This window comes from Tepidiphilus sp. HLB4 (assembly GCF_054823945.1).
On sequence record NZ_JSYB01000006.1, the window covers coordinates 55,772 to 98,555 of the forward strand.

Annotated in this window: 40 protein-coding genes, 1 tRNA gene, 1 pseudogene and 1 riboswitch (1 of these 43 only partly in view); of the genes and pseudogenes, 18 read left to right on the forward strand and 24 right to left on the reverse strand. The window is 67.2% G+C overall.

Annotated elements, in window-relative coordinates:
* The 5 genes from OA56_RS01330 to gabD all read left to right on the forward strand — a co-directional run.
* On the forward strand, positions 1 to 744 hold the 3' portion of the coding sequence (locus tag OA56_RS01330) for an ABC transporter ATP-binding protein (RefSeq protein ID WP_461583208.1). The gene continues 366 nt to the left of window position 1, outside the view; the window shows 744 of its 1,110 coding nt (coding positions 367-1,110); the start codon falls outside the window, past its left edge; it ends in the stop codon at positions 742 to 744.
* Between the two features lie 38 nt (positions 745 to 782).
* A complete protein-coding gene (locus OA56_RS01335; protein ID WP_461583209.1) occupies positions 783 to 1,817 on the forward strand; it encodes an ABC transporter substrate-binding protein in 1,035 nt (344 codons plus the stop codon).
* Positions 1,818 to 1,879: 62 nt separating this feature from the next.
* Entirely contained in the window at positions 1,880 to 3,142 is a 1,263-nt protein-coding gene (locus OA56_RS01340; RefSeq protein ID WP_461583210.1) for an ABC transporter permease, read from the forward strand.
* Positions 3,143 to 3,155: 13 nt separating this feature from the next.
* Positions 3,156 to 3,980: an ABC transporter permease gene (locus OA56_RS01345; RefSeq protein ID WP_461583211.1), complete on the forward strand. Its 825-nt coding sequence runs from the start codon at positions 3,156 to 3,158 to the stop codon at positions 3,978 to 3,980.
* Between the two features lie 27 nt (positions 3,981 to 4,007).
* Positions 4,008 to 5,465 (forward strand): NADP-dependent succinate-semialdehyde dehydrogenase, encoded by a 1,458-nt coding sequence (gene gabD, locus OA56_RS01350; protein WP_461583212.1) that lies wholly within the window; start codon positions 4,008 to 4,010, stop codon positions 5,463 to 5,465.
* 8 nt (positions 5,466 to 5,473) lie between these two features.
* On the opposite strand, the gene OA56_RS01355 is transcribed toward gabD, so the two are convergent.
* The 3 genes from OA56_RS01355 to OA56_RS01365 form a co-directional block, all read right to left on the reverse strand.
* Positions 5,474 to 6,256 (reverse strand): ABC transporter ATP-binding protein, encoded by a 783-nt coding sequence (locus tag OA56_RS01355; RefSeq protein WP_461583213.1) that lies wholly within the window; start codon positions 6,254 to 6,256, stop codon positions 5,474 to 5,476.
* Complete coding sequence (locus OA56_RS01360; RefSeq protein ID WP_461583214.1) at positions 6,253 to 7,389, reverse strand: MlaE family ABC transporter permease; 1,137 nt, start codon at positions 7,387 to 7,389, stop codon at positions 6,253 to 6,255. The genes OA56_RS01355 and OA56_RS01360 overlap by 4 nt, the downstream gene beginning before the upstream one ends.
* Before the next feature lie 19 nt (positions 7,390 to 7,408).
* A tRNA-Sec gene (locus OA56_RS01365) sits at positions 7,409 to 7,504 on the reverse strand.
* Positions 7,505 to 7,628: 124 nt separating this feature from the next.
* Here OA56_RS01365 and OA56_RS01370 point away from each other — a divergent pair.
* Positions 7,629 to 8,687: a transglutaminase-like domain-containing protein gene (locus OA56_RS01370; protein ID WP_461583215.1), complete on the forward strand. Its 1,059-nt coding sequence runs from the start codon at positions 7,629 to 7,631 to the stop codon at positions 8,685 to 8,687.
* Here the strand turns inward: OA56_RS01370 and selB are convergent.
* From selB to fdnG, 6 genes are read right to left on the reverse strand one after another with little or no spacing between them, the layout of a single operon-like run.
* Positions 8,680 to 10,599, reverse strand: coding sequence for a selenocysteine-specific translation elongation factor (gene selB / locus OA56_RS01375; RefSeq protein ID WP_461583216.1), 1,920 nt, complete (start codon positions 10,597 to 10,599; stop codon positions 8,680 to 8,682). The genes OA56_RS01370 and selB overlap by 8 nt on opposite strands.
* Positions 10,596 to 12,020: an L-seryl-tRNA(Sec) selenium transferase gene (selA, locus tag OA56_RS01380; protein WP_461583217.1), complete on the reverse strand. Its 1,425-nt coding sequence runs from the start codon at positions 12,018 to 12,020 to the stop codon at positions 10,596 to 10,598. The genes selB and selA overlap by 4 nt, the downstream gene beginning before the upstream one ends.
* A complete protein-coding gene (gene fdhE, locus OA56_RS01385) occupies positions 12,017 to 12,928 on the reverse strand; it encodes a formate dehydrogenase accessory protein FdhE (protein WP_461583218.1) in 912 nt (303 codons plus the stop codon). The genes selA and fdhE overlap by 4 nt, the downstream gene beginning before the upstream one ends.
* A gap of 12 nt (positions 12,929 to 12,940) precedes the next feature.
* Entirely contained in the window at positions 12,941 to 13,576 is a 636-nt protein-coding gene (locus OA56_RS01390) for a formate dehydrogenase subunit gamma (protein ID WP_055423351.1), read from the reverse strand.
* Positions 13,569 to 14,468 (reverse strand): formate dehydrogenase subunit beta, encoded by a 900-nt coding sequence (gene fdxH / locus OA56_RS01395; RefSeq protein ID WP_055423352.1) that lies wholly within the window; start codon positions 14,466 to 14,468, stop codon positions 13,569 to 13,571. The genes OA56_RS01390 and fdxH overlap by 8 nt, the downstream gene beginning before the upstream one ends.
* Positions 14,469 to 14,478: 10 nt before the next feature.
* Positions 14,479 to 17,547 (reverse strand): formate dehydrogenase-N subunit alpha, encoded by a 3,069-nt coding sequence (gene fdnG / locus OA56_RS01400; protein WP_461583219.1) that lies wholly within the window; start codon positions 17,545 to 17,547, stop codon positions 14,479 to 14,481.
* 305 nt (positions 17,548 to 17,852) lie between these two features.
* On the opposite strand from fdnG, the gene OA56_RS01405 reads away from it, so the two are divergent.
* Positions 17,853 to 18,839 (forward strand): zinc-dependent alcohol dehydrogenase family protein, encoded by a 987-nt coding sequence (locus OA56_RS01405; protein ID WP_055423355.1) that lies wholly within the window; start codon positions 17,853 to 17,855, stop codon positions 18,837 to 18,839.
* Here OA56_RS01405 and fdhD read toward each other — a convergent pair.
* Entirely contained in the window at positions 18,829 to 19,668 is an 840-nt protein-coding gene (gene fdhD, locus OA56_RS01410) for a formate dehydrogenase accessory sulfurtransferase FdhD (protein WP_461583233.1), read from the reverse strand. The two genes, OA56_RS01405 and fdhD, sit on opposite strands and share 11 nt — an antisense overlap.
* Before the next feature lie 144 nt (positions 19,669 to 19,812).
* On the opposite strand from fdhD, the gene OA56_RS01415 reads away from it, so the two are divergent.
* Positions 19,813 to 20,130 (forward strand): hypothetical protein, encoded by a 318-nt coding sequence (locus OA56_RS01415; RefSeq protein ID WP_055423356.1) that lies wholly within the window; start codon positions 19,813 to 19,815, stop codon positions 20,128 to 20,130.
* 62 nt (positions 20,131 to 20,192) lie between these two features.
* Here OA56_RS01415 and metW read toward each other — a convergent pair whose 3' ends face one another.
* The gene (metW, locus tag OA56_RS01420) at positions 20,193 to 20,816 is read right to left on the reverse strand and encodes a methionine biosynthesis protein MetW (protein ID WP_461583220.1); all 624 of its coding nucleotides are present in this window, start codon (positions 20,814 to 20,816) and stop codon (positions 20,193 to 20,195) included.
* Positions 20,817 to 20,818: 2 nt separating this feature from the next.
* Positions 20,819 to 21,946: a homoserine O-succinyltransferase MetX gene (metX, locus tag OA56_RS01425; protein WP_461583221.1), complete on the reverse strand. Its 1,128-nt coding sequence runs from the start codon at positions 21,944 to 21,946 to the stop codon at positions 20,819 to 20,821.
* Positions 21,947 to 21,983: 37 nt separating this feature from the next.
* Positions 21,984 to 22,061, reverse strand: a riboswitch (SAM riboswitch).
* Positions 22,062 to 22,192: 131 nt separating this feature from the next.
* Between metX and OA56_RS01430 the strand changes: the two genes are divergently transcribed.
* Genes OA56_RS01430 through OA56_RS01445 form a run of 4 tightly spaced genes read left to right on the forward strand, consistent with a single transcriptional unit; the run spans position 22,193 to position 25,777 of the window.
* On the forward strand, positions 22,193 to 22,621 hold the full coding sequence (locus OA56_RS01430) for a MarR family winged helix-turn-helix transcriptional regulator (RefSeq protein ID WP_461583222.1): 429 nt from the start codon (positions 22,193 to 22,195) through the stop codon (positions 22,619 to 22,621).
* A complete protein-coding gene (locus OA56_RS01435; RefSeq protein ID WP_461583223.1) occupies positions 22,614 to 23,726 on the forward strand; it encodes an HlyD family secretion protein in 1,113 nt (370 codons plus the stop codon). The genes OA56_RS01430 and OA56_RS01435 overlap by 8 nt, the downstream gene beginning before the upstream one ends.
* Positions 23,713 to 25,266, forward strand: a complete 1,554-nt coding sequence (locus OA56_RS01440; RefSeq protein ID WP_141056272.1) for a DHA2 family efflux MFS transporter permease subunit — start codon at positions 23,713 to 23,715, stop codon at positions 25,264 to 25,266. The genes OA56_RS01435 and OA56_RS01440 overlap by 14 nt, the downstream gene beginning before the upstream one ends.
* 58 nt (positions 25,267 to 25,324) lie before the next feature.
* Positions 25,325 to 25,777, forward strand: coding sequence for a universal stress protein (locus tag OA56_RS01445; RefSeq protein WP_461583224.1), 453 nt, complete (start codon positions 25,325 to 25,327; stop codon positions 25,775 to 25,777).
* Here OA56_RS01445 and OA56_RS01450 read toward each other — a convergent pair.
* Both OA56_RS01450 and OA56_RS01455 read right to left on the reverse strand, forming a co-directional pair.
* On the reverse strand, positions 25,774 to 26,652 hold the full coding sequence (locus OA56_RS01450; protein WP_141056270.1) for a ribose-phosphate diphosphokinase: 879 nt from the start codon (positions 26,650 to 26,652) through the stop codon (positions 25,774 to 25,776). The genes OA56_RS01445 and OA56_RS01450 overlap by 4 nt on opposite strands.
* Positions 26,652 to 28,229, reverse strand: coding sequence for a thymidine phosphorylase family protein (locus OA56_RS01455; protein ID WP_461583225.1), 1,578 nt, complete (start codon positions 28,227 to 28,229; stop codon positions 26,652 to 26,654). The genes OA56_RS01450 and OA56_RS01455 overlap by 1 nt, the downstream gene beginning before the upstream one ends.
* Positions 28,230 to 28,325: 96 nt before the next feature.
* Between OA56_RS01455 and fumC the strand changes: the two genes are divergently transcribed.
* Positions 28,326 to 29,726, forward strand: coding sequence for a class II fumarate hydratase (gene fumC / locus OA56_RS01460; protein ID WP_141056268.1), 1,401 nt, complete (start codon positions 28,326 to 28,328; stop codon positions 29,724 to 29,726).
* A gap of 25 nt (positions 29,727 to 29,751) precedes the next feature.
* Positions 29,752 to 30,180 carry an A1S_2505 family phage non-structural protein gene (locus OA56_RS01465; protein WP_461583226.1) on the forward strand — a complete coding sequence of 143 codons (429 nt, stop codon included), beginning with the start codon at positions 29,752 to 29,754 and terminating at the stop codon, positions 30,178 to 30,180.
* A gap of 8 nt (positions 30,181 to 30,188) precedes the next feature.
* Here OA56_RS01465 and OA56_RS01470 read toward each other — a convergent pair whose 3' ends face one another.
* The 6 genes from OA56_RS01470 to OA56_RS01495 all read right to left on the reverse strand — a co-directional run bounded on the left by OA56_RS01470 (position 30,189) and on the right by OA56_RS01495 (position 36,326).
* The gene (locus OA56_RS01470; protein ID WP_055423367.1) at positions 30,189 to 30,446 is read right to left on the reverse strand and encodes a formate dehydrogenase subunit delta; all 258 of its coding nucleotides are present in this window, start codon (positions 30,444 to 30,446) and stop codon (positions 30,189 to 30,191) included.
* Positions 30,443 to 33,217, reverse strand: a complete 2,775-nt coding sequence (gene fdhF, locus OA56_RS01475; RefSeq protein WP_461583227.1) for a formate dehydrogenase subunit alpha — start codon at positions 33,215 to 33,217, stop codon at positions 30,443 to 30,445. Before fdhF ends, OA56_RS01470 begins: the two co-directional genes overlap by 4 nt.
* 5 nt (positions 33,218 to 33,222) lie before the next feature.
* Positions 33,223 to 34,803: a formate dehydrogenase beta subunit gene (locus OA56_RS01480; RefSeq protein ID WP_141056265.1), complete on the reverse strand. Its 1,581-nt coding sequence runs from the start codon at positions 34,801 to 34,803 to the stop codon at positions 33,223 to 33,225.
* Entirely contained in the window at positions 34,800 to 35,279 is a 480-nt protein-coding gene (locus tag OA56_RS01485) for a formate dehydrogenase subunit gamma (RefSeq protein WP_055423369.1), read from the reverse strand. Before OA56_RS01485 ends, OA56_RS01480 begins: the two co-directional genes overlap by 4 nt.
* A gap of 106 nt (positions 35,280 to 35,385) precedes the next feature.
* On the reverse strand, positions 35,386 to 35,913 hold the full coding sequence (locus OA56_RS01490; RefSeq protein WP_055423370.1) for a DOMON-like domain-containing protein: 528 nt from the start codon (positions 35,911 to 35,913) through the stop codon (positions 35,386 to 35,388).
* Positions 35,913 to 36,326, reverse strand: coding sequence for a hypothetical protein (locus OA56_RS01495; protein WP_072247931.1), 414 nt, complete (start codon positions 36,324 to 36,326; stop codon positions 35,913 to 35,915). The genes OA56_RS01490 and OA56_RS01495 overlap by 1 nt, the downstream gene beginning before the upstream one ends.
* An 89-nt stretch (positions 36,327 to 36,415) precedes the next feature.
* On the opposite strand from OA56_RS01495, the gene OA56_RS01500 reads away from it, so the two are divergent.
* From OA56_RS01500 to nusB, 4 genes are read left to right on the forward strand one after another with little or no spacing between them, the layout of a single operon-like run.
* The gene (locus tag OA56_RS01500) at positions 36,416 to 37,039 is read left to right on the forward strand and encodes a riboflavin synthase (RefSeq protein WP_461583228.1); all 624 of its coding nucleotides are present in this window, start codon (positions 36,416 to 36,418) and stop codon (positions 37,037 to 37,039) included.
* A complete protein-coding gene (ribBA, locus tag OA56_RS01505) occupies positions 37,036 to 38,175 on the forward strand; it encodes a bifunctional 3,4-dihydroxy-2-butanone-4-phosphate synthase/GTP cyclohydrolase II (protein ID WP_461583229.1) in 1,140 nt (379 codons plus the stop codon). The genes OA56_RS01500 and ribBA overlap by 4 nt, the downstream gene beginning before the upstream one ends.
* 3 nt (positions 38,176 to 38,178) lie before the next feature.
* Positions 38,179 to 38,649 (forward strand): 6,7-dimethyl-8-ribityllumazine synthase, encoded by a 471-nt coding sequence (gene ribH / locus OA56_RS01510; protein WP_461583230.1) that lies wholly within the window; start codon positions 38,179 to 38,181, stop codon positions 38,647 to 38,649.
* On the forward strand, positions 38,646 to 39,131 hold the full coding sequence (nusB, locus tag OA56_RS01515) for a transcription antitermination factor NusB (RefSeq protein WP_141056260.1): 486 nt from the start codon (positions 38,646 to 38,648) through the stop codon (positions 39,129 to 39,131). The genes ribH and nusB overlap by 4 nt, the downstream gene beginning before the upstream one ends.
* Positions 39,132 to 39,164: 33 nt before the next feature.
* Here the strand turns inward: nusB and yedF are convergent, their stop codons facing one another.
* The 4 genes and pseudogenes from yedF to OA56_RS01535 all read right to left on the reverse strand — a co-directional run.
* On the reverse strand, positions 39,165 to 39,419 hold the full coding sequence (yedF, locus tag OA56_RS01520) for a sulfurtransferase-like selenium metabolism protein YedF (RefSeq protein WP_055423376.1): 255 nt from the start codon (positions 39,417 to 39,419) through the stop codon (positions 39,165 to 39,167).
* Entirely contained in the window at positions 39,416 to 40,600 is a 1,185-nt protein-coding gene (gene yedE / locus OA56_RS01525) for a selenium metabolism membrane protein YedE/FdhT (protein ID WP_461583231.1), read from the reverse strand. Before yedE ends, yedF begins: the two co-directional genes overlap by 4 nt.
* A 76-nt stretch (positions 40,601 to 40,676) precedes the next feature.
* Entirely contained in the window at positions 40,677 to 42,194 is a 1,518-nt protein-coding gene (locus OA56_RS01530) for a DEAD/DEAH box helicase (protein WP_461583232.1), read from the reverse strand.
* Positions 42,195 to 42,480: 286 nt separating this feature from the next.
* Positions 42,481 to 42,784, reverse strand: a pseudogene (locus OA56_RS01535) (hypothetical protein); the annotation flags it as partial.

A 42,784-nucleotide genomic window follows, 5' to 3' on the forward strand; every position in this document is an offset into this window, starting at 1 on the left:
GCACGGGTTCGGCGGGCGTTGGCCATGATCCGCCTCGAGGAGTACGCCGAACGCTACCCCCAGCAGCTCTCCGGCGGGCAACAGCAGCGCGTGGCGCTTGCCCGTGCGCTCGTCTTCGATCCCCAGCTCGTCCTGATGGACGAGCCGCTGGGGGCGCTCGACAAGAACCTGCGCGAGCAGATGCAGCTGGAGATCAAGCATCTGCAGCGCACGCTGGGCGTCACCGTGGTCTTCGTCACCCACGACCAGGGTGAGGCACTCACCATGTCCGACCGCATCGCCGTCTTCCATCAAGGGGCCATCCAGCAGATCGACACGCCAGAGCGCATCTACGAGCATCCGGTCAATTCCTTCGTCGCCAATTTCATCGGCGAAAACAACGTCCTTCCCGGCATCGTTCGGCGCATGGATGGCGGGACCTGCGAAGTCGAACTCGACTGCGGCCCCTGCGTCATCGCCTGCCGCGGCCCGGTCGGCCTGGGCGAGCGCACCCTCGTATGCATCCGGCCGGAACGCGTCGTGCTCGCCCCGCCGGAAAACCATCCCAACCGGCTCGGCGCGACCGTGCGTGAGACCATCTATCTCGGCGACCAGGTACGCATCTGCCTCGTGCTCGGCCCGCAACAGGAGTTCGTCATCAAAGTGCCCATCTCCCGCTTCGATCCCTCGTGGTCGGTCGGCACGACGCTGCACATCGGCCTCGACCCACACCACCTGCATGCCCTGGACGCCCCCGCCAGCTAAATTCCCCATCGCACCATTCACCCAGGAGGAGATCCACCATGAAAATACGTACCCTGCACGCCGCCGTCCTCGGCCTTGCCCTCGGAGCCGCCGCCCCGGCGATGGCCGATCTCACCATCATCTCCTTCGGTGGCGACAACCAAAAAGCCCAAGAGAAGGCCTTCTACCAACCCTTCACCCAGACCACGGGCATTAAGATCCACCCCGGCGAATACAACGGCGAGCAGGCCAAGATCAAGGCGATGGTCATGGCCGGCAACGTCACCTGGGACATCGTCGAAGTCGAATCTCCCGAACTCGTGCGCGGCTGCGAGGAAGGACTCTACGAGAAAATCGATTTCTCCAAGATCGGCAACAAGGCCGATTTTCTGCCGCAGGCGGTCAATGAATGCGGCGTCGGCATCTTCGTCTGGTCGGTGGCACTCGCCTACGACGCCGACAAGCTGCCGCAGGCCCCCACTTCCTGGGCCGACTTCTGGGACGTGAAGAAATTCCCAGGCAAACGTGGCCTGCGCAAAGGCGCCAAATACACCCTCGAATTCGCCCTGCTCGCTGATGGCGTTCCGCCGCAGGACATCTACAAAGTTCTTGCCACCAAGGAAGGCGTCGATCGGGCCTTCGCCAAGCTCGACCAGCTCAAACCCCACATCCAGTGGTGGGAAGCGGGCGCCCAGCCGCCCCAGCTGCTCGCCTCGGGGGATCTCGTGATGAGCGCCGCCTACAACGGCCGCATCCATGCTGCCCAAAAAGAAGGCAAACATCTCAAGGTTGTGTGGAACCAGAGCATCTACGACATCGATTCCTGGGCGATTCCCAAAGGGGATCCCAACAAGGCGCAGGCGATCGAGTTCATCCGTTTCGCCAGCCAACCCGACCGGCAGAAGGCATTCTCCCAAGAGATTTCCTACGGCCCGACCAACCTCAAGGCGCTCGACGGACTCGATCCCAAGGTGGTCGGCGAACTCCCCAGCGCTCCGCAAAACCTCGCCGTGGCGCTGCCGATGAACACCGAATTCTGGGTCGAACACGGCGAAGAGCTCGAACAGCGGTTCAACTCCTGGGCGGCGAAGTGAGCCTCTGAAACGGCCGATTCCGGGCGGCCTCGCGCCGCCCCTCCATGCGGGAGAGTGCATCCATGTCCGATTTCGCTGCGTCTGCCCCCGCCATCGGCGGGGCGGACCCCGATCTCAAGCGGCGCATGCGCCGCGCCGAGCGACGGCGCAACCTTGCCTACTTCGCACTGGTACTACCTCTGGCGCTGCTGGTGCTGGTCGCTTTCGTCTGGCCCATCGCCTCCCTGCTCGTGCGGGCAGTGGAAAACGAAGGCATCCATGACAACCTCCCGCAGACCATCGCCGCCTTGCGTGGCTGGAACGGGCAGGAGCTGCCCGACGAACGCGTCTATCGGCTCCTCGCCGATGAGCTCGCTCAGGCCAAGGGAACGCCGAAGCTCGCCGCCATCGCCACGCGCCTCAACCGCGAGGAGGCCGGCTTGCGCTCGCTCGTGATGAAGACGGCCCGCCATCTCCCCTTGCCCATGGACGTCTCCGCCAAAGAAGCGCTGATCGCCATCGATCCGGCCTGGGGCGAGACAGCGATCTGGAAAACCCTGCAGCGCGCCGGTCACCCATTCACGGCCTTCTACCTGCTCGCCGCGCTCGACCTGACCGTCGATGACCAGGGTCACATCGCTCTGGCCCCGCCCCAGGAGCGGGTCTATCTCGACGTGCTCGGCCGTACCTTCTGGATGAGCTTCAACGTCACCTTGCTGTGCCTGCTGCTCGGTTTTCCCGTCGCCTATCTGATGGCCATCCTGCCGGTGAATCGCAGCAACCTCCTCATGCTCTTCGTGCTGTTGCCGTTCTGGACATCCGTCCTGGTACGCATCGCCGCCTGGATCGTGCTGCTGCAAAACGAAGGGCTCGTCAATCGGCTCCTGCTCTCGCTGGGGCTCATCGAATCCCCCCTGCCCATGCTCTTCAACCGTTTCAGCGTCTATATTGGAATGATCCACATCCTGCTGCCGTTCATGGTTCTGCCGCTCTATTCGGTCATGAAAGGGATCTCGCCGCTCTACGTGCGGGCCGCGCTCTCGCTCGGCTGCCCTCCTTGGCGCAGCTTCTGGACGATCTACTTTCCCCAGACCTTGCCCGGCGTGGGCGCCGGCGTCCTTCTCGTCTTCATCATGTGCATGGGGTACTACATCACACCGGCGCTGCTCGGTGGACCCAAGGAGCAGATGTTGAGCTACTTCATCGCCTTCTATACCAACCAGACGATCAACTGGAACATGGCCGCAGCCCTGTCGGCGATCCTGCTCACCGCTACGCTGCTGCTCTACGCGGTCTATGCCCTGCGCTTCGGACCCACCCGTGTCAAGTTCATGAAAGCCCGCTGAAGGAGGGATCCCCGTGCTGCCACCCTACGCCTCCCCCCTCGAACGCGCCTGGTACTGGATGCACCGTGCCCTCGTCTTCCTCATCCTGGCCTTCCTGATCCTGCCCATTCTCGTCATCATTCCCCTGTCGTTCAACGCCGACAATTTCCTCATGTATCCCATGTCGGGTTTTTCGCTGCGCTGGTACGAGGAATTCTTCACTTCGCCGGTGTGGGGGCGATCGGTGATGAACAGCCTCATCGTGTCGCCGGCGGCGACCCTGCTAGCGATGGCACTGGGCACGCTCGCCTCGGTGGGTCTGGTACGGGCCGAGTTTCCCGGCAAGACCGCCCTCACCGCCGTGCTGATCTCACCCATGATCGTGCCGGTGGTGATCATCGGCGTGGCCATGTATCTTTTCTTCGCCCCCGTCGGGCTCACCGGCAGCTACACCGGCCTCATCATCGCGCACGCCATCCTCGGCGTCCCCTTCGTCATCACCACCGTGACGGCCACCCTCGTCGGGTTCGATTTCAACCTCGTGCGGGCGGCCTCCAGTCTCGGCGCGGGGCCACTCACGACCTTCTTCCGGGTCACGCTGCCGCTGGTCGCCCCCGGCATCCTTTCCGGCGGCATCTTCGCCTTCGCCACCTCCTTCGATGAAGTCGTCGTCACGCTCTTTCTCGCCGCGCCAGAGCAGAGTACCCTGCCGCGGCAGATGTTCGCCGGCATCCGCGAGAACATCAGCCCCACCATCGCCGCAGCCGCCACCATCCTTGTCATCCTCTCCACCCTCATGCTGCTCACCCTGGAGTGGCTGCGCCGGCGCAACGAGCGGCTGCGCACCGCTTTGATCTGAATTTTTCACCCCACAGGACCATGCACCATGACCCTTGCACTCAAAGACCCTTCCCTCTTCCGTACCCAAGCCTACATCGACGGGCGCTGGGTCGATGCCGACGACGGTGCCGTGCTCACCGTACGCAACCCCGCCGATGGCAGCGTGCTCGGTACCGTGCCCAAGATGGGCGCTACCGAAACGCGCCGCGCGATCGAGGCGGCCAACGCCGCCTGGCCGGCCTGGCGCGCCCTCACCGCCGGGGCGCGCGCCCGCATCCTGCGACGCTGGTTCGACCTCATCGTCGAAAATCAGGAAGACCTGGCCGTGATCATGACCTCGGAGCAGGGTAAGCCGCTGGCCGAAGCGCGCGGCGAAGTGCTCTATGCCGCCTCCTTCATCGAGTGGTTCGCCGAAGAGGGCAAGCGCATCTACGGCGACGTCATTCCGCCGCACCTGGCCGACAAGCGCATCGTCGTCACCAAGGAGCCGATCGGCGTGTGCGGCGCGATCACGCCGTGGAATTTCCCTTCGGCCATGATCACGCGCAAGGCCGGGCCGGCGCTCGCCGCCGGCTGCCCCATGGTGCTCAAGCCCGCGAGCCAGACCCCCTACTCGGCGCTGGCGCTGGCGGTACTCGCCGAGCGTGCCGGCGTACCGGCTGGCGTGTTCAACGTCGTCACCGGCTCGGCCACGGCCATCGGCGGCGAGCTCACCGCCAACCCCATCGTGCGCAAGCTCTCGTTTACCGGCTCCACCGAGACCGGTATCAAGCTCATGGCGCAGTGCGCCCCCACCTTGAAGAAACTCTCGCTCGAACTCGGTGGCAACGCGCCGTTCATCGTCTTCGACGATGCCGACCTCGACGCCGCCGTGCAGGGGGCGCTCGCCTCGAAATACCGTAACACCGGCCAGACCTGCGTGTGCGCGAACCGCCTGCTCGTGCAGGACGGCGTCTACGAGCGCTTCGCCGCCAAGCTCGCCGAAGCCGTCTCCCAGCTGAAAGTCGGCCCGGGGCTCGCCGAAGGCACCAACCAGGGGCCCCTCATCGACGAGAACGCGGTGCGCAAGGTCGAAGAGCACATCGCCGATGCCGTGAGCAAAGGCGCGCGCATCCTCACTGGGGGCAAGCGTCACCCCTTGGGCGGCACCTTCTTCGAACCGACCATCCTCGCCGACGTCACCCCTCAGATGAAAGTCGCACGCGAGGAGACCTTCGGCCCGGTGGCACCGCTCTTTCGCTTCCACACCGAAGAAGAAGCCATCCGCATGGCCAACGATACCGAGTTCGGCCTGGCCGCCTATTTCTACACCGAATCCTCGAGCCGCGTCTGGCGCGTGGGGGGGGCGCTCGAATACGGCATCGTCGGCATCAATACCGGCCTCATCTCCACCGAGGTCGCGCCTTTCGGCGGCATGAAGGCTTCCGGCATGGGGCGCGAGGGCTCGAAGTACGGCATCGAGGAGTATGTGGAGATCAAGTACATGTGCATCGGCGGTATCTGATGCCGGCCCTATAGGGTGGGGGTGGATGGATCACCCCCCGCCCGCGCCGAGAAATACGCCCGCAGCTCCGGCTCCGGACGCTGCGCCAGTTCCTCGGCCGTGCCCGCGGCCAGTACTTTCTTGCGCGCGAGGAAGACCACGAGGTCGCTTGCACCGAAGATCGAATCGAGGTCGTGCGTGATTTGGAAGATCGTCACGCCCAGCGCGTCGCGCAGCGCGAGCACCAGCCGGTCGAACGCCCGGGCGCTCACCGGATCGAGCCCGGAGGTGGGCTCGTCGAGGAAGAGGATCTCCGGGTCGAGCGCGAGCGCCCGGGCGAGCGCCGCGCGCTTGGTCATGCCGCCGGAGAGTTCGCGCGGATGGCGATGCACTGCGTCCGCGTCCAGCCCCGCCAGCTGGATCTTGAGCATGGCCGCCTCCTCGCGCAGCCGCCGCGGCAGGCGCGCGTGCTCGGCAAGCGGCAGCATCACGTTCTCCAGCACCGTGAGCGAGGTGAAGAGCGCCCCTTGCTGGAACATCACCCCCAGGCGCAGCTGCAGCCGGATACGCTCCTCACGCCCGAGCGCGGCGACATCCCGCCCCAGGATACGGATGGAGCCGGCCGCCGGGCGAGTGAGCATGATGAGGTTGTTGAGCAGCACCGTCTTGCCGCTGCCGCTGCCGCCCACGAGCGAGACCACCTTGCCGCGCGGCACCACCAGGTCGAGCCCCTCGTGCACCACGTGCGCACCGAAACGGTTGCACAGGCCGTGCACCTCGATCGCCGGCGTCTCTTCGCTTACCTCGCTCATAGCCCCAACCGCCGAAATGCGATGGAGAAGATCGCATCGAGCACGATCACCCAGAAGATGGCTTGCACCACGCTGGAGGTGGTCGCCCGCCCCACTTCCAGCGCCGAGCCGCGCACGCTCATGCCTGCCTGGCAGCCGATGAGGGCGATCACCGTGGCGAAGACCGGCGTCTTCACCAGTCCCACCCAATAATGGGTATTCTCCAGCCGCCCCAGACGCTGCAAACCGACCGTCCAATCCAGCCCGAAACCGCCGGTGGCCACCACCATTCCGCCCAGCACCCCGGCGGCGTTGGCCAAGGTGGTGAGTAGCGGCAGCGTGATCGCCAGCGCAAGGAAGCGCGGGATCACCAGCATCTCGACCGGCGGCAGCGCGAGCGAGCGCAGCGCGTCGATCTCCTGGGTGACGCGCATCGACCCGAGCTGGGCAGCATAGCTCGATCCAGTGCGTCCGGCCACGAGGATGGCGGCGATCATCGGTCCCATCTCCCGCATGACGACGACCCCGATCATGTCGGCGATGAAGACGTTGGCGCCAAACCGATCGAGCGTCACCCCCGCCTGGTAGGCGAGCACCACGCCGATGAGAAAGGAGAGCAAGGCCACGATGGGAATCGCCCGCACGCCGGCTGCCTCGATCTCCACGATCACCGAATCCCAGCGGATGCGCCAGGGCCGTACGAGCAGCGGCAGCAGATGCAGCGTGACCTCGCCGATGAACGCCAACATGTCCCGGTAATGGCGCGCGAGATCGACGGCGACCTTGCCGATGTAGGCGAAGCCGGAAAAAGGCTCGGGCGCGGGCGGAGGCGTGCGCTGCGCCACATGGGCGATGAGGGAGCGCGTCGCCTGCCAGGCCGGAGGCAGGGAAGAGAAATCCAGCACCCGGCCCTTGGCTTTTGCCTCGGCCGCGATGTGCTCCAGCACCAGGGCGCCGACGGTGTCGAGCTCGGCCTGCGCGGCCGCTTCGAGCGCAACCGGCCCTTCAGGAAGCGCGGATAAAGCCTGCGCGGCAGCCGCAATGAGCGCCTCGGCCTTCACCCCGGCCGCCGTCCACGCCCCCTCGAGCACGAGGCGCGGCGGCTCACTCGCTGCGTGCAGGCGTGCAGGGGAGGAAGCGGCGATCTCGTCCATGGGGCAATGATACGCCAGATGGCGGAAGGCAGCAGGAGTCGAACCTACCTGGGAGCGTCGGACGCCCCCAACCGGGTTTGAAGCCCGGCCGTGCCACCGGACACGGATGCCTTCCTCGGGAAAACCAGGATATCGTTCCTGCGGCGGGTAAGGACATGCGTCCCGTCCGCCGCAGGAACGATACAATATACCGCAACCCACCCAAGAAAAAACATTGACCCCCAGCGGAGGACCCACCCATGGATCGACGCGAGTTTCTCGGCCTGGCGGGCGACACCTTGCTGCTCACCCGCCTGCCAACCCTCCAAGCCTCGCCTGCCGACTCGGCCGATTCGCGATCTTGGCGCCGTTTCGCGCTCACCTACCACGTCGAACTTGCCGAACCCGGCCTCGAAGCCGAGCTGTGGTTGCCCTTGCCGCAGAACTTCAGCGACTATCAACGCGCCGAGATCCCGCAATGGCAGAGCAATGCCGACACGGCCGAAGTGCGGCGGCTGGGGCGCGCCGAGGCCTTCTTCGCCCGCTGGCGTGGAGCCGCCGAGCGCCGCGCCAGCGTGCGCATCGAAGTCGCCACCCGCGATCGGCAAATCGACTGGCACCGGCCGCCCCGACCCACCCCCGAGCAGGAGACGGTACTCGAACGCTATCTCCAGCCCACCGAACGGGTGCCGCTCGATGGCATCGTGCGCGACACGGCGCTGGCAGCGAGCGCCGGAGCGGAAACCCCGCTGCAGAAAGCCCGCGCGATCTACGACTGGGTGGTGGAACACTCCTTCCGCGATCCCAAGGTGCGCGGCTGCGGCCTGGGCGACGTCAAGAGCATGCTCGAGAGCGGAAACCTTGGCGGGAAATGCGTGGACATCAATACCCTCTACGTCGGCCTGTGCCGGGCCGTCGGCATCCCCGCGCGCGAAATCTACGGCATCCGCGTGGCCGACTCACGCTTGTTCAAGTCCTTGGGCCGCAGCGGCGACGTGACCGGCGCACAGCACTGCCGCGCCGAATTCTACGTGGCCGAGTTCGGCTGGGTCCCCGTCGACCCGGCGGACGTGCGCAAGGCGGTGCTCGAAGAAAAATTGCCACTCGACGATCCGAAGATCGCCGAACTGCGCGAACGGCTCTTCGGTAGTTGGGAAATGAACTGGGTGGCGTTCAACGACGAGAACGACCTGCGCTTCGGACCGAGCATGATGTCGGGCTTTTTCATGTATCCGCAGGCGCGGGTGGGCGGCAAGGTCCTCGACAGCCTCGATCCGGAGCATTTCTCTTACCGCATCGAATCGACCTCCCTCAGCTGAAGACGGAACCGGCATCGCCGCGCAGCAGGTGCGCGTCCTGGCCGCGGCGCTGCACCCGGCGCGTGTATCCGATGCGATCGAAAAATTCCAGGATCTGTACCGCGCGCTTGCGCCCCAGCCCCGTGGCATCGCGAAAACGCGCCGCCTGCACGCCCCCTGCGGCCGCGGCGAGCTCGGCAGCGATCGCCGCGAGCTCCCGCACCCGCCGGGGGGCATAGAAGAGATCCTTGACCACCTGCGCTGCCTCGCCACGGCGCGCGAGCTTGCGCAGCAGGGCGCGCACCGCCTCCTCGGGCAATCCTTCCGCGCGCGCCAGATCCCGCACCCACGGCGGATCGAAACCGCCCGCTTCGAGCCGGGCGAGGAGCCGCGCCGCGAGCGCCTCCTCTTCGGGTGCGAGCCGGGCCGCATGCCCCGGCAGATGCCACCAGGGGCCGCTGCGCGCCACCTTGCCCTGGCTCGCCAGCGCGTCGAGTACGCCCTGCCACAAAGGCTCGGGGATGAGCGCATCGACCATGCGGCGCAGGCGCGGCGTGTCCACACCGGGGTCGTCGGGCACGCGCTCATGCTGGCGTTCGAGCACGGCGAGTACCCGTTCGGCGAGCGCCTCCCAGTGTCCGGGCAGGATCCAGGCCGCGCCTCGAGCTCCCTGCACCCGCAAAGCCTCGGGCGGCAGCACAGCCGCCGAGATCGGCGCCGCGAACAGCCGCTCGAGCAGCGCTTCGTCCACACCGTAGGGCGCCTGCCCCAGCAGCGGTCCGAGCCCCTCGCCTTCCAGCAGGCGTGTGATCGCCTCGAGCCAGGCACGACGCCGCGGCGAACGGCGCTTGCGCTCGGGTGCGTAAGGGTCGAGCACGCGGCCGCCGCCAAGGGTGCGGTTCGCCTGGGCGTTGCGGAGGATGAAACGATCGCCCGGTGCAGCGCACAGCGGTTCCTCGAAAACCAGCTGCACGAGCCCTCGCCGGCCGGGCGGCAGGAGATCGCCTTCGAGCGGTATGACGTAAGCGAGCCGGTGCGCCGCGGCGAGGTGCACATGCACCGGCGTGCGCACGCCGAGCGCCGGCGCGTCCGCAGAGAGCGCCAATTCCACATCGAGATGGCACGTGGGTAAGAAACAGCGCGCATCCGCGATCCAGTCGCCGCGCGCGATGGCCTCTTTCGCCACCCCCGGAAGGTTCAGGGCGCAGCGCTCACCGGCCAAGGCGCGCTCGCTCGGCCGGTTCTGCGCATGGATGCTGCGCACCCGCACCGGCAGTCCTGCCGGCATGAGCCGCAGTTCCTCCGGCCCGCCCAAGGCGTAGCATCCTCCATGGACCGTACCGGTCACTACGGTACCCACGCCGGCGAGTGTAAACGCCCGGTCGATCGCAAGCCGAAAGAACCCCTCGCGGCGGCGCGCCGCGATTCGGCCCGCCTCACGTTCCAGATGCGCGCGCAGCGCCGCCGTGCCTTCGTCGCCCGGCTCCTGCGCCCGCACGGCGAAGACCGGCGCGCCTTCGAGAAAGGTGCCGGCGGTGAGCGCAGCGATTTCGTCCCGAACCTGCGTCAGGCGCGAGGAATCGACGCGATCGGCCTTGGTGATCGCCACCGCCCCGCGCGTCACGCCGAGCCAACCGAGAATGGCGAGGTGCTCGCGCGTCTGCGGCATCACCCCATCGTCGGCGGCCACCACCAAGAGCGCGAAATCGATGCCGCTCGCACCCGCGGCCATGGTGTGCACCAGGCGCTCGTGGCCGGGCACGTCGATGAATCCGAGCACTTCGCCGTCGGCGAGCGGTAGATAGGCGTACCCGAGCTCGATGGTAATGCCGCGCGCCTTTTCCTCGGCCAGCCGGTCGGTGTCGACGCCGGTGAGCGCCTTGACCAGCGTCGTCTTGCCGTGGTCGATGTGGCCCGCCGTGCCGACGATCATGGCCGCAATTCCGCCAATTGGGCAAGAAAGGCGGCCTCGTCGGCCTCGTCCAGGCAACGCAGGTCCCACCACAGCGCCTCGTCGGCCACGCGTCCGAGCACCGGGCGAGGCAACGCGCGCAGCGCCGCCTCGAGCCGCGACAAGGAACGCCCCGCGCGCTTGCCCACCGGGCGAAGCACCAGACCGTGGCTGGGCAGGCGCTCCACCGGCAGTGCCCCGCTGCCGATCTGGCTCGCCATGGCAAACTCGCTGACGGCGAATCCTTCGCCCAGGGCCTGCTGTACCGGCGCGCGCAGCCGCGCCGCCTGCGCTGCCATCGCCGAGGCCGGGCGCGTGAGCAGCCGCAGCGTAGGCAGACGCTCGGCGAGAAACTCCGGCTCACGGTAGAGCCGCAGCGTCGCCTCCAGCGCTGCCAAGGTGAGTTTGCCCACGCGCAACGCCCGTTTGAGCGGATCCTTCTTGATGCGGCGGATCAGATCGGCGCGGCCGACGAGGAAACCGGCCTGCGGGCCGCCCAGCAGCTTGTCGCCGCTGAAAGTGACGAGGTCCGCCCCCGCAGCGACGGTCTCGCGCACCGTCGGCTCGGCCGGCAGACCCCAGGCGGCCAGATCGGTGAGCGTGCCGCTGCCCAGATCAACGCCCAGAGGCAGGCCGTGCGCGTGCGCGATCTCGGCGGCTTGCGCTACCGGCACGCTCTTGGTGAAGCCGGTGATGGCGTAGTTGCTGCAATGCACTTTGAGCAGCATCGCCGTGCGCGGCCCGATCGCTTCGGCATAATCGTGCGAATGGGTGCGGTTGGTGGTACCGACTTCGACGAGGCGGGCGCCGGCGCGCTTCATGATGTCGGGAATGCGGAAGGCGCCGCCGATCTCCACCAGCTCGCCGCGCGAGACCACCACCTCGCGCCGCTTGGCGAGCGCATCGAGCGCCAAGAGCACCGCCGCGGCGTTGTTGTTGACCACGGTGGCCGCCTCAGCCCCGGTGAGCTCGCGCACGAGTTCTTCCACGAGCGTATCGCGGTCGCCCCGGCCTCCGCTCTCGAGGTCGAACTCCAAGGCGGCTGGAGCCGTCATCGCCTGCACCACGGCGCGCACCGCCTCGTCGGCGAGCAACGCCCGGCCGAGGTTGGTGTGCAGCACCGTTCCCGTGAGATTGAAGACGGTGCGCAGCCGCGGCCGATCCTGCGCCTGCAGGGCTTCCCGCACCCGGGCAGCGATTGCCTCGGGCCGGATCGCCTCGGCTGCGAGCGCCCCTTCCTGAGCCTGCGCCCGCAGTGCCGCCAGATGGACGCGCGAAGCGGCCAGCACCCGCGTACGGCCGTGCGCCGTGAGCAGGGCGGCGAAGGCGGGCGAGGCCAGCAGCCGTTCGAGCGAAGGGATGGCGCTCGCCGCAACGGATTCGGAACGGGTGTTCGTCGTCACGCGAACCACAGCAAGGGATTGGCGCTCGCGCGCACGTATCCGGCTTCTCCCATCAAGACATCGAGCGTGAGACTGGCGAGATCGTCGGCCACCGCATCCACCTCCAGGTCCTTCTCCTGGTAGAAAATCTTACGATAGCTGTGGCAGGCATCGCAAGACTCGGCCTTGATCGCCTCGGACGCCCCTTCGAGGTGGTGGTAGGCCACCGAACGGGTGTCCTCGCAGTGGCTGCATTTGACGCGCACCATGTGCCACTCGCTCGCGCATAGACCGCAGTGCAGATAGCGCAGACCGTCGCTCGCCGCGCCCACGCGCACGACGCTTGCCACCGGCAGGCTGCCGCACACCGGGCAGACGCGCGAGGGCACCACAGCCGGCACCACCGCTTCCGGCAGACGGCTCGCCCGCTCGGTCCAATACACCTGCAGCGCCGCCATGAGGAAAGGCGCTGCGGCTACGTCCCCCGGTTCTTCCCCGGCAAGGAGCGCCTGGGCGAGCGCATCGAGCCGCTGCGGCTCGGCAGAGAGCGTTTGCTCGAGCCGCGCCACCGTCGCCCGCGGCGCATCCCCGAGCTCCTGACCGGACAGCGCCGCAAGCACCGCCCGCAGCGCCTCGCGCCAGCATCCTTCGAGCGGCCCCTCGCAGGGAAGGGGCGGCATGCCGTGCGTGTGCGCGAGCGAGAGCCGATTCTCGTCGGGCAAGGGCGCGGTGAACGCGCCGAGCGCCTCGTGCTGCGCCTGGGCGAGCCGCGCCATCAAGGCGAGATACTCGCCCAGGGAATTCCCCCCGGCCAGATGACGCAGGCGCGCCGCGCGCTCGGCGAATACCTGGCGTGAGGGCAGGCGCAGCCGCGGCAAGGCGTTGCGCTCCAGCCCCTCGATCTCACCGCGTGACAGAATGCGTTGCAAGCCGTTCTCCCTTTACTCGTTGGCACCCTTGACCATCTGCCGGAACCAGGCGCGATGATGCCGCCAGGCCCAGCCCCAAGTCACGTCGCCCCGCGTCATCGCGCGCACCGAACCCTTCACCCAGATGGCCGCGTAGATGTGCACGATGATGGACGTGATGGCGACGAAAGCGCACGCAGCGTGCACCAGCGCCGCTGCACGCACGACGCCGACGGGCAAAGAGAACCAGGCACGCCACAGGCCGATTCCCGAGAGCAGCAGACCGACGGCGCTCAGCACCAGCACATAGAAGAGCGCCTTCTGCAAGGCGTTGTAGCGCCCCACCTCGGGCAGATGCTCCTCGCGGTTGGCGAGCACGTCGGGGAAGTGCTTCAGCCACTGCGCATCCTTCGCCTCCCAGGCGTTGTGCCGCGCCAGACGCAGCGCGAGCACGGCGAAGCAGACGAAGAACACCACCCCGATGTACGGATGCAGCACCCGCGCCCAGTAGCCGCCGCCGAGCAGGTCCGAGAGGAAGAAGAACGCCGGATGATAGAACGCCAGCCCCGAGAGCGCGAGCAGGATGAAGGTGATCGCCACCACCCAGTGGTTGCTGCGCTCGCTGGCGCTGTAGCGCGGCAGAGTCCGCGGTCGTGTGGTCTCACTCATGGGACACCTCCTTCTCGGCGCGGTGCTCGTCCTCCTCGCTCGTCTCGGCCGGACCGACGCGCATGTAATGGAAAAAGCCCACCAGCGCGGCGAGCGCCATCGCCGCCATGCTCAAGGGCTTGGCCACCCCTTTCCACAGCGACACCGTGGGGCTGATCTGCGGGTCTTTCGGCAACCCACTGTAGAGGGTGGGTTGATCGGCATGGTGCAGCACGTACATCACATGCGTGCCGCCCACGCCGGCCGGATCGTAGAGCCCGGCGTTGGCGTAGCCGCGGGATTTGAGATCGGCGATGCGCGCCTGGGCGTGCTCCTTCATCTCTTCCTTGGTGCCGAACTCGATCGCCCCCGTGGGACAGGTCTTGACGCAGGCCGGCTCCTGTCCCACGGCGACACGGTCGGAACACAGGGTGCACTTGTACGCCTTGTGGTCCTTCTTCGAGAGGCGCGGCACGTTGAACGGGCAGCCCGTGACGCAGTAGCCGCAGCCGATACAGTTCTCCTCGTGAAAATCCACGATCCCGTTGGCGTACTGCACGATCGCCCCCGGCGAGGGGCAGGCCTTGAGGCAACCCGGATCTTCGCAGTGCATGCAGCCATCCTTACGGATGAGCCACTCGAGATCTCCTTGAGGGTTCTCGTATTCGGCAAAGCGCATCACCGTCCACGAATGCTCGGTGAGATCGGCCGGGTTGTCGTAGACGCCGATGTTGGTGCCGATCTCGTCGCGCAGGTCGTTCCACTCCATGCACGCCGTCTGGCACGCCTTGCAGCCGATGCACTTGGAGACGTCGATGAGCTTGGCCACCGCGCCCACGCTCGGCTCGCGCACCGAAGGGGTGGGCGAAGTGGTGGCGGAGCGCCGCTTGATGTCGAGAGATTGCAATGCCATGGCCGCGCTCCTATGCCTTTTCCACTTTTACCAGGAAGGACTTGAATTCCGGCGTCTGGATGTTGCCATCGCCCACCGAAGGCGTGAGCGTGTTCGCCAGGAACCCCGGCTTGGCGATGCCCGTGAAGCCCCAATGGATGGGAATGCCCACGTGATGCATCGTCTTGCCCTCGATCGTCAGCGGCCGGATGCGCTTGGTCACCAGGGCGACCGCCTTGATGTAACCGCGCCTGGAGGAGACCTTGACGCGCTCGCCGTTGGCGATGCCCAGCTCCTTGGCGAGCGCCTCGCCGATCTCGACGAACTGCTCGGGCTGGGTGATCGAGTTGAGCAGCACGTGCTTGGTCCAAAAATGGAAATGCTCGGTGAGGCGGTAGGTGGTGGCGATGAAAGGAAACTCCTCCACCTTGCCCATGTCGGCCAGGTCGCGCGCGAACACCCGCGCCGCCGGGTTGCTGGTGGCCGCCGGCGTTTTTGGGTGCAGCGGGTTGTAGCCGAGCGGCGTCTCGAACGGCTCGTAGTGCTCGGGGAACGGGCCCTCGGTCATGCCGGCGCGGGCGAAGAAACGCGCCACCCCTTCCGGATTCATGATGAAGGGGCCCATCCCGGAGTCGGGCGGCTCGTCGACCTTGAAATCCGGCACGTCCGCTCCGGCCCACGCCTTGCCGTTCCAGTAGATGAGCTTGCGCTGCGGGTCGAACGGGCGGCCCTGCAGGTCGGCGCTCGCCCGGTTGTAGAGGATGCGCCGGTTCGCCGGCCAGGCCCAGGCCCAGCCGAGCGTCTGACCGATGCCGGTGGGGTCGCTGTTGTCGCGCCGCGCCATCAGGTTCCCGTTTGGTCCCCAGCACCCCGCGAAGATCCAGCAGCCGCAGGCGGTGCTGCCATCGTCGCGCAGCTCCGCGAAGCCGGCGAGCTGCTCGCCGGCGCGGCGCACGATTCTCGCCGGATCCTTGGGATCGGGCAGGTCGACCAGCGCCTTGCCGGAGTACTCCTTGGCGAGCTCTTCGGGCGTGGGGTTCGCCTCGTTGGCGTAGGGCCACCAAAGGTCGAGGATGGGCGCCGGGAAAGCGCCGCCCTCGCGGCGGTAGCGCTCGCGGATGCGCAGGAAGAGCTCGGCCATGATCTCGATGTCGCTGCGCGCCTCGCCCGGCGGTTCAGCCCCCTTCCAGTGCCATTGCAGCCAGCGCCCGGAATTGACGAGCGAGCCGTCTTCCTCGGCAAAACAGGTCGTGGGCAGCCGGAACACCTCGGTCTGGATCTTCGACGGATCGACGGGGTTCGATTCGCCGGCGTTGCGCCAGAATTCCGAGGTCTCGGTGGCGAGCGGATCCATCACCACCAGGTACTTGAGCTTGGCGAGCCCCTCCAGCACCTTGGCCTTGTTCGGCGCTGCCGCCAGCGGGTTGAACCCCTGGCAGATATAGCCGTTCATCTTGCCCTGCGCCATGAGCTCGACGACCTGCAGCAGGTCGTAGAGCTTGTCGAGCTTGGGCAGATAGTCGTAGGCCCAGTTGTTCTCGGCCGTGGCGGCCTTGCCCCACCAGGCCTTCATGAGGCTCACGAAGAACTTGGGATAGTTCTGCCAGTAGCTCATCTGGTTGGGGCGCAGCGGCTTGAGCGTGCGCGCGGCCAGATACTGGGGCAGATCCTGCTCGGCTTCGTTGGGCAGCGTGAGATAGCCCGGCAGGAGGTTGGACATCAACCCCAGGTCGGTGAGCCCCTGGATGTTGGAGTGTCCGCGCAGGGCGTTGATGCCGCCGCCGGGCATGCCGATGTTGCCCAGGAGCAGCTGCATCATGGCCGCGGTGCGGATGATCTGCGCCCCGATCGAGTGCTGCGCCCAACCGAGCGCGTAGAGAATGGTGGCAACGCGGTTGGCCGGCGCGGTGGAGGCGAGCATCTCGCAGATCTGCAGGAACTTCGCCTGCGGCGTGCCGCAGACGCGTTCGACCGTCTCCGGCGTGTAGCGCGCATAGTGCTGCTTCATGAGCTGATAGACGCAGCGCGGGTGCTGCAAGGTGGGATCGGTCTTGACGTAGCCGTCCTCGCCGCGCTCGTAGTCCCAGCTCGACTTGTCGTAGCGACGTTTCTCGGCGTCGTAGCCGGAGAAGAGACCGTTCTCGAACGAGAAGTCTTCCCGCACGATGAACGACAAATCGGTGTAGTTGCGCACGTATTCGTGCTGGATCTGGTCTTTCTCCAGCAGATAGCGGATCACCCCGCCCAGGAAGACGATGTCGGTGCCGGTGCGGATCGGCGCATAGACGTCGGCCACCGAGGCCGAACGCGTGAAGCGCGGATCGACGACGATGAGCTTGGCGCCGCGGTGCGCCTTGGCTTCGGTCACCCATTTGAAACCGCAAGGGTGCGCCTCGGCGGCGTTGCCGCCCATGATGAGGATGATGTCGGCGTTCTTGATGTCGACCCAGTGGTTCGTCATCGCACCACGGCCGAACGTCGGGGCAAGACCTGCCACCGTCGGGCCGTGTCAGACACGCGCCTGGTTGTCGAACGCGAGCATCCCCAGACTGCGCACGATCTTGTGCGTCAGATAGGCGGTTTCGTTGCTGGAGGCCGAAGCTGCGAGCATGCCGGTGGTGAGCCAGCGGTTGACGGTCTTGCCCTCGGCGGTCTTCTCGACGAAATTGGCGTCGCGGTCGGCTTTCATCAGCGCGGCGATGCGATCGAGCGCCTCGTCCCAGGAGATCGTCTGCCATTTGTCCGAACCCGGCGCACGGTACTGCGGCTGCTTGAGCCGGTTCGGGCTATGGATGAAATCGATGAGCGAGGCGCCCTTCGGGCACAGCGTGCCGCGATTGACCGGATGGTCGGCATCGCCCTCGATGTGCACGATGGTGGTCTTGACGTTTTTCGCGCCGTCGCCCAGCCCGTACATCAAGATCCCGCACCCCACCGAGCAGTAGGGACAGGTATTGCGCGTCTCGGTCATGCGCGCGAGCTTGTATTGGCGCACCTCGGCCAGAGCCGCTTCCGGCGCCAGGCCCAACGCTGCCATGCTCGAGCCCGAGAGCATGGCAGCGGTGACCTTGAAGAACTGCCTTCGGTTCATCCCGTTCATGGGTCTCCCCTGGGGTTTTTCGTTTCTACCTCGGCAAAGCGACACCGAAAACGGCCTCGCTCCACCCCCTTTTACGGCCTGCGGCGGCCCCCGCCTTCATGCACGAGGCGGCCGAGGACGATCATCCTGCCAGACGGACATCGCATCCATCGGGTCGATGGTTCGATTTGTAAGACAAGGTTTGATGCAAGTCAACCTCGCAGTGCACAAGCGTTTCCCTGCCGGCGATTTTCGCACACCCGAAGCGCTGCGCCCGTCGTCTCGTCTATACTGAATCACGATCGGCTCTGTGGCGTCCAGATCTCATGAAAGCGATGCTCCTCACCCGCCCCGGCGCGACGCTCGAATGCGTCGAACTCCCTTCCCCTCGGCCCGGCCCCGGCGAGATCCGGCTGAAAGTGCTCGCCTGCGCCGTGTGCCGCACCGACCTGCACGTGATCGACGGTGAGCTGCCCCACCCCAAGCTGCCGCTCGTACTCGGCCACGAAATCGTCGGACGCGTACTCGAAGTGGGCGAAGGCGTGACGCGCTTTCGCGTGGGCGATCGCGTGGGTGTGCCCTGGCTCGGCGGGGCCTGCGGTACGTGCCGCTACTGCCGGCGCGGGCAGGAGAACCTGTGCGAATCGGCCATCTTCACCGGCTACACGCGCGACGGCGGCTTTGCCGAGGAGACGCTGGCCGACGCCCGCTTCTGCTTTCCCATCCCCGGGCGCTACGGCGACGCCGAGGCCACGCCCTTGCTGTGCGCCGGACTCATCGGCTGGCGTACCTACGCCAAGGCGGGCGCGAACCTCGAACGCGTCGGCATCTACGGCTTCGGCGCCGCGGCGCACCTCATCGCCCAGGTGGCCATACACCAAGGCAAGCGCATCTACGCTTTCACGCGCCCGGGGGACGTCGCCGCCCAGGAATTCGCCCGGCGCCTGGGTGCCTGCTGGGCGGGCGGTTCGGACGAACCGCCGCCCGAGCCGCTCGATGCCGCACTCATCTTCGCCCCCGTGGGCGAGCTCGTGCCGCAGGCGCTGCGCGCCACCGACAAAGGCGGCACGGTGGTGTGCGGCGGCATCCACATGAGCGACATTCCCTCCTTCCCCTACCGCTGGCTGTGGGAAGAGCGAACGCTCACCTCGGTGGCCAACCTCACGCGCGCCGACGGCGAAGCCTTCATGAAGCTCGCCGCCGAGGTGCCGCTACATCCGGCCGTCACCTGCTACCCCCTCACGGCGGCCAACGAGGCCATCGCCGACCTGCGCGCGGGCCGCGTGAACGGCGCGGCGGTGCTCATTCCGTAACCAGGCGATCCGCCCGGCTATAGACGGTCGCCCCTTCGCCGCGCACGAACCCCAACAAGGTGATGCCTGCCTCCTCGGCCAGACGCACTGCCAGGGCCGTGGGCGCCGACACCGCCGCGAGCACCCCGATGCCGGCCACCGCCGTCTTCTGCACCAGTTCGAAACTCGCCCGGCTCGACATGAGCGCCATCGCCACCGCCCCCGTGCGCAGCAGCCCGGCGCGCGCCGCCGCCCCGATCGCCTTGTCGAGCGCATTGTGCCGCCCCACGTCTTCGCGCACCAGCAGGAGCGAGCCGTCGGCCGCGGCGAGCGCCGCCGCGTGCGTGGCACCGGTGGCCTCATGCAACGGCTGCCGCGCGCGCAAGGAGCGCATCGCCCCGAGCACGGCCGCAAGCGGCACCCCCCCGCCCTGCGGCACGGCCGGCACGGGGCGCACTGCTTCGGCGAGCGACTCGATGCCGCACAGGCCGCATCCCGTGCGCCCGCTCAAGGCGCGGCGGCGGGACTTGAGGCGCGCGAAGCGCTCGCTGGCGACTTCGATCCGCACGATCACCCCCACTTCGCCGGATGCGAGTTCGAGATCATAAATTTCGGCTGGACCCTCGACGATCCCCTCGGTGAGCGAAAACCCCAGGGCGAAGTCCTCCAGATCGGCGGGCGTGGCGAGCATCGTCGCATAGGCGATGCCGTTGTATTCGAGCGCCACCGGTGTCTCCTCGGCGAGCACGTCTTCTTCGGGCAAGGGCTCGAGGCGCGACGTGCGCACGCGCAATACCACCTTGTGGATCCGGGGCTGCCCTTTCGCACTGCACTCGTCATTTACTGACATCATCTTCAGCCCTCTTCCCTCGCCCTTTGCCGAACCAGAACGCCGCCTTCTTCTGCGCCCTGCGGCAGCTATCGTCTACAATGCGCAGACAAGCAAAAATATCTTCAAACATTTTTCATCATCAGCGCAACAGGAGGAGTTCCCATGTCCTACGTCGTCAAGGTGGTCTTCGGGCCCGACCGCGAGTATGAGTTCTACACCAACGCCGAGGCGGTCGAAGCGCTCGATCGCAACGTCGCCCGCGACTGGTTGGTACGGGAAATGGAAGCGCTCGAGTGCGACGCCCCCAATCCCATGGGCAAGGTGCTCGTGGTCGATCTGATCCTCAACCTGGCCAAATGCGCCGGAGAGGCGCGCTTTGCCGAAGGCGGCGAATGGGCCCAGACCTTCGCCCAGGTGGTGGCGCGCCTGCTCGATCGGCCGGTGGCGCGCATCGACGTCGAGAATTTCACCGTCGGCTGAACTTTCCCCCTGGGCCGCAGGAATGCGGGCGAGCCTCCGTTCCTGCCCTGCGGCCTCCGGCCTCAAGCGCGCCGGCCGATGCGGGCGATCGCCAGCGCCGCAAGGAAATTGAGTTCCTCCTGTACCGGTCGGCCCTGATCGTCGAAGCCGCGCCATTCGCGCACCTCGATGTCGAGCAACCCGCACAGCGTGGTGAAATCGGCCACGGTGAAGAAGCGCACGTTGGGCGTGTTGAACCACTGGTGCGGCAGGCTCTCCGAGACGGGCATGTGCCCCTCGAGGATGCTCTTCCTGTGCTTCCAGAAGGCGAAGTTGGGGAAACTCACGATCGCCTCGTGCCCCACGCGCAGCATCTCCTGCAAGATGCCCTGCGTGTTGTGCATCGCCTGCAGCGCCTGGCTCATGATGACGTGGTCGAAATGCCCGTCCTGCAGGTCGGCGAGCCCCTCGTCGAGGTCGCTCTGGATCACGTTGATGCCGCGCTCGATGCAGGCGACGATGCGCGCTGGATCGTTCTCGATGCCGTAGCCCACCACCCCCTTGGTGTCGATGAGGTGTCGCAGCAGCACCCCGTCGCCGCAGCCCAAGTCGAGCACGCGCTCGCCCGGAGCGATCCATTCGGTGAGCGCCACGAGGTCGGGGCGCAGGGTCGAACGGCGCCCGGGTTCGCGGTCGGAAATCGCCATGGTCACACCTCGATCCGGTTGAAGTAGGCGCGCAGCACCGCGTGGTAGCGCGGGTGCTCCAGCAGGAAGGAATCGTGCCCGGCCTTGCTGTCGATCTCGGCGTAGCACACGTCTTTCTCCGAGTGCACCAGCGCCGAGACGATCTCGCGGCTGCGCGCCGGCGAGAAGCGCCAGTCGGTGGTGAAGGCCACCACGAGGAAAGCCGCCTCGGCGCGCGCGAAAGCCGCCGCCAGATCCCCGCCATAGTCGGCCGCCGGATCGTAGTAGTCCAGCGCCCGGGTAGTGAGGAGGTACGTGTTCGCATCGAAGAAGCGCGCGAACTTGTCCCCCTGGTAGCGCAGATAGGACTCGATCTCGAACTCAATGTCGTAGGAGTAGCGCATGATGCCGTGGCGCAATGCCCGGCCGAATTTCTCGGCCATGGCGTCGTCCGATAAATAGGTGATGTGCCCGATCATGCGCGCCAGCCTCAGCCCCTGCTTGGGCACCACGCCGTGCTCGTAGTAATTGCCGCCGTGGAAATCCGGGTCCGACAGGATGGCCTGGCGCGCCACCTCGTTGAAGGCGATGTTCTGCGCCGAGAGCTTGGGGGCGGTGGCGATCGCCAGTACGTGACGCACGCGCTCGGGATACTGCAGCGACCAGGAGAGTGCCTGCATCCCGCCGAGCGAGCCGCCGATCACCGCGGCGAAGCGTTCGATGCCCAGCCGATCGGCGAGCCGCGCCTGGGCGTTGACCCAATCCTCCACCGTCACGAAAGGAAAATCCGCTCCCCAAGGCTTGCCGGTGGCCGGATTGATCGACACCGGCCCGGTCGAGCCGAAACAGCCGCCGAGGTTGTTCACCCCGATCACGAAGAATTTCTCGGTGTCGAGCGGTTTGCCCGGCCCGACGAGATTGTCCCACCAGCCGACGTTGTGCGGATCGTCCCGATAGACCCCGGCGACGTGGTGCGAACCCGACAGCGCATGGCACACGAGCACGGCGTTGTTGCGTGCGGCGTTCAGTGTCCCGTAGGTCTCGTAGACCAGATCGTACTGCGGCAGAACCCGCCCGGCCTTGAGCGGCAGCGGCTCGTCGAAATGCGCTTTTTGCGCTTCGACGAAGCCGACGGAACGAGGATGCGTCATGCGGCGGCTCCCAAAAACGAAAAAGCCCGGCGACATGCGGGCGCCGGGCGCTCCCGCTTTAGCTGCATTTGTAAGGCGCCCGCAAGCTGAGGCTCAAATCGGCGCCGTATCGTTTAACCAAACCATAGCGTGCCTACCCGGGGATGTCAAGGCGAGCTGGCCTCGCAAAGACCATGACGCCGACAGGATTGATCTTGGAACAAAAGGATCGTTATAATGGCTTAAATTAGTTAGCCAATAATGACGATGAACACGACCGACCACTTCGGCGTTCTCCTGCATGAGGTCGCCCGCTCCTGGCGAACCGAGCTCGACCGGCGACTGCGCCATCTTGGCCTGTCGCAGTCGCAATGGCTGGTGCTGATCAAGTTGCCCGAAGAAGGGCTCACGCAGACCGCGCTCGCGCGCAAAGTGGGAATCGAAGGCTCGACCCTCGTGCGCCTGCTCGACCGCCTGCAGGCCAACGGCTGGATCGAACGCCGCGACGTCCTCGGCGATCGGCGCGCCAAACGCGTCGTCCCCACCGCCAAGGCCAAGACGCTGCAACACGAAGTCACCGTGATCGCCCAGGCGCTGCGCGAGCGGCTGCTCGCCGGCATCGATCCTGCGCGCGTGGCCATCGCCGCTGAAGTCCTATCGCAGCTACGCCAAAAACTCGAGAACCTCCATGATTGACCGCGTCAAGAACGTCAAGTCCACCCTCGCCGCCCATCCCAGGATCCGCCGCGCATCCATCCTCCTTGCATCGCTCGCGCTCATCGCCTGGATCGGCAGCATCGTCCACTACCGCCTCACCCACGTCGAAGAGATCGACGCCCGCGTAGCCACCGAAATGATCACCATCGCCCCGCGCCTCCCAGGCTGGCTGGTCGAACGCCCAGTGATGGAGGGGGATCGCATCCAGAAAGGGCAGACCCTGGCGGTGTTCTACCGCAATCCCTTCCGTCTGCAGGCGCAGTCCCAGGAGGCGGCGCTCGGAGCCGCCGAGAAGGAAATCGAGCGGCTGGAACACCTCCTCGCCGAGCAGCGCGCCTCTACCCAAGCCGCCGTCATGGAAGCCGAGAGCGGCGTGAAGACGGCCGAAGAAGCCCTCAAGGCGGCGCAGATCCAGCGCGCCAACGCCGAGAGCGACTACCGACGCAGCGCCGCGCTGGTGAAATTGCACGCCGTGCCCGAGCAAGAGGCCGAGCATGCCGAAAACGCCTACAAGGTCGCCAAGCAGAACGAGGCCAGCGCCCAGGCCAACCTCGAAGCCGCCAAGGCCCGACTGGCGCGGGCGCGTGCCGATGCCCGACTCGGCTCGCTCGAACGCCAGCTCGAACAGGCCAGAGTGCATCGCGACCAGGTGCTGGCCGAGCGCGACCTCGCCCGGCTTAACCTTGAAGACCTCACCCTCACCGCCCCCATCGACGGCGTGGTCGACCGCACGTTTTCCAACGAAGGCGACTACGTCTCCGCCAGCCAGCGCGTGATGCTCATTCACGATCCCGAGGCCGTCTGGGTCGAAGCCAACATCAAGGAGACCAAGATCGCCGACGTGCGCCCGGGGCAGCCGGTGGAAGTGACGATCGACGGCATCCCCGGCCGGGTTTTCCACGGCGAAGTCTGGCTGATCGGCAACGCCGCCACCAGCACCTTTCAGCTCTTGCCCAATCCCAACCCTTCCGGCAACTTCACCAAGATCACCCAGCGCATCCCGGTGCGCATCCGCGTGAAGCAGGAAGACGGGCTCCTCAAACCCGGCATGATGGCCGTGGTGTCGATCGATGTCCGCCACTGACGAACTCTCCGGTTTCTTCGAGCGCTTTGGATCGGCCTATCGCTGGTTCGTCATCACGACGACGCTCATGGGCACGATCACGGTCGTGCTCTCTTCGACCATCGTGAACGTGGCGCTGCCCGACATCATGGGCGCCTTCGGCATCGGCCAGGACCAGGCGCAATGGATGTCGACCGGGTTCCTCGCGGCGATGACCGCCTCCATGCTCGTCAACGCCTGGCTCAACGACGCCATCGGCATCCGGGCCACCTTCGTCGGCTCCATGGCCCTTTTTGCCGCCGCCTCGGTGCTCGGAGGGCTCGCGCCCAACGAGAACGTGCTCACCTTCGCCCGCGTCGCCCAGGGGATCGCCGCCGGCATCATCCAGCCGCTGGCGATGATCATGATCTTTCGCGTCTTTCCGCCCGAGGAACGCGGCACCGCCATGGGCATCTACGGCATCGGCGTGGTGCTCGCGCCGGCGGTCGGCCCGGTGCTGGGTGGCTGGCTCATCGACAACTACGACTGGCGCTACGTCTTCTACATGGGGCTGCCCACCTCCTTTCTCGGCATGCTGCTGGGTACCATCTTCCTGCCTACGCGGTTGAGCGGCGGCAAACGGCGCCGTTTCGATTCCTTCGGATTCGTGCTGCTCGCCGCCTTCCTCGTCACTTCGCTCTACGCGCTCGCCAACGGGCAGCGCGAGGGGTGGAATTCGGACATCATCGTCGGCACAGGGGCACTGAGCCTTGCCCTCTTCCTCTCCTTCATCGTCTGGCTCGCGCGCCGCGCCGAGCCCTTGGTGAGCCTGCGCGTGTTCGCCTTTCGTCGCTACAGCGCCGCCTCGCTCGTCGCTTTTCTCTATGGGGCGGGGCTGTACGGCTCGACCTACCTCATCCCACTCTTCCTGCAGACCGTGCAGGGCTATACGCCGACGCGCTCGGGGCTGTTGCTGATGCCGGCAGGACTCGTCCTCGGCCTCGTTTTTCCCATCGCCGGGCGACTCACCGACCGGCTGCCCGCCTATCTGCTGGTCTGCGCCGGCCTTTTCCTCTTCGGACTCTCGAACCTACTCCTCTACGAAATCGACGTCGACATCCCTTTCTGGGACATGGCGCTGATGGTGCTGCTGGGGCGCATCGGGCTCGGCGTGATGATGCCGGCCCTGAACGCCGGGGCGCTCTCGGCGCTCCCTGCCGAACTGCTCGCCCAGGGGACGGGGACGATCAACTTCATGCGCCAGCTCGGCGGCGCGTTCGGCGTGAGCCTGCTGTCGGCCGCCGTGGAGATCCGTTTCGCTTTCCATTCCGCAGCGCTCACCGCCACGCAGACCGAGGCCAACAGCACGACGATGTACGTGATCCAGCTGATCGAACAAATCAACGCGATGGCCGGCGTGCCCGCTGCGTACGTCTACCAGATGGGGGGCGCCTTGAATTTTCTCGACAAGGTGCTCGCGGCCAAAGCCCAGAGCATGGCCTACAGCGACGGTTTCGCCATCGTCGGCATCGTGTTCCTGCTGTCACTGCTGCCGGGCTATTTGATGAAAGGGCGCCGCTGAAACGGCGATGCAACGCCGCACCGGCTACACTGAACGTCAGGCCACATCAGGAGGCATCATGACTTACCGTACCATCGTGTTCGCCTACGACGGCAGCGCCGAAGGGCAGGCGGCCTTGGCCGAAGGCATCGAGCTCGCCAGACTCGTGGGGGCGCGCTGCCACCTGCTCGCCGTGATGGCGGTGCCACGGGAAGCCAAGTATGCGCAAGTAGTGGTGCCCGAAGACTGCCTCGACGAAGATTGCGCCCGCACCCGCCGCATCCTCCAGGAAGGCATCGAGCGCTTCAAGGACGCCGGGCTGGAGGTCGATGGCGTCATCCGCGTGGGCGAGGCCGCACCGGTGATCGGGGAGTATGCCGCAGAAGTCGAAGCCGATCTGGTGGTGGTCGGTCACCGCCGGCGGGGGCCGCTCGATCGCTGGTGGCACGGCTCGGTCGGGCACTCGCTGCTCGACTCCCTGCCCTGCAGCCTACTCGTGGCCATGCCGCGATCAGAAGAGGCGAACGGCTAGCGCAACAGGGCAGCGAGCGCCTGCGCGATCAGCGGCGCCACGCTCACGGCGTTCGTGGGATGCGCGATGGTGTCGGTGCTCCAGATCGCTCCGGCACCGGCCGCGCGCACCGTCTCCAGGGCATCTTCGACGAAAAGGGCGTGGGTCACCGCCACGTCTACCGTCGCCGCCCCCGCCGAGCGCAGAGCCCGCACGGCCTGAGCGAGCGTGCGCCCGGTGCTCGCCACGTCGTCGAGCACCACCGCCGCCCGGCCGCGCACGTTCAGCCCCTCGGGCAGGGTCACCGCCACATCCCGGTCGCCGCGCCGTTCCTTTCGCCCCACGGCGTATTCCAAGCCCGAGGCGTGCGCCGCCGCCTCCACCCAGGCGCGCGACTCCTCGTCGGGGCCGACGAGGAGCGGCCGCCCCCGCTCACGCGCCGCGAGTTCGCCCAGCAGCGGCGCGGCGCACAAGGCGAGCGCCGGCGTCACCGGAACGGCCTCGTCGAGCCGGGCGATGCGGTGCAGGTGCGGATCGACGGTGACGAGCGCCTCGACGCAGGAGGCGACGAAGCGCCCCACCACGAAAGCACTCGCCACTTCGCCCGGGGCAAACGCCTTGTCCTGCCGCAGATAGGGGAAATAGGGCGCCACCAGCACGATGCGCCGCACGCCGGCTTCGTGCAGACCGGCACTGGCGAGCAGCAGTTCGACGAGCTTCTCGTTGGGACGATCGAGCCCGCGCAGCAGCACCACCTTCTCCGGTAGCCGCTCGGGCAGGCGCAACTTGATCTCCCCGTCGGGGAAACGGTGACGCTCGATCGGCGCCGCTTCCAAGCCGGTCGCTGCGGCCAGCCGCCGGGCGAAACCCTCTTCCTCGGGGAAAAAGAGCAGCATCAGAACTCCGTATAGACTTCGACGATGTCGGAGGCGACCCCGATGCGGTAGCCCGTGGCCCGTTCGCAGCTGCGCCGCGCGAATACCAGATCGGCCGGATACTGGGCATAAACTCGATAGAGAGGTTCGCCCTGAGTGACCGGATCGCCCAGTTTCTTGAAGAGATCCACGCCCGCGCCCTTGACCTTGGGCGCGCCGGCCTGGCGGGCGATCTGCGCCAGATGCAGGTTGTCGATGTCGACCACGACGCCGTCGGCGGGCGCAGTCACCTCGAACCATTGCGAGGCCAGCGGCGGAGCGTGATGATCGAAGGGTTTTTCCCCCTGCGCCTTGATGATGGCGCGCATCTTGGCAAGCGCCCGACCCGAGTCGAGGATGTCGCGGGCGATGGCGAACCCTTCGCCGCCGCGCACGTCCGGGTCGAACTCGATCACCCGGCCGGCGAGCCGCAGCGCTTTCTGGCGCAGATCGATGGGTGCGAGCGGGTCATTCTCCAGCACGCGCATCACGTCGCGCGCCTCCAGCACCGGCCCGATGCCGAATCCCACCGGCTGGCGCCCGTCGGTGATGACCACGTCGATCACCAGCCCCAGGCGGCGCGCCACGTACTCGAACAGCTTGCGCAGTTGCAGCGCCTCACGCATCGAGCGCACCTTGGCCGTCGGCCCCAATGGGATGTCGAGCACGAGGTGCGTCGAGCCCGCTGCCACTTTCTTTGAGAGAATGGAAGCCACCATCTGCCCCGGGGCATCGATCGCCAGGGGCCGTTCCACCGAGATGAGCACGTCGTCGGCCGGGGACAGATCCGCCGTTCCGCCCCAGGCGAGACAGCCGCGCAGCTGGCGCACGATCTGCTCCATCTTCTCGAACGGCAGCTCGACTTCGGCGAGCACCTCCATGGTGTCGGCGGTACCGGCCGGCGAGGTGATGGCGCGCGAAGACGTCTTGGGGCAGAGCATTCCATGCGCCGCCACGATGGGCACCACCAGCATGGAAGTGCGGTTGCCGGGGATGCCGCCGATGCAGTGCTTGTCGACCACCGGGCGCTCGTGCCAGTCGAGCCGCCGTCCGACTTTCGTCATAGCGTCGGTGAGGAAATACACCTCCTCGCGGTCGAGCTCGTTGTGGTGCGTAGCCACCACGAAGGCAGTGAGCTCGATCTTGGAATAATGCCGCTCGGCGATGTCGCGCACGATGCCCAAGAATTCTTGGGAACGCAGACGCTCGCCGGCGAGCTTGCGCTGCAAGGCGCCCATGGATTCCGGCGGCTCGGCCTGCGCCACCGTCACCAGCGCCCCCTCGGGCAAGCCCAGCTGGGCGAAGGCCTCGAGCGAGAGCCCGATCTCGCCCACGCCCACCAGACGATCATCGTCGACCACATTGAGCGTGGCGAGGACGTGCCGCTCGCCGTCCTGCCCCACCTCGATCTTCGCCAGCGCCTGGAACCCCTCGGCGCGCACCACCGAACACTCGCGGTGCAGATAGGCGACGTTCTCGCGGTAGGTGTCGATGGCCACGCGGCGCAGCGCCAAACGCACCGCATTCTCGGTCATCGATGGGTCACTGTTTTCAGCCATCTTCTTTCCTCCTCTGGCGGCGCAATCCCTGTGAGGCGCGGCAAGGGCTATCCTACAATGAAAACGACCGTTACCGCCGAAAGAGGAGTCGGACATATGGACAAACGCCGCGAAACCGACACGCTGGGAGAAGTCTGGGTCCCGGCCGACCGCTACTGGGGCGCGCAGACGCAGCGCTCGCTAGAGCATTTCCCCATCGGCGTGAAGAACCACCGCATGCCGCTGCCCGTCATCCGCGCCTTCGGCATCCTCAAGAAAGCGGCAGCGCAGGCCAATGCCGAGCTGGGGGAATTGCCGCGGGATCTGGCCGAGCTCATCGTGCGCGCTGCCCAGGAAGTGATCGAAGGAAAGCTCGACGAGCACTTCCCCCTCGTCGTCTTCCAGACCGGCAGCGGCACGCACAGCAACATGAACGCCAACGAAGTCATCGCCAACCGCGCCAACGAGCTCGCCGGCCAGCCCTTGGGAAGTAAATCCCCGGTGCATCCCAACGATCACGTCAACCGCGGCCAGTCCTCGAACGACACCTTCCCCACGGCGATGTACGTGGCCACGGTGCTCGAACTGCGCCGCCACCTCTATCCGGCGGTGGAGACGCTGCGCGATACGCTGGCGCGCAAGGCCGAGGAATACGCCGAACTCGTCAAGACCGGACGCACCCACCTCATGGACGCCGCCCCCATCACCCTGGGGCAGGAGATCGGCTCCTGGGTGGCGCAGATCGAGGACGCCCTCGCCTTCCTGCGCCTGGCCGAAGAGGGCTTGCACGAGTTGGCCATCGGCGGCACGGCCGTGGGCACCGGGCTCAACGCCCATCCGCACTTCGGGGAAGTATGCGCCGAATACATCGCGCGCGAGACAGGCCTTCCCTTTCGCAGCGCGCGCAACCGCTTCGCTGCGCTCGCCGCGCACGACGCGCTGGTCAACGTCTCGGCGGCCCTGCGCACCCTCGCCAATGCGCTCTTCAAGATGGCCAACGACGTGCGCTGGCTCGCCTCGGGGCCGGATGCAGGCATCGGCGAGCTGATCCTGCCGGCCAACGAGCCCGGTAGCTCCATCATGCCGGGCAAGGTCAATCCCACCCAGTGCGAGGCGCTCACCATGGTGTGCGTGCGCGTCTTCGCCAACGACACGGCCATCGCCTTTGCCGGCAACCAGGGCAACTTCCAGCTCAACGTCTATAAACCCCTCATGGCGCACGCGGCGCTCGAGAGCATCGAACTGCTGTCGCAGTCCATCCTCGCCTTCGAGCGCTACTGCGCCCGCGACATGCAGCCCAACCGCGAGCGCATCCGCGAGCACCTCGAACGCAATCTCATGCTGGTCACGGCGCTCAACCCCCACATCGGCTACGACAAGGCCGCCGCCATCGCCAAGAAAGCCGCGGCCGAGCGCAAGACGCTCAAGCAGGCGGCCGTCGAGCTGGGATACCTCACGGCCGAAGAGTTCGACCGCTGGGTCGATCCGCTCGCCATGACGCGGCCGGGCATGCACTGAACCGGAGATCCGCGGAGGAAACGCTATGAGTCAAGACGACGGCATCACCTTCCACCCCGACGGCAGCATACCCCAGCACGGCGAAGTCTTCGTCTTCGGCGCCAACCTCGCCGGCCGGCACGGCGGAGGCGCCGCGGCCGAGGCGGTACGCCGCTTCGGCGCCCAAATGGGCGTAGGCTGGGGCTACATGGGCACCCCGCCGCGGCACTCCTTCGCCATCCCCACGCTGGACGAGAACTTCGAGGTCCTGCCGCTCGAAGAGATCGAGCGCTACGTCGAGCGCTTCATCCAGTTCGTCGCCGAGCATCCGCAGCTGCGTTTCTTCATCACCCGCGTCGGTTGCGGCATCGCCGGCTACCGCGACGAGCAGATCGCCCCGCTCTTTAGGCCGCTCGTCGCCATTGGGCGCTGCTCCTTTGCCAAGCAATGGCGGCCGTACCTGCTCGAAGGGTGAAGGAAGGGTCAGCCGGCGTCTAGCCGCTCCAGCACCTGCCGCGCCGTCTCGCTCGCCTGCGCACGCTCTTGCGCGTCGAGCGCGGTCAGCGCCTGGCGCAGCCAGGGGTGCCAGAATCGCCGCAGATGCTCGAGCACGGTGGCCACCGGGTCCGGCTCGGCGCGGCAATTGGCACAGACGCGCTCGAGCATCGCGAGCAGGCGCGCCCGGTAAGCCGCAGAAGGCACGGCCACAGCCTCGGATCGGAGGTTTTCGGCCGGATTCACGCCGAAGCTCCTGCGACACGCTCGACCCGAACCGCCACGACCTTGTATTCCGGACAGTTGGTGGCCCAGTCCGAACCATCGGTCACCAAGACGTTGGTCTTCGAGGCGGGAAAATGGAAGGTGGTGAAGACCACCCCGGGCCGTACCCGTTCGCTTACCTTGGCGCGCAGACGGGTCTGCCCCATCCGGCTTTCGATGCACACTTCGTCTCCCTCGGCGATGCCGCGCGCCTCCGCGTCCTGGGGGTGGATCTCCAGCACGTCTGCGCTGCACCACACCCCATTGGCCGTGCGTCGGGTCTGGGTGCCGACGTTGTACTGCGCCAGCACACGGCCGGTGGTGAGAAGCAGTTCCCGCCGCCCGTCGGGCCGCTCGCTCGTGGGAACGTATTCGGTGAGCACGAAACTGCCTTCGCCGCGCACGAACCGCTCTCGATGCATCAGCGGCGTGCCGTGCGGCGCTTCTTCGTTACAGGGCCACTGGACGCTACCCAGCCGTTCGAGCAGCGTGTAACTCACCCCGGAGAATTGCGGCGTGAGGCGCGCGATCTCGTCCATGATCTCGGAGAGGTGGGAATAGGCCATGGGGTATTCCATGGCCTGCGCCAGCCGCTGCGTGATCTCCCAATCCTCGAGCCCTGCCAAAGGCGGGATGGCGCGGCGCACCCGCGAGATGCGCCGTTCGGCGTTGGTGAAGGTGCCGTCCTTCTCGAGAAAGGAAGCACCGGGCAAGAACACGTGTGCATAGCGGGCCGTCTCGTTGAGGAAGAGATCCTGCACCACGACGCATTCCATCGCCTCGAGGGCGGCATGCACGTGCTCGAGATCCGGTTCGGACTGCGCCAGGTCCTCGCCCTGGATGTAGATCCCCTTGAAACGCCCTTCGCGCGCCTCGGCGAGCATGTGCGGCAGGCGCAGCCCCGGCTCCGGGGAAATCGTCACCCCCCAATGAGCCTCGAACGCAGCCCGGGCGACGGGTTCGGACACATGCCGATATCCAGGCAACTCATGGGGGAAAGCCCCCATGTCGCAGGCCCCCTGCACGTTGTTCTGCCCCCTGAGCGGATTGACCCCCACTCCGGGGCGGCCGATGTTGCCGGTGGCCATGGCCAGGTTGGCGATGGCCATCACCGTCGTGGCCCCCTGGCTGTGTTCGGTCACGCCCAGGCCGTAGTAGATGGCGGCGTTGTCGGCGCTGGCATAGCACCGGGCGGCGGCGCGAACCTGCTCGGCCGCCACGCCCGTTTCGGCCTCGACGGCCTCGGGGGCGTGGCGAGGATCGGCGATGAAGGCGCGCCACCGGGCGAAGGAGTCGGCCTCGCAGCGTTGCGCCACGAAGGATTCGTCGACCAGACCCTCGGTGACGATCACGTGCGCCATGGCATTGAGTAGGGCCACGTTCGTTCCAGGGCGCAGCGCCAGGTGGTACTCGGCGCGCACGTGGGGGCCATGCACCAGGCCGGTAGTGCGCGGGTCGATCACGATCAGCCGGGCGCCCTGGCGCAGGCGGCGTTTGAGCCGCGCGCCGAACACCGGGTGGGCCTCGGTGGGGTTGGCGCCGATCACCATGATGACATCGGCGTGATCGACCGAGGCGAAATCCTGCGTTCCAGCCGACTCGCCAAAGGTGCGCTTCAGGCCGTAGCCCGTGGGGGAATGGCACACGCGGGCGCAGTTGTCGACGTTGTTGTTGCCGAAGGCCGCGCGTACGAGTTTCTGCACCAGATAGACCTCTTCGTTGGTGCAGCGGCTGGAGGCCACGGCGCCGATGGCCTCGCGTCCGTAGCGCGCCTGAATGCGGCGGAATTCGGCCGCCACGTGGGCGATGGCCTCGTCCCAGCCCACTTCCCGCCAGGGCTCGTCGATCGAGCCGCGCACCAGCGGGCTTCTGACCCGGTCCGGGTGCGTGGCGTACCCGAAGGCGAAACGCCCCTTGACGCAGGAATGACCCTCGTTGGCGCGGCCGCGCCCGTCCGGCACCAAGCGTACCGGCACCTCGCCCTTGAGTTCCACGCGGAAGGAACAGCCCACGCCACAATAGGCGCAGGTGGTGACGACGGCGCGCTCGGGCAATCCTTCCTCGATCACGCGCTTTTCCATGAGCGCCGCCGTAGGGCAGGCTTGTACGCAGGCGCCGCACGAAACGCATTCGGAACCGAGGAACCCCTCGCCCTGCCCCGCGGTGACGGCGGCGGCGAAACCGCGCCCGGCCACGGTCAAGGCGAAACTCCCCTGGATCTCGTCGCAGGCGCGCACGCAGCGGGCGCACACGATGCACTTCTCGGCATCGAAAGCGAAATAGGGGTTGCTGCCATCGACCGGCATTCCGGCGTGCTTCTGTCCGCCGGCGGGATAGCGGATACGGCGCACGCCCACCAGGGCGGCCATCTCCTGCAACTCACAATCCCCGTTGGCACTGCAGGTGAGGCAATCGAGGGGATGGTCGGACAAATAGAGTTCCATCACGCCGCGCCGCAGCTCGGTCACACGAGGGGTGTGGGTATGCACCACCATGCCCTCGGCCACGGGGGTGGTGCAAGACGCAGGATAGCCCCGCCCGCCTTCGATCTGCACCAGACACAAGCGACAGGAGCCGAAAGGTTCGAGCCGCTCGCTCGCGCACAGCCGGGGGATGCGGATACCGGCCTGCGCCGCGGCGCGCAGGAGGGAAGTGCCCTCGGGCGCCTCCACCGTCCGCCCGTCTATCGTCAGCCGCACGGTGGCAGCACCCAAGCGGGCGGGCGTGCCGAGATCGTCGTCGCACAAACGCATGGCCGTTACCCCTGTACCGGACGCCCAGAGCGGGCGCGCGCCGTGAAATCCTCGGGAAAATGCTCGAGTGCGCTCAGTACGGGATACGCCGTCATGCCGCCCAGAGCGCACAGCGAGGCATCGCGCATCGTCGCGGCGAGCTCGCGCACCAGGGCGAGTTCGGCTTCGACAGGTCCCCCGGCGAGCACGCGCTCGAGCGCCTCGCGTCCGCGCACCGAGCCGATGCGGCAGGGCGTGCACTTGCCACAGGATTCGTCGGCGCAAAACGCGAAGGCGTGCCGCGCCATGCGCGCCATGTCCACGGTATCGTCGAACACCACGATGCCGCCGTGTCCCAGCATGGCCCCTGCCGCGGCGAAGGTTTCATAGTCGAGCGGCAGGTCGAAGTGCGAAGGCGAGAGGTAGGCACCGAGCGGCCCGCCGACTTGTACCGCGCGGATCGGCCGGCCGCTGGCGGTGCCGCCGCCGTAGTCGTAGAGGAGCTCACCCAGGCTCATCCCAAACGCTTTCTCGACCAGACCGGGACGGCGCACGTTTCCCGCCAGTTGCAGTGAAAGCGTGCCGCGCGAGTTGCCGCAGCCGTAGTCGCGGTAGGCTTCGGCGCCCTCGGCCAGGATCACCGGCACGGTGGCGAGGGTGAGGACGTTATGCACCAAGGTAGGGCGGCCGAAAAGTCCGGCCAGGGCCGGCAGCGGCGGCTTGGCCCGCACCAGACCCCGCTTGCCTTCGAGGCTTTCGAGCAGCGCCGTCTCCTCGCCGCAGACGTAGGCCCCGGCGCCCACGCGTACCTCCAGCTCGAAGGCGCGCCCGCTGCCGCATACGTCCGGCCCCAGATAACCGCGGGCCCGGGCCAGTTCGATCGCTGCCGTCAGGGTGCGATACGCATGGGGATATTCCACGCGCAGATAGACGTAGCCCTGGGTGGCACCCACCGCGAGTGCGGCGATGGTCATGCCTTCGATCAGCGAGAACGGATCGCCCTCCAGCACCATGCGATCGGCGAAGGTGCCGGAATCGCCCTCGTCGGCATTGCACACCACGTATTTCGTCGGACCGGGAGCGCGGCGCACCGTGTCCCATTTGATGCCGGCCGGAAAGGCCGCGCCGCCGCGCCCGCGCAGCCCCGAACGCTGCACCTGCGCGACGAGCTCGGGCGGCTCCAACGCGAGCGCCTGCTCCAGAGCGCGATAGCCCCCCGTGGCGAGATAGTCGTCCACACGGTCGGGCTCGATCACGCCCAGGCGGGCGTGCAGGAGACGATCCTGTCCCTGCAGATACGGCAGGGCCTCGGGAGAACCGAGGCGCAAGGGATGCGACGCGCCGGAGAGGAAACCGGCTGTGAAGAGATCGGGCACGTCTTCCGGTTGCACCGGCCCATAGGCGATACGCCCCTGCGGCGTGGCCACCTCGACGAGCGGCTCGAGCCAGAAGAGACCGCGCGAACCGGTGCGCTTGATCTGCACCGGCAAGGCGCGCCGCGCGGCCTCGGCGTGGATCGCCCCGGCCACCACGTCGGCGCCCACGGCCAGCGCCGCCGCATCGCGCGGCACATAGACCACCGTCGGGGTTTCCCGGGGCGGATTCATGGCCGCTCCTGCGCCGTCGCCAGAAGCGCGTCGAGCCGCTGCGGCGTGAGCCGGCCATGGACCTGCCCGTCGAGCATCGCCGCCGGCGAGCAGCCGCACAACCCCAGGCAATAGACGCCCTCCAGGGAAAAGCGGCCGTCGGGCGTGTCTCCACCCAGGGGCACACCCAGACGCTGCTCGGCCTGCGCGATCAGCGCCTCGGCGCCGCGGGCGAGACAGGATTCCCCCCGACACAGCACCACGCGATGCGCACCGGCAGGCGTTTGACGGAAATGGGGATAGAAGCGGATCACGCCATGAACTTCGGCGCGCGACAGATCGAGCGCCTCGGCGATGGACGGCACCCAAGCGGGAGGGACATACCCCACCGCCTCCTGCACCGCGTGCAAGAGCGGCAGCAATGCCCCCGGCCGACCGCGGTGCGCCTCGAGCAGCGGCGCCAACGGGCCCGGCACCCCACGATCCCTCGTCTCCATGCTCCCCCTCTTCCAGGCCATGCGGTGGCCTCTGCAATTTATTTTGACTGTCGCGCGAAAGAGGCTCGCTGTCAATACCGAAGCCGCGCCCCCCGCTCAAGAAGCCTCACCCCTCCCACCGCAGCGCGAACCCTTCGGGTGCATGGAAGTCCGGCCGACCCGGCGGATGCGCCAGCGCCCACCAGGAAAATGCTCCCCCATGCCCTTCGAGCACGGCGGCAAGGCCCAGGCGCAGCGCCCCCCGTCCGGAGGGCAAAGATTCAGGGGAGAGGCGAACTCGAAGGCTCAGGCAGCTCGGCGCACGGTGCCAGCGCTGGCAAGGAGCGGGAGGTTCCGGCGTTGGTGTGGGTTGGCGATAGGCGGAAAAAGCGTAGAACGCCCATTGGCCGCTGGGCGAGAAGTTGAATTCGCGGTAACCGCCGCCTTCACGGGCGAGAAAGAGCTCGAAGCAGGTGTGCGCCCACAACCGCTGCAGCGGCAGGACCGCGCCGACATCGGGGAGGCGCAGTCGCTCCAGCTCCCCCTGCAGGGTGTAGCCGAGCAGAAGCGCTCCCTCCTGGCGCTCGAGCTCGACCTCCAGGACGAACTCGCCGAGCGCCGCGGACTCGGGATGGGGACGAAGCGCGACGCGCATCAGGGAAGGATAAGCCCTCCGCCGCCCAGACCGCCCAGGCCGCCCGCCCCACCGGGGCCGCCACCGCGCAGGTCGGTGCCAGCCAGCGCGCTCTGCGCGAGCAGCGAGGATTGCTCCAGCTCCAGCCGGCGCAGCTCGTCCATCGTCTCCTCGATCTTCTTCTCGGCGGCTGCGGCAAAGCCGGCCACCGCCTCGGCCAAGGTCTTGGCCGCAATCTCGAAGCTGATGGGCAAAGCCCCCATGGGCGTCATCACGGTGATCGAGCCGCTGAAGACCTCCGCGCGGGCGGGATCGGGTGCGCCCTCGACGGTGACGGGGATCAGGCGGCGAATCGAGCCGACGCGGCGGTCGAGATAGAGCTCTTCGCGATAGAGTGAGGCCGGATCCATCGGCGGAACTTGATTGCGAGCCATGGTTCTACTCCGTGTAGGGTTTGGCCGATTTTACCCGTAACCGGCTGCTTTCCCGTAAAATCCCCTCTTTGCCGATCTGCGAGAATGCCATGTTTACCGGTATCGTGATGGGCATCGGCCGCGTGCTCACCGTCACGCCACTCGCCGATGGCGTGCACATCGCCGTTGATTCGCGCGCGCTCGAGCTCGAGGACGTGCGCCTGGGCGACAGCATCGCCCACAGCGGCGTGTGCCTGACCGTGGTGGCGCGGCAGGGGACGGTGCTCGAATACGACGTCTCGGGCGAGACGCTCGCCTGCTCGGTGGGCTTGAACGAACCCGGACGCGAGCTCAATCTCGAAAAAGCCCTGCGACTGGGCGATGCGCTCGGCGGGCACCTCGTCACCGGCCACGTCGACGGCATCGGCACGGTCGAGCGCTTCGCTCCCGTGGGCGGTAGCACGCTGCTCGAGATCCGCGCCCCGGCGGCGATTGCCCCTTTTCTCGCCCGCAAAGGCTCGGTGGCCGTCGATGGCGTCAGCCTCACCGTCAATGCCGTGCGTGACGAACCCGACGGCTCCTGCACCTTCGCCATCAACCTCATTCCGCACACCCTGGCGGAGACCACGCTCAAGAACCTCTCGCCCGGCGCGCGCGTCAATCTCGAAGTCGACCCGCTCGCGCGCTACTGCGCGCGCGTGCTCGAATACGCTGGAAGGAACCCCGCCTCATGAACGAACCCCATACCTCCACAGCGCTTCCCGCCGCGAGCGAAGGGATCAGCCCCATCGAGACCATCATCGACGAGATCCGCCAAGGCCACATGGTGATCCTCGTCGACGACGAAGCAAGGGAAAACGAGGGCGATCTCGTGCTCGCGGCCGAATGCGTCACCCCCGAGGCGATCAACTTCATGGCCAAATACGGCCGCGGCCTCATCTGCCTGACGCTCACGGAAGAGCGCTGCAAGCAGCTCGGCCTCAAACTCATGGTGCAGGACAACCGCTCGCCCTACGAAACCGCCTTCACCACCTCGATCGAAGCGGCGCGCGGGGTAACCACTGGCATCTCGGCGCACGACCGGGCGCAGACCGTGCGCGCGGCGGTGGCCCGCCACGCCAAGCCGGAAGACATCGTCCAGCCGGGGCACATCTTCCCCCTCATGGCGCGCAAGGGCGGCGTGCTCATCCGCGCCGGGCACACCGAGGCCGGCTGCGATCTGGCGCAACTGGCTGGGTTCGAACCGGCCGCCGTCATCTGCGAGATCCTCAACGAAGACGGCTCGATGGCGCGTCTGCCCGACCTCATCGAATTCGCCAAGAAACACGGTCTGAAGATCGGCGCCATCCGCGACCTCATCCAATACCGCTTGCGTACCGAGACCTTGGTGCGCAAGGCGGCCGAGCGGACCGTCTCCACCGCCTACGGCGACTTCACCCTCTACGCCTTCGAAGACGAGACCACGGGCGAAGTGCATTTCGCCGCGGCGCACGGCGAGATCGAAGCAAACCGCGAAACCCTGGTGCGGGTGCACGAGCCCATCTCGGTGCTCGACTTCCTCGCCCCCGAAGCCCCTGGCCATTCGGTACCGGTGCCCGAGGCGCTGCGCCGCATCGCGTCGAGCCCCGCCGGAGTCATGGTGATGCTGCACCGTCCGCAAAGCGGCCAGGAACTACTCGAAGTGCTCACGCAAACGCCGGCGCGCCGCCGCGCCTGGGATCCGCGGCTGGTCGGGGTGGGCGCACAGATCCTGCACGCCCTGGGCGTGGGCAAGATGCGCCTGCTGTCGCACCCGATGAGTTTTCCCAACCTCTCCGGCTTCGGGCTGGAGATCACCGGCTTCGAAGATCCCCCTGCCGCGAAAGGATGAACCATGGCCCGTTACGACGACATCTTCGAATATGATGAAAACCTCGACGGCCGGGGTCTGCGCATCGCGGTGGTGATGAGCCGCTTCAACCAGGATATCGGCGAGGGGCTGCTGTCGGCCTGCGTCGCCGAGCTGCGCCGCCTGGGCGTGGATCCGGCCGACCTGCGCCTGGCCACCGTCCCCGGCGCGCTCGAACTGCCGCTCGCCCTACAGACCTTCGGTCGCACGGGGCGGTTCGATGCGCTCATCGCGCTCGGCGCCGTGATCCGCGGCGAAACCTACCACTTCGAGCTCGTCTCCAACGAGATGGGTGCCGGCATCACCCGCGTCGCGCTCGATCTGGGGCTGCCGATCGCCAACGGCGTACTCACCACCGACACCGACGAACAGGCGCTCGCGCGCATGAGCGAGAAAGGGCGCGATTGTGCCCGCGCCGCCGTGGAAATGGCCAACTTGTGTAAAGCGATCCGATGAACGAAGAATTTCTCGCCCCCACCGAAGAAGACCGCGCCCCGCGCCGCCAGCGCCGGCGGCTCGCCCGTGAGCTCGCCCTCAAAGGCACCTACCAGTGGCTCTTGTCCGACAACCCGCTCGCCCAGATCGAGGCACAGCTCGCCCACGACGAAGACTTTCCCGGGGCAGACCACGAGCTGATGCTGGAGCTGCTGCGCGGCGCCGTCTCCCGCGCCGATCTCTGGCGCGCGGAACTCACCCCCTTCCTGCGCCGGCGCGTCGAGGAGCTCTCGCCGGTGGAACATGCGGTGCTGCTCATCGCCGCCGTGGAACTGCACGCCCACCCCGAGACCGCCTACAAGGTGATCCTCAATGAGGCGATCGAACTCACCAAGCGCTACGGCGGCACCGACGGACACAAGTTCATCAACGGCGTGCTCGACAAGTACGCCGCGGCGCTACGCCCCGACGAAGTGCGCGCCGCGCGTACCCCCAGCCGCTGATCGGGCAGAAGCATTGCCCCACCCAGACCGGCTTCACCCAGCGTCGGGCGCCGGCACCTCGATGAGGAAACGAAAGAGCGGCCCATGCTGCTCCACCGCCAGGCAATGGTAGCCATGGCGTGTGGCATCTTCGGGAATGCCGTGGAAGGACTGCGAACAATCGGTCACCACCTCCAGGAGTTGCCCCGGCTGCATGGTGCGCAGGGTCTCGAGGGTGGCGATGGCGTTGTAGGGACAATGCTCGCCGCGCAGGTCGAGCGAGAGATCGGGTTTGCGTTCGGTATTCATCGGGTCTTCCTTGCATGAGAGAACCGCCGGGCATTGGCGGCGACGAGGGCGAGCGATAACGCCAGACCGAGATAGGTGACGAGGAGCCCACCCACGGGGCCGAAGAGCTCCAGCAGGTTCAGCTTGGGATAAGGCAGGGCGAGCGCACCGCCCAGTTCGTCCCAGAAAGCGGCCACGAGCGTTCCCCCGATCACGTTGCCGACACCCACCACCCAGAAATGCATCTGCCCTTCCATCGCCCGGTACATCCAGCCCGTCTCGCAGCCGCCGGCGAGCACGATACCCAGGCCGAAGAGCACGCCGCCCAGCAGCGCGTTCGGGCCCATCCAGAAGATCTTGGGCGCCACGCCGAGCCGGATCGCCGCAAACGTGCCAATGCAGGCGGCGGCCATGCCCAGCAAAATGCCATAAGCGACCTTGGTGCGGCCGGTGGTCCATAGGTCGCGCGCGGCGCTGGTGAAACAGATCTGCCCCCGTTCGATCAGGCCGCCGAAGGCCAGGCCGAAGAGAAAGGCCATCCCCAGCGCGAGCGAGGCTTCGAAGCGCCAGGCCGCCAAGGCCAAGGAGAGCGCGAGCAAGCCCCAGCCCAGGCGCCATTGCCGCTCGGTTCGCCGCGCGAGCGCTTCCGGGTCGGGCAGGGTCGAGCCTCCGGCCTGCACGCGCAGGGAATGGCGCAGAAAAGGCAAGAGGGTGATCTTCACGCCGAGCCAGGCCCCCAAGACGGTGGAAAACATGAAGGCCCAGGCGTGCACCGAGAACATGGGAATGCCGGTGAAGAAGGCCGCGAGGTTGCAGCCCATCGCCAGGCGCGCCCCGAAGCCGGCGATGATCCCGCCCATGAGCCCCTGCATGAGCCGGCGCAGGCTGGTGGGGCGGCGCAGACCCACGTTGCCCGCCCACAGGGCGCAGCACAGCGCCCCGAGGAACATGCCGAGCACCATCACGCCGTCGACGCGATCGAACGGCGTGCCCTCCAATCCCAGCAGTTTGAAGTAACTCCATTCCTGGGGATTCAGACCGAACCAGGCGAGCACGTGGCCTCCCCAGCGGGTGAACTCGCCAGTGACGGCCCAGAAAGTGCCGGTGAGGGCAAAATAATAGGCCGAAGCGACCCCCAACGCGACGAGCGTGGGGATCGGCGGCCAGAAATTGACGAAGAATCGTTGGCGCAGCGAAGACATGAGGGCCTTCCCTTCCCGGGGGAGAAGGGCTCTATTCTAGCGCCCCCAGCCTTCGCCGCAAGCGAGGGTCGCGTGCTCAGCGATCGCGGCGGCGGCGTCCCCAGCCTTCGCCGTCGCGCTGGGGATGCTGGTCTTTATTGCCCCAGCTGCTACGCGGCTTGCGCTCGCCGGATACGCCCAAGGTGCGACGATCGCCGTCGTCGCCCCGCACCCGGCGCTCGAACTCCGAGCGCGGCGCCGTCTCGCCGTACGCACGCGGGGCCGCCGCTCGCTCCTGCCGGCCTTCGTGGCTGCGGGGTGCATCGCCCCAGCGTCGCGGAGAATCCTCGCTGCGCCGCGGCGCCGGGGTGCGCGGACCGGAGGGTTTGCCTCCGCGCGAACCCTCGAACCCTCCACGCCCCGCACCGGCCGGACGGCGCGGTGCGCGCGGCTCCAGCCCCTCGATCACGTGCTCGGCCAAGCGCCTACCGGTGAAGCGCTCGATCGCGCCGATGGTGCGCATCTCGTTGGGGTGCGTGAGGGTGATCGCCACGCCGCTGCGCCCCGCGCGGCCAGTACGGCCGATGCGGTGCACGTAGTCCTCGGCCTGGCGCGGCGGATCGAAATTGATCACGTGGCTGATTCCGGCCACGTCGATGCCGCGCGCCGCCACGTCGGTGGCCACCAGCACCTGCACTTCGCCGCGGCGCAGCCGGTCGAGCGTGCGCGTGCGCGCGCGCTGCGTCATGTCACCGTGCAAGGCCGCAGCGCGCACGCCCCAGCCGATCATGCGTTCGGTGAGCTCCTCGGCGCTGCGCTTCGTCGCCGTGAAGACCACCGCCTGCTGCAGCTCGCCGTCGCCCAGGATCTTTTCCAGCAGGCGATGCTTGTGCTCGAAGCCATCGATGAGCATGAGCCGCTCCTCGATCTTGGCTTCCTGCACCGGCGTCGTGGTGATCTCGATGCGCTGCGGCTCATGCGTGAGCGAGAGCGCGAGCCGCCCCACCACGCCGTCGAGCGTGGCGGAGAAGAGCAGCGTCTGGCGCGAAGCGGGCAAGGATTCGGCGATGGCGCGGATATCGTCGATGAAGCCCATGTCGAGCATGCGGTCGGCCTCGTCGAGCACCAAGGATTCGATGCCGTCGAGCGACACGGTTCTTTGCTGCATGTGATCCATCAGGCGGCCGGGCGTAGCCACGATCACGTCCACCGGGCCGGAGAGGTCGCGCCGCTGCGGGCCGAAGGGCATGCCGCCCACCAGCACCACGGTCTTCAGGCGCCGCAGGCCGCGGCCGTAGGTGCGGAAGGATTTCTCCACCTGCTGTGCGAGCTCACGGGTGGGCGTGAGCACCAGCACTCGAGCCCCGTGCCCAGAGTGGCGCCGTGGCAGCGCCAGGCGCGCCAAGAGCGGCAGGGCGAAGGCCGCGGTCTTGCCGCTGCCGGTGTGCGAGGAGGCGAGCAGGTCGGCCCCGGCGAGCACGGCCGGGATGGCGCGCGCCTGCACTTCGGTGGGCGTCGTGTAGCCGCTTTGCGCCACCGCGGCGACGAGCGCCTCCGGCAGGCCCAGATCGGCGAAGGAAAGGGAAGGAGTCGATACGTTGGTTTCGGTCATCATGATTCCAGTTTCGGAGTCGGAAAGGCCGTTTCCGCCGCGACAAGGCAGCGGCACGGCGAGTTACCGTCGAATGCGCGGGCGCTCGCCCGAAACCCGGAAACAAAAGACCGAGGCTGCCGTGGCATACGGCATCAGGAGCAGCGCGACGAAGATTCACGCAAGCGCGACGGGGCTGTGGCGACAGTCCCCAGGAGAAGCGGATCGGAAGATCCGGTGAGATTCCATCGACTGTGTGGCACAACTTTTACAATCATAGCGCACCTTGCTTCCTGACGCAAGAAAAATCTCACCCTTCGCCGATCGACTCGTCCGACCGGGGAAGCTCGCCCGGCCGTCCCTCGTCAGGGCCGAGCTGCAGGAAGACGAGCCCCGAGAGCAAGGTGAGAGTACCCACGCACAGGAAGGTCGCGTGAAACGCTGCCAGCGTCGTACCCGCCTCCGGCATACCCCCGTGCTGACTGGTGAAACCGCCCAGCAAGGCCGCGGCCACCGCCACCCCCAGGCTCATCGCCAGCTGCTGCACCACCGAAAGTAGTCCGTTGCCGCTGCCCGCCTGCTCCGGGGTTGTGTACCATCCTTTCTGTAAATTC

Coding starts and splice junctions, on each gene's coding strand:
- OA56_RS01455 (WP_461583225.1), bottom strand. CDS start 28,229: ATGGCTGAAAACAGTGACCCATCGATGACCGAGAATGCGGTGCGTTTG.
- OA56_RS01480 (WP_141056265.1), bottom strand. CDS start 34,803: ATGAATCCGCCCCGGGAAACCCCGACGGTGGTCTATGTGCCGCGCGAT.
- OA56_RS01490 (WP_055423370.1), bottom strand. CDS start 35,913: ATGCGCGTCGCGCTTCGTCCCCATCCCGAGTCCGCGGCGCTCGGCGAG.
- yedF (WP_055423376.1), bottom strand. CDS start 39,419: ATGAATACCGAACGCAAACCCGATCTCTCGCTCGACCTGCGCGGCGAG.
- metW (WP_461583220.1), bottom strand. CDS start 20,816: ATGGCGATTTCCGACCGCGAACCCGGGCGCCGTTCGACCCTGCGCCCC.
- ribBA (WP_461583229.1), top strand. CDS start 37,036: ATGAACGAACCCCATACCTCCACAGCGCTTCCCGCCGCGAGCGAAGGG.
- OA56_RS01430 (WP_461583222.1), top strand. CDS start 22,193: ATGAACACGACCGACCACTTCGGCGTTCTCCTGCATGAGGTCGCCCGC.
- OA56_RS01390 (WP_055423351.1), bottom strand. CDS start 13,576: ATGAGTGAGACCACACGACCGCGGACTCTGCCGCGCTACAGCGCCAGC.
- OA56_RS01500 (WP_461583228.1), top strand. CDS start 36,416: ATGTTTACCGGTATCGTGATGGGCATCGGCCGCGTGCTCACCGTCACG.
- OA56_RS01530 (WP_461583232.1), bottom strand. CDS start 42,194: ATGATGACCGAAACCAACGTATCGACTCCTTCCCTTTCCTTCGCCGAT.
- fumC (WP_141056268.1), top strand. CDS start 28,326: ATGGACAAACGCCGCGAAACCGACACGCTGGGAGAAGTCTGGGTCCCG.
- fdhF (WP_461583227.1), bottom strand. CDS start 33,217: ATGCGTTTGTGCGACGACGATCTCGGCACGCCCGCCCGCTTGGGTGCT.
- fdxH (WP_055423352.1), bottom strand. CDS start 14,468: ATGGCATTGCAATCTCTCGACATCAAGCGGCGCTCCGCCACCACTTCG.
- OA56_RS01405 (WP_055423355.1), top strand. CDS start 17,853: ATGAAAGCGATGCTCCTCACCCGCCCCGGCGCGACGCTCGAATGCGTC.
- OA56_RS01340 (WP_461583210.1), top strand. CDS start 1,880: ATGTCCGATTTCGCTGCGTCTGCCCCCGCCATCGGCGGGGCGGACCCC.
- yedE (WP_461583231.1), bottom strand. CDS start 40,600: ATGTCTTCGCTGCGCCAACGATTCTTCGTCAATTTCTGGCCGCCGATC.
- selB (WP_461583216.1), bottom strand. CDS start 10,599: ATGATCGTCGGCACGGCGGGCCACATCGACCACGGCAAGACGACGCTG.
- OA56_RS01445 (WP_461583224.1), top strand. CDS start 25,325: ATGACTTACCGTACCATCGTGTTCGCCTACGACGGCAGCGCCGAAGGG.
- OA56_RS01485 (WP_055423369.1), bottom strand. CDS start 35,279: ATGGAGACGAGGGATCGTGGGGTGCCGGGCCCGTTGGCGCCGCTGCTC.
- OA56_RS01335 (WP_461583209.1), top strand. CDS start 783: ATGAAAATACGTACCCTGCACGCCGCCGTCCTCGGCCTTGCCCTCGGA.
- OA56_RS01450 (WP_141056270.1), bottom strand. CDS start 26,652: ATGCTGCTCTTTTTCCCCGAGGAAGAGGGTTTCGCCCGGCGGCTGGCC.
- OA56_RS01415 (WP_055423356.1), top strand. CDS start 19,813: ATGTCCTACGTCGTCAAGGTGGTCTTCGGGCCCGACCGCGAGTATGAG.
- ribH (WP_461583230.1), top strand. CDS start 38,179: ATGGCCCGTTACGACGACATCTTCGAATATGATGAAAACCTCGACGGC.
- OA56_RS01360 (WP_461583214.1), bottom strand. CDS start 7,389: ATGGACGAGATCGCCGCTTCCTCCCCTGCACGCCTGCACGCAGCGAGT.
- nusB (WP_141056260.1), top strand. CDS start 38,646: ATGAACGAAGAATTTCTCGCCCCCACCGAAGAAGACCGCGCCCCGCGC.
- gabD (WP_461583212.1), top strand. CDS start 4,008: ATGACCCTTGCACTCAAAGACCCTTCCCTCTTCCGTACCCAAGCCTAC.
- metX (WP_461583221.1), bottom strand. CDS start 21,946: ATGACGCATCCTCGTTCCGTCGGCTTCGTCGAAGCGCAAAAAGCGCAT.
- OA56_RS01435 (WP_461583223.1), top strand. CDS start 22,614: ATGATTGACCGCGTCAAGAACGTCAAGTCCACCCTCGCCGCCCATCCC.
- OA56_RS01495 (WP_072247931.1), bottom strand. CDS start 36,326: ATGGCTCGCAATCAAGTTCCGCCGATGGATCCGGCCTCACTCTATCGC.
- OA56_RS01355 (WP_461583213.1), bottom strand. CDS start 6,256: ATGAGCGAGGTAAGCGAAGAGACGCCGGCGATCGAGGTGCACGGCCTG.
- fdhD (WP_461583233.1), bottom strand. CDS start 19,668: ATGTCAGTAAATGACGAGTGCAGTGCGAAAGGGCAGCCCCGGATCCAC.
- OA56_RS01370 (WP_461583215.1), top strand. CDS start 7,629: ATGGATCGACGCGAGTTTCTCGGCCTGGCGGGCGACACCTTGCTGCTC.
- OA56_RS01440 (WP_141056272.1), top strand. CDS start 23,713: ATGTCCGCCACTGACGAACTCTCCGGTTTCTTCGAGCGCTTTGGATCG.
- OA56_RS01465 (WP_461583226.1), top strand. CDS start 29,752: ATGAGTCAAGACGACGGCATCACCTTCCACCCCGACGGCAGCATACCC.